Origin of the sequence: Sphingosinicella microcystinivorans, from assembly GCF_003634215.1 — a bacterium.
GTDB classification, from domain to species: Bacteria; Pseudomonadota; Alphaproteobacteria; order Sphingomonadales; family Sphingomonadaceae; genus Sphingosinicella; species Sphingosinicella microcystinivorans.
The window spans coordinates 228,606-282,489 of the sequence record NZ_RBWX01000008.1 but is presented as its reverse complement, the minus strand read 5'-3'; the positions used below and the strand labels follow the sequence as shown (position 1 = coordinate 282,489).

Annotated in this window: 62 protein-coding genes (2 of these 62 only partly in view); 41 read left to right on the top strand and 21 right to left on the bottom strand. The window is 63.7% G+C overall.

The window, feature by feature from the left end; all coding sequences use genetic code 11:
- A protein-coding gene (locus tag DFR51_RS10305; RefSeq protein ID WP_121050730.1) for an AsmA family protein crosses the window boundary here: on the bottom strand, window positions 1–329 show its 5' end (the start). The gene continues 1,726 nt to the left of window position 1, outside the view; 329 of the gene's 2,055 nt are visible here — the first part of the coding sequence; it begins with the start codon at window positions 327–329; its stop codon lies off the left edge, out of view.
- Window positions 330–349: 20 nt separating this feature from the next.
- Here DFR51_RS10305 and DFR51_RS19505 point away from each other — a divergent pair, with 20 nt between their 5' ends.
- Window positions 350–907 (top strand): methylated-DNA--[protein]-cysteine S-methyltransferase, encoded by a 558-nt coding sequence (locus DFR51_RS19505; protein WP_121050727.1) that lies wholly within the window; start codon window positions 350–352, stop codon window positions 905–907.
- A 7-nt stretch (window positions 908–914) separates the two neighbouring features.
- On the opposite strand, the gene DFR51_RS10295 is transcribed toward DFR51_RS19505, so the two are convergent.
- Window positions 915–1,538, bottom strand: a complete 624-nt coding sequence (locus DFR51_RS10295; RefSeq protein WP_121050724.1) for a LysE family translocator — start codon at window positions 1,536–1,538, stop codon at window positions 915–917.
- A gap of 166 nt (window positions 1,539–1,704) precedes the next feature.
- On the opposite strand from DFR51_RS10295, the gene rpmI reads away from it, so the two are divergent.
- From rpmI to DFR51_RS10255, 8 genes are all read left to right on the top strand, one after another.
- The gene (gene rpmI / locus DFR51_RS10290) at window positions 1,705–1,911 is read left to right on the top strand and encodes a 50S ribosomal protein L35 (protein WP_121050721.1); all 207 of its coding nucleotides are present in this window, start codon (window positions 1,705–1,707) and stop codon (window positions 1,909–1,911) included.
- An 11-nt stretch (window positions 1,912–1,922) separates the two neighbouring features.
- Window positions 1,923–2,288, top strand: a complete 366-nt coding sequence (gene rplT, locus DFR51_RS10285) for a 50S ribosomal protein L20 (protein WP_121050718.1) — start codon at window positions 1,923–1,925, stop codon at window positions 2,286–2,288.
- A gap of 86 nt (window positions 2,289–2,374) precedes the next feature.
- The gene (gene pheS / locus DFR51_RS10280) at window positions 2,375–3,457 is read left to right on the top strand and encodes a phenylalanine--tRNA ligase subunit alpha (RefSeq protein WP_121050715.1); all 1,083 of its coding nucleotides are present in this window, start codon (window positions 2,375–2,377) and stop codon (window positions 3,455–3,457) included.
- Window positions 3,454–5,826 carry a phenylalanine--tRNA ligase subunit beta gene (gene pheT / locus DFR51_RS10275; protein WP_121050713.1) on the top strand — a complete coding sequence of 791 codons (2,373 nt, stop codon included), beginning with the start codon at window positions 3,454–3,456 and terminating at the stop codon, window positions 5,824–5,826. The genes pheS and pheT overlap by 4 nt, the downstream gene beginning before the upstream one ends.
- Before the next feature lie 93 nt (window positions 5,827–5,919).
- Window positions 5,920–7,002 (top strand): sensor histidine kinase, encoded by a 1,083-nt coding sequence (locus tag DFR51_RS10270; protein WP_121050710.1) that lies wholly within the window; start codon window positions 5,920–5,922, stop codon window positions 7,000–7,002.
- A gap of 159 nt (window positions 7,003–7,161) precedes the next feature.
- Window positions 7,162–9,396, top strand: a complete 2,235-nt coding sequence (locus DFR51_RS10265) for an EAL domain-containing protein (protein ID WP_207790680.1) — start codon at window positions 7,162–7,164, stop codon at window positions 9,394–9,396.
- A gap of 314 nt (window positions 9,397–9,710) precedes the next feature.
- A complete protein-coding gene (locus DFR51_RS10260; RefSeq protein WP_121050704.1) occupies window positions 9,711–11,015 on the top strand; it encodes a cystathionine gamma-synthase family protein in 1,305 nt (434 codons plus the stop codon).
- A gap of 29 nt (window positions 11,016–11,044) precedes the next feature.
- Window positions 11,045–11,680, top strand: a complete 636-nt coding sequence (locus tag DFR51_RS10255; RefSeq protein WP_121050701.1) for an HAD family hydrolase — start codon at window positions 11,045–11,047, stop codon at window positions 11,678–11,680.
- A 68-nt stretch (window positions 11,681–11,748) separates the two neighbouring features.
- Here DFR51_RS10255 and acnA read toward each other — a convergent pair whose 3' ends face one another.
- From acnA to DFR51_RS18810, 3 genes are all read right to left on the bottom strand, one after another.
- Window positions 11,749–14,430: an aconitate hydratase AcnA gene (gene acnA, locus DFR51_RS10250; RefSeq protein WP_121050698.1), complete on the bottom strand. Its 2,682-nt coding sequence runs from the start codon at window positions 14,428–14,430 to the stop codon at window positions 11,749–11,751.
- 215 nt (window positions 14,431–14,645) lie between these two features.
- Window positions 14,646–15,545, bottom strand: a complete 900-nt coding sequence (locus DFR51_RS18815; protein WP_126494465.1) for a P-loop ATPase, Sll1717 family — start codon at window positions 15,543–15,545, stop codon at window positions 14,646–14,648.
- 37 nt (window positions 15,546–15,582) lie between these two features.
- A complete protein-coding gene (locus DFR51_RS18810) occupies window positions 15,583–16,992 on the bottom strand; it encodes a P-loop ATPase, Sll1717 family (protein ID WP_126494463.1) in 1,410 nt (469 codons plus the stop codon).
- A gap of 234 nt (window positions 16,993–17,226) precedes the next feature.
- On the opposite strand from DFR51_RS18810, the gene DFR51_RS10245 reads away from it, so the two are divergent.
- The 11 genes from DFR51_RS10245 (at window position 17,227) to DFR51_RS10200 (ending at window position 23,790) form a co-directional block, all read left to right on the top strand.
- Window positions 17,227–17,433, top strand: a complete 207-nt coding sequence (locus tag DFR51_RS10245; RefSeq protein ID WP_121050695.1) for a cold-shock protein — start codon at window positions 17,227–17,229, stop codon at window positions 17,431–17,433.
- 304 nt (window positions 17,434–17,737) lie between these two features.
- Window positions 17,738–17,965, top strand: coding sequence for a hypothetical protein (locus tag DFR51_RS10240; RefSeq protein WP_121050692.1), 228 nt, complete (start codon window positions 17,738–17,740; stop codon window positions 17,963–17,965).
- Entirely contained in the window at window positions 17,962–18,222 is a 261-nt protein-coding gene (locus DFR51_RS19015) for a hypothetical protein (protein WP_160119044.1), read from the top strand. The genes DFR51_RS10240 and DFR51_RS19015 overlap by 4 nt, the downstream gene beginning before the upstream one ends.
- A complete protein-coding gene (locus DFR51_RS10235; protein ID WP_160119043.1) occupies window positions 18,170–18,637 on the top strand; it encodes a YegP family protein in 468 nt (155 codons plus the stop codon). Before DFR51_RS19015 ends, DFR51_RS10235 begins: the two co-directional genes overlap by 53 nt.
- 77 nt (window positions 18,638–18,714) lie before the next feature.
- A complete protein-coding gene (locus DFR51_RS10230; RefSeq protein ID WP_126494461.1) occupies window positions 18,715–18,954 on the top strand; it encodes a hypothetical protein in 240 nt (79 codons plus the stop codon).
- A gap of 65 nt (window positions 18,955–19,019) precedes the next feature.
- Window positions 19,020–21,089, top strand: coding sequence for a S9 family peptidase (locus DFR51_RS10225; protein WP_121050683.1), 2,070 nt, complete (start codon window positions 19,020–19,022; stop codon window positions 21,087–21,089).
- A 180-nt stretch (window positions 21,090–21,269) separates the two neighbouring features.
- Entirely contained in the window at window positions 21,270–21,800 is a 531-nt protein-coding gene (locus DFR51_RS10220) for a PEP-CTERM sorting domain-containing protein (protein WP_121050680.1), read from the top strand.
- Between the two features lie 69 nt (window positions 21,801–21,869).
- Entirely contained in the window at window positions 21,870–22,349 is a 480-nt protein-coding gene (locus tag DFR51_RS10215; protein ID WP_126494459.1) for a hypothetical protein, read from the top strand.
- A gap of 33 nt (window positions 22,350–22,382) precedes the next feature.
- Window positions 22,383–22,940, top strand: coding sequence for a heme ABC exporter ATP-binding protein CcmA (ccmA, locus tag DFR51_RS10210; protein ID WP_121050674.1), 558 nt, complete (start codon window positions 22,383–22,385; stop codon window positions 22,938–22,940).
- Complete coding sequence (locus DFR51_RS10205; protein ID WP_121050671.1) at window positions 22,937–23,542, top strand: heme exporter protein CcmB; 606 nt, start codon at window positions 22,937–22,939, stop codon at window positions 23,540–23,542. The genes ccmA and DFR51_RS10205 overlap by 4 nt, the downstream gene beginning before the upstream one ends.
- A 65-nt stretch (window positions 23,543–23,607) precedes the next feature.
- Window positions 23,608–23,790, top strand: a complete 183-nt coding sequence (locus tag DFR51_RS10200; protein ID WP_121050668.1) for a YegP family protein — start codon at window positions 23,608–23,610, stop codon at window positions 23,788–23,790.
- Between the two features lie 21 nt (window positions 23,791–23,811).
- On the opposite strand, the gene DFR51_RS10195 is transcribed toward DFR51_RS10200, so the two are convergent.
- Window positions 23,812–24,678 carry an alpha/beta hydrolase gene (locus DFR51_RS10195; protein WP_121050665.1) on the bottom strand — a complete coding sequence of 289 codons (867 nt, stop codon included), beginning with the start codon at window positions 24,676–24,678 and terminating at the stop codon, window positions 23,812–23,814.
- A 124-nt stretch (window positions 24,679–24,802) separates the two neighbouring features.
- On the opposite strand from DFR51_RS10195, the gene DFR51_RS10190 reads away from it, so the two are divergent.
- Both DFR51_RS10190 and DFR51_RS10185 read left to right on the top strand, forming a co-directional pair.
- Window positions 24,803–25,384, top strand: coding sequence for a YqaA family protein (locus DFR51_RS10190; RefSeq protein ID WP_121050662.1), 582 nt, complete (start codon window positions 24,803–24,805; stop codon window positions 25,382–25,384).
- Window positions 25,385–25,552: 168 nt separating this feature from the next.
- Window positions 25,553–26,104 carry a cytochrome b gene (locus DFR51_RS10185; RefSeq protein ID WP_121050659.1) on the top strand — a complete coding sequence of 184 codons (552 nt, stop codon included), beginning with the start codon at window positions 25,553–25,555 and terminating at the stop codon, window positions 26,102–26,104.
- Between the two features lie 19 nt (window positions 26,105–26,123).
- Here DFR51_RS10185 and DFR51_RS10180 read toward each other — a convergent pair whose 3' ends face one another.
- Window positions 26,124–26,819 (bottom strand): VIT1/CCC1 transporter family protein, encoded by a 696-nt coding sequence (locus DFR51_RS10180; protein WP_121050656.1) that lies wholly within the window; start codon window positions 26,817–26,819, stop codon window positions 26,124–26,126.
- Window positions 26,820–26,890: 71 nt separating this feature from the next.
- Here DFR51_RS10180 and DFR51_RS10175 point away from each other — a divergent pair, with 71 nt between their 5' ends.
- Window positions 26,891–27,319: a GFA family protein gene (locus tag DFR51_RS10175; RefSeq protein WP_121050653.1), complete on the top strand. Its 429-nt coding sequence runs from the start codon at window positions 26,891–26,893 to the stop codon at window positions 27,317–27,319.
- Window positions 27,320–27,381: 62 nt separating this feature from the next.
- Window positions 27,382–28,257, top strand: a complete 876-nt coding sequence (gene yghU / locus DFR51_RS10170) for a glutathione-dependent disulfide-bond oxidoreductase (RefSeq protein ID WP_121050650.1) — start codon at window positions 27,382–27,384, stop codon at window positions 28,255–28,257.
- 3 nt (window positions 28,258–28,260) lie between these two features.
- Here yghU and DFR51_RS10165 read toward each other — a convergent pair whose 3' ends face one another.
- The 3 genes from DFR51_RS10165 to DFR51_RS10155 all read right to left on the bottom strand — a co-directional run bounded on the left by DFR51_RS10165 (window position 28,261) and on the right by DFR51_RS10155 (window position 29,612).
- Complete coding sequence (locus DFR51_RS10165) at window positions 28,261–28,677, bottom strand: CHRD domain-containing protein (RefSeq protein ID WP_121050647.1); 417 nt, start codon at window positions 28,675–28,677, stop codon at window positions 28,261–28,263.
- Window positions 28,678–28,755: 78 nt separating this feature from the next.
- Window positions 28,756–29,247 (bottom strand): SRPBCC family protein, encoded by a 492-nt coding sequence (locus DFR51_RS10160; protein WP_121050644.1) that lies wholly within the window; start codon window positions 29,245–29,247, stop codon window positions 28,756–28,758.
- Window positions 29,244–29,612 carry an ArsR/SmtB family transcription factor gene (locus tag DFR51_RS10155; protein WP_197723671.1) on the bottom strand — a complete coding sequence of 123 codons (369 nt, stop codon included), beginning with the start codon at window positions 29,610–29,612 and terminating at the stop codon, window positions 29,244–29,246. The genes DFR51_RS10160 and DFR51_RS10155 overlap by 4 nt, the downstream gene beginning before the upstream one ends.
- A 170-nt stretch (window positions 29,613–29,782) precedes the next feature.
- On the opposite strand from DFR51_RS10155, the gene DFR51_RS10150 reads away from it, so the two are divergent.
- Together DFR51_RS10150 and DFR51_RS10145 are read left to right on the top strand one after the other, a co-directional pair.
- Complete coding sequence (locus DFR51_RS10150) at window positions 29,783–30,889, top strand: DUF47 family protein (protein ID WP_243445496.1); 1,107 nt, start codon at window positions 29,783–29,785, stop codon at window positions 30,887–30,889.
- Window positions 30,890–30,901: 12 nt separating this feature from the next.
- Window positions 30,902–31,915: an inorganic phosphate transporter gene (locus DFR51_RS10145; RefSeq protein ID WP_121050640.1), complete on the top strand. Its 1,014-nt coding sequence runs from the start codon at window positions 30,902–30,904 to the stop codon at window positions 31,913–31,915.
- Window positions 31,916–32,112: 197 nt separating this feature from the next.
- Here the strand turns inward: DFR51_RS10145 and DFR51_RS10140 are convergent, their stop codons facing one another.
- Window positions 32,113–33,207: an amidohydrolase family protein gene (locus DFR51_RS10140; protein ID WP_160119042.1), complete on the bottom strand. Its 1,095-nt coding sequence runs from the start codon at window positions 33,205–33,207 to the stop codon at window positions 32,113–32,115.
- A 131-nt stretch (window positions 33,208–33,338) separates the two neighbouring features.
- Between DFR51_RS10140 and DFR51_RS10135 the strand changes: the two genes are divergently transcribed.
- Window positions 33,339–33,923 carry a TetR/AcrR family transcriptional regulator gene (locus DFR51_RS10135; RefSeq protein ID WP_160119041.1) on the top strand — a complete coding sequence of 195 codons (585 nt, stop codon included), beginning with the start codon at window positions 33,339–33,341 and terminating at the stop codon, window positions 33,921–33,923.
- An 11-nt stretch (window positions 33,924–33,934) separates the two neighbouring features.
- Here the strand turns inward: DFR51_RS10135 and DFR51_RS10130 are convergent, their stop codons facing one another.
- The 4 genes from DFR51_RS10130 to DFR51_RS10120 all read right to left on the bottom strand — a co-directional run bounded on the left by DFR51_RS10130 (window position 33,935) and on the right by DFR51_RS10120 (window position 35,500).
- Entirely contained in the window at window positions 33,935–34,552 is a 618-nt protein-coding gene (locus DFR51_RS10130) for a glutathione S-transferase family protein (RefSeq protein WP_420853248.1), read from the bottom strand.
- Window positions 34,553–34,611: 59 nt separating this feature from the next.
- A complete protein-coding gene (locus DFR51_RS10125; RefSeq protein ID WP_121050633.1) occupies window positions 34,612–34,776 on the bottom strand; it encodes a Flp family type IVb pilin in 165 nt (54 codons plus the stop codon).
- A gap of 59 nt (window positions 34,777–34,835) precedes the next feature.
- Window positions 34,836–35,000: a hypothetical protein gene (locus DFR51_RS19010; protein ID WP_160119040.1), complete on the bottom strand. Its 165-nt coding sequence runs from the start codon at window positions 34,998–35,000 to the stop codon at window positions 34,836–34,838.
- A gap of 62 nt (window positions 35,001–35,062) precedes the next feature.
- Window positions 35,063–35,500 (bottom strand): addiction module antidote protein, encoded by a 438-nt coding sequence (locus tag DFR51_RS10120; RefSeq protein ID WP_121050631.1) that lies wholly within the window; start codon window positions 35,498–35,500, stop codon window positions 35,063–35,065.
- Window positions 35,501–35,653: 153 nt separating this feature from the next.
- Between DFR51_RS10120 and DFR51_RS10115 the strand changes: the two genes are divergently transcribed.
- Both DFR51_RS10115 and DFR51_RS10110 read left to right on the top strand, forming a co-directional pair.
- Window positions 35,654–37,786 carry a TonB-dependent hemoglobin/transferrin/lactoferrin family receptor gene (locus DFR51_RS10115; RefSeq protein ID WP_121050629.1) on the top strand — a complete coding sequence of 711 codons (2,133 nt, stop codon included), beginning with the start codon at window positions 35,654–35,656 and terminating at the stop codon, window positions 37,784–37,786.
- 17 nt (window positions 37,787–37,803) lie between these two features.
- Window positions 37,804–38,811 (top strand): DUF6607 family protein, encoded by a 1,008-nt coding sequence (locus DFR51_RS10110; RefSeq protein WP_121050627.1) that lies wholly within the window; start codon window positions 37,804–37,806, stop codon window positions 38,809–38,811.
- Here DFR51_RS10110 and DFR51_RS10105 read toward each other — a convergent pair.
- Together DFR51_RS10105 and DFR51_RS10100 are read right to left on the bottom strand one after the other, a co-directional pair.
- A complete protein-coding gene (locus DFR51_RS10105) occupies window positions 38,798–40,069 on the bottom strand; it encodes an MgtC/SapB family protein (protein ID WP_121050625.1) in 1,272 nt (423 codons plus the stop codon). The two genes, DFR51_RS10110 and DFR51_RS10105, sit on opposite strands and share 14 nt — an antisense overlap.
- Window positions 40,066–40,584 (bottom strand): DUF2061 domain-containing protein, encoded by a 519-nt coding sequence (locus DFR51_RS10100; protein ID WP_121050622.1) that lies wholly within the window; start codon window positions 40,582–40,584, stop codon window positions 40,066–40,068. Before DFR51_RS10100 ends, DFR51_RS10105 begins: the two co-directional genes overlap by 4 nt.
- A 158-nt stretch (window positions 40,585–40,742) precedes the next feature.
- On the opposite strand from DFR51_RS10100, the gene DFR51_RS10095 reads away from it, so the two are divergent.
- The gene (locus DFR51_RS10095; RefSeq protein WP_121050620.1) at window positions 40,743–41,801 is read left to right on the top strand and encodes a hypothetical protein; all 1,059 of its coding nucleotides are present in this window, start codon (window positions 40,743–40,745) and stop codon (window positions 41,799–41,801) included.
- Between the two features lie 66 nt (window positions 41,802–41,867).
- On the top strand, window positions 41,868–42,140 hold the full coding sequence (locus DFR51_RS10090; RefSeq protein ID WP_121050617.1) for a DUF4242 domain-containing protein: 273 nt from the start codon (window positions 41,868–41,870) through the stop codon (window positions 42,138–42,140).
- Window positions 42,141–42,173: 33 nt separating this feature from the next.
- On the opposite strand, the gene DFR51_RS10085 is transcribed toward DFR51_RS10090, so the two are convergent.
- The 3 genes from DFR51_RS10085 to DFR51_RS10075 form a co-directional block, all read right to left on the bottom strand.
- The gene (locus DFR51_RS10085; protein WP_121050614.1) at window positions 42,174–43,616 is read right to left on the bottom strand and encodes a DEAD/DEAH box helicase; all 1,443 of its coding nucleotides are present in this window, start codon (window positions 43,614–43,616) and stop codon (window positions 42,174–42,176) included.
- A gap of 292 nt (window positions 43,617–43,908) precedes the next feature.
- Window positions 43,909–44,511, bottom strand: a complete 603-nt coding sequence (locus tag DFR51_RS10080; RefSeq protein WP_121050611.1) for a PEP-CTERM sorting domain-containing protein — start codon at window positions 44,509–44,511, stop codon at window positions 43,909–43,911.
- 159 nt (window positions 44,512–44,670) lie between these two features.
- Entirely contained in the window at window positions 44,671–46,809 is a 2,139-nt protein-coding gene (locus DFR51_RS10075) for a M3 family metallopeptidase (RefSeq protein WP_121050608.1), read from the bottom strand.
- A 169-nt stretch (window positions 46,810–46,978) separates the two neighbouring features.
- Between DFR51_RS10075 and DFR51_RS10070 the strand changes: the two genes are divergently transcribed.
- The 8 genes from DFR51_RS10070 (at window position 46,979) to DFR51_RS10035 (ending at window position 52,744) form a co-directional block, all read left to right on the top strand.
- Window positions 46,979–47,701 carry a heme ABC transporter permease gene (locus tag DFR51_RS10070; RefSeq protein ID WP_121050605.1) on the top strand — a complete coding sequence of 241 codons (723 nt, stop codon included), beginning with the start codon at window positions 46,979–46,981 and terminating at the stop codon, window positions 47,699–47,701.
- Window positions 47,698–47,832, top strand: a complete 135-nt coding sequence (gene ccmD / locus DFR51_RS10065; protein ID WP_121050601.1) for a heme exporter protein CcmD — start codon at window positions 47,698–47,700, stop codon at window positions 47,830–47,832. Before DFR51_RS10070 ends, ccmD begins: the two co-directional genes overlap by 4 nt.
- Window positions 47,829–48,287 carry a cytochrome c maturation protein CcmE gene (ccmE, locus tag DFR51_RS10060; RefSeq protein ID WP_121050598.1) on the top strand — a complete coding sequence of 153 codons (459 nt, stop codon included), beginning with the start codon at window positions 47,829–47,831 and terminating at the stop codon, window positions 48,285–48,287. Before ccmD ends, ccmE begins: the two co-directional genes overlap by 4 nt.
- A gap of 35 nt (window positions 48,288–48,322) precedes the next feature.
- Window positions 48,323–49,174, top strand: coding sequence for a diacylglycerol/lipid kinase family protein (locus tag DFR51_RS10055; protein ID WP_160119039.1), 852 nt, complete (start codon window positions 48,323–48,325; stop codon window positions 49,172–49,174).
- Between the two features lie 105 nt (window positions 49,175–49,279).
- Window positions 49,280–51,172 (top strand): heme lyase CcmF/NrfE family subunit, encoded by a 1,893-nt coding sequence (locus DFR51_RS10050; protein WP_121050592.1) that lies wholly within the window; start codon window positions 49,280–49,282, stop codon window positions 51,170–51,172.
- On the top strand, window positions 51,169–51,708 hold the full coding sequence (locus DFR51_RS10045) for a DsbE family thiol:disulfide interchange protein (RefSeq protein WP_121050589.1): 540 nt from the start codon (window positions 51,169–51,171) through the stop codon (window positions 51,706–51,708). Before DFR51_RS10050 ends, DFR51_RS10045 begins: the two co-directional genes overlap by 4 nt.
- Window positions 51,705–52,076: a cytochrome c-type biogenesis protein gene (locus DFR51_RS10040; protein ID WP_121050586.1), complete on the top strand. Its 372-nt coding sequence runs from the start codon at window positions 51,705–51,707 to the stop codon at window positions 52,074–52,076. The genes DFR51_RS10045 and DFR51_RS10040 overlap by 4 nt, the downstream gene beginning before the upstream one ends.
- Window positions 52,073–52,744, top strand: a complete 672-nt coding sequence (locus tag DFR51_RS10035) for a tetratricopeptide repeat protein (protein WP_121050583.1) — start codon at window positions 52,073–52,075, stop codon at window positions 52,742–52,744. Before DFR51_RS10040 ends, DFR51_RS10035 begins: the two co-directional genes overlap by 4 nt.
- 6 nt (window positions 52,745–52,750) lie before the next feature.
- On the opposite strand, the gene DFR51_RS10030 is transcribed toward DFR51_RS10035, so the two are convergent.
- On the bottom strand, window positions 52,751–52,909 hold the full coding sequence (locus DFR51_RS10030; protein WP_121050580.1) for a YdcH family protein: 159 nt from the start codon (window positions 52,907–52,909) through the stop codon (window positions 52,751–52,753).
- Between the two features lie 245 nt (window positions 52,910–53,154).
- Here DFR51_RS10030 and DFR51_RS10025 point away from each other — a divergent pair, with 245 nt between their 5' ends.
- Both DFR51_RS10025 and DFR51_RS10020 read left to right on the top strand, forming a co-directional pair.
- Window positions 53,155–53,352 carry a YdcH family protein gene (locus DFR51_RS10025; RefSeq protein ID WP_121050577.1) on the top strand — a complete coding sequence of 66 codons (198 nt, stop codon included), beginning with the start codon at window positions 53,155–53,157 and terminating at the stop codon, window positions 53,350–53,352.
- A 61-nt stretch (window positions 53,353–53,413) separates the two neighbouring features.
- Window positions 53,414–53,884, top strand: the 5' portion of a protein-coding gene (locus DFR51_RS10020) for a tetratricopeptide repeat protein (protein ID WP_121050573.1). The gene runs 87 nt beyond the window's last position; 471 of the gene's 558 nt are visible here — the first part of the coding sequence; it begins with the start codon at window positions 53,414–53,416; its stop codon lies off the right edge, out of view.

Sequence of the window (53,884 nt, the reverse complement as noted above, 5' to 3'; positions counted from 1 at the left end):
GAATCGATGAACCGCTCGCCCTCGGCCCACGCGGGGTTGGCGACGACGAGCTTTTCGGCGCGAAATTTGATGTGCGGATTCGAATACAACTGGAAATCGCCGCCGACGCTCACCTCGCGGCCTACGATATTGGTCGCGATCCGCTCGAAGGGCCGCTCAAGAAAGCGTCCCTTGGTGATAAACAGGATCAGCCACAGCAAGAAAAGCACGCCTACCACCCAAAGCAAGGCCTTGAGCGCAAGCTTCGCCGGGTTCGGCAACCGATCCCAGGTGTCGCGGCCGGATTGGCCCCATTCCCGACCCCATTCGCGGATGGACGGCGTCTGCATGTGGGGATTAACGTGCAGAGATGCTTCAGCGTTCCCCCAAACACACGCTCGCCGCCGCGCGAATCGGTACGCCCACCGGCGACATGCTCTGTGTCTGGGGTGTGGACGGCCGCGTGCGGGCGCTCGAATGGGCCGACAAGGACGACCGATTCCATACGCTTCTCGCGCGGTACCAAGGGCCGGATACTGCGCTCGAAATGCAGGAAGCGGCGCCCGCTAATGTTTCCCGTGCGCTCGTAGCTTATTTTGAAGGCGATTTCGCCGCGACGGCGGCGATCGAGGTCGATCCCGGCGGCACTGCGTTCCAGAAAGAGGCGTGGGCGGCGCTACGGCGCATCCCGCCCGGCGAGACGCGGTCCTATGCGGAGCAGGCGGCCATCATCGGCCGCCCCGCCGCTGTCCGCGCCGTGGGCGCGGCGAACGGTGCGAATCCCGTGGCCATCATCGTGCCCTGCCACCGCGTGATCGGCGCGGACGGTTCGCTCACCGGCTTTGGCGGCGGTATCGAACGCAAGCGCTGGCTGCTCGCACACGAGCGTGCGCCCGTCGCTGCGGTCCAGCCGGGGCTTTTCGGCTAGTTCAGCCTCAGCCCTGCCGGGAAAGTGCGAGTTTCAGGCCGAACGCAATGAAGACGCCGCCGGTCAGCCGGTCCATCGTCTTCACGACGCGTGGCCGCGCAAGGAATCGTCCGAGCGGGATGGTCGCGGCGATCAGCACGGCGAACCACAACATGCCGAGCACGACATGCACCCCCGCAAGAACGAAGGAAAACCCGGCCGGATCGACCCCGGTGGGGATGAACTGCGGCAGGAACGTGATGTAGAACACGCCGACCTTCGGGTTGAGCAGGTTGGTCACGAGGCCCCCAGTGAAGGCCTCGCGCGCGCTGCCTCCCGTCGTCGCATTGCCCACGGCAAGCGCGGCACGCGGCCTCAGGAGCAGGCCGACGCCCAAATAAAGAAGATAGGCCGCGCCCGCCCATTTCACGATCGTGAAGGCCGTTTCCGAGGCCGCGAGCAGCGCCCCGAGCCCCAGCGAGACGGCACCGCCCCAGATCAGGCAGCCAAGCCCGATGCCGATCGCCGCGAAAACCGCGCTGCGCGGGCCGGTGGCAGCGTTCCGCAGCACCATCGCCGTATCGACGCCGGGTGTCAGCGTCAGCACGGTCGCGGCGGCGGTGAAGGCGATCAGGGATTGTGTGATGGTCATGATGCAGTGTCTAGAACGACTGGTGAAGCCAGTACAGCGCCATGCATGTGTGTTGTTGCACTTGCTCTCCACGCCCCGCCCCGCTATAGCGCGCCCTTCGAAAAACGTGACCGCCCGGCCAGTGTGGGCTGCCGAGGCGGTCTTATAGCGTTTCAAGGAGACGGAAATGCCCAAGCTCAAGACGAAGAGCGGCGTCAAGAAGCGGTTGAAAATCACCGCGACTGGCAAGCTCAAGCACGGCGTCGCTGGCAAGCGCCACCGGCTTATCAGCCACAATTCCAAGTACATCCGCCAAAACCGCGGCACCGACGTGCTGGCCGACTGCGAGACCAAGAAGGTCTTGAAGCAGTGGGCGCCTTACGGCCTGAAGTAGGAGGATAGTCCATGGCACGTGTCAAACGCGGCGTAACCACGCACGCCAAGCACAAGAAGCTTCTGAAGGCAGCCAAGGGCTATTATGGCCGCCGGAAGAACACGATCCGCATCGCGCGTCAGGCTGTCGAAAAGGCCGGTCAGTACGCTTATCGCGACCGGAAGGTTAAGAAGCGGAATTTCCGCGCACTCTGGATTCAGCGTATCAACGCCGCTGTCCGCGAAGAAGGCCTCACGTATGGCCGGTTCATGCACGGCCTGAAGCTGGCCGGTGTCGAGCTGGACCGCAAGGTGCTCGCCGATCTCGCCGTCCACGAGGGCGAAGCGTTTAAGGTCATCGTCAAGCAGGCAGAAGCTGCGCTCGCGAAGGCCGCGTAACAAACGCGAACCAAAGCAATGGTAAGGCGCGGCGCTGCTCACGGCAGCGGCCGCGCCTTTTTCTTTCATGGAACCGGGGTTCAACGATGTCCGACCTTTCCGCTGAGCAGAGCGAGTGGCTCGCCAAAATCGCCGCCGCGTCTGATGCCGCCGCTGTAGAGGCGCTGCGCGTCGCTGCGCTCGGCAAGTCCGGCGCGATCACGCAGAAGCTGAAGGCGCTCGGCCAGATGGACCCCGAGGCGCGCAAAGTCGCGGGTGCGGCGCTCAACGTGCTACGTGAAGCGGTGTCGGCTGCGCTGTCAGCGCGCAAGGATTCCCTTGAAGCGGCCGAACTCGACGCGAAGCTCGCGGCTGAAGCCGTGGATGTTACGCTTCCGGTTGAGCCCGCCCGGCTCGGCACCGTCCACCCGGTGTCGCAGGTGATGGACGAGCTTGCCGAAATCTTCGCCGACCTCGGCTTCGCCGTAGCGACTGGCCCGGAGATCGAGGACGACTGGCACAATTTCACCGCGCTCAACATCCCGGAATCGCACCCGGCGCGGGCTATGCACGACACCTTCTATTTCCCGGAGCAACTCGCGAAGGAAGGCCGCCGCTTTCTGCTGCGCACGCACACCTCGCCCGTGCAAATCCGTACGATGATGAGCCAGGAGCCGCCCATCCGGATCATCGCACCGGGCCGTGTCTATCGTTCGGATTCGGATGCGACACACACGCCGATGTTCCACCAGGTCGAAGGCCTCGTCATCGATCGGGGCATCCACATGGGGCACCTCAAGTGGACGTTGGAAACATTCATCAAGGCCTTCTTCGAGGTCGATGACGTGACGCTGCGTTTCCGCCCCAGCTACTTCCCCTTCACCGAACCCTCGGCCGAGGTCGATGTCGGCTGTTCGTGGGAGGGCGGCACGCTCAAGATCGGTGGCGAGTCCTCGTGGCTTGAAATTCTCGGCTCGGGCATGGTGCATCCGCGCGTCATCTCCGCCTGCGGGCTCGACCCCGAAGAGTGGCAGGGCTTCGCCTTCGGTGTCGGCATCGATCGCCTGGCGATGCTCAAATACGGCATGACCGACCTTCGCGCCTTCTTTGACGGCGATGTGCGCTGGCTGAAGCACTACGGCTTCTCGCCACTCGCCGTACCCACGCTTTCGGGAGGAGTCGGCGCATGAAGTTCACGCTTTCGTGGCTGAAGGACCACCTCGACACCGCCGCTTCGCTTGAAGAGATCGTGCTTGGCCTCACCCGTGTCGGGCTTGAGGTCGAGGGCGTCGATAACCCCGCCGATCGTCTCGCGCCGTTCCGCGTCGCGAAGATTCTGGAGGCTGCGCCGCATCCGCAGGCGGACAAGCTCCAGGTCTTGAAGGTGGATACCGGCACCGGCGAGCCCCTGCAGGTTGTCTGCGGCGCCCCCAATGCGCGCGCAGGCCTTTACGGCGTGTTCGCCGCCCCCGGCACCTATGTCCCCGGCATCGACGTGACCTTGAAAGTCGCGGCGATCCGCGGCGTCGAATCGCACGGTATGATGTGTTCGGAGCGCGAGCTTGAGCTGTCCGACGCGCACACCGGCATCATCGATCTTGCCGGCGAACCCGCCGTTGGCACGCCGTTCGCGGAAGTGCTCGGTCTCGACGATCCCGTCATCGAGGTTGCGGTGACACCGAACCGCCAGGATTGCATGGGCGTGCGCGGCATCGCGCGTGATCTCGCTGCGCTCGGCCTCGGCACCTTGAAGCCCGGCACGGTCGAAAGCGTCGACGGCGGCTACGATTGCCCGGTCGAGATCCGCACAGACGATCCCGAAGGCTGCCCGGCCTTCTTCGGTCGCGTCGTGCGCGGGGTAAAGAACGGTCCGTCGCCGGCGTGGCTCCAACGCCGCCTCACCGCGATCGGCCTGCGCCCGATCTCCGCGCTCGTCGACATCACGAACTTCATCACCTTCGATCGCGGTCGCCCCTTGCACGTCTACGACCTTGCGAAGCTCTCCGGCGCCGTCGTCGCCCGCCGCGCGGCGGAGGGCGAGAGCGTCGTGGCGCTCAACGGCAAGACCTACGCGCTTACACCGGAGATGACCGTCATCGCCGACGCGCGCGAGGTCCACGACATCGCCGGTATCATGGGCGGCGAGCATTCGGGCGTCGAGACCGAGACGACCGATATTCTCATCGAGTGCGCATACTTCGACCCGCAGCGTATCGGTCGTACGGGTCGTGCCCTCGGCCTCACCTCCGACGCCCGGACCCGCTTCGAACGCGGTGTCGACCCTGCCTTCCTGGAAGGCGGCCTCCAGCTCGCCACCCGCCTGGTCCTCGACCTGTGCGGCGGCGATCCCAGCCGCGAACTCCGCGCCGGCCAGCCCCCCGTGATCGCCCCGCAGGTCAACTACACGCCCGACCTCACCAAGCGTCTCACCGGCGTCACCGTCGATCCGGCGGAGCAGGCCGAAATACTCGCCGCACTCGGCTTCATGGTCGAGACGGGCGACACGTGGTGCATCACCGCCCCGTCGTGGCGCCGCGATGTCGATGGTGCTGCCGACATCGTCGAGGAGGTCGTCCGCATCTCCGGCTTCGACGCGATCCCCTCCACCCCGCTCGCCCGCGCCGAGGGAGTCGCGAAGCCCACCGCCACGCCCGCCCAACTCACCGAACGCACCCTGCGCCGCGCCGCCGCCGCACGCGGTCTGGATGAGGCCGTCACATGGAGCTTCATCGCGCCGCAGGATGCCGAGAGCTTCGGAGGCGGGGTGTTCGTGCTCGAAAACCCGATCTCCGCCGACCTCGCCGTCATGCGCCCGTCGCTCCTCCCTGGCCTCGTTGCTGCAGCGCGGCGCAACAGCGACCGCGGTGCAGCCTCGATCCGCCTGTTCGAACTCGGACGCCGCTATCTCGGCGAGGGCGAGCGGCTGACGCTAGGCCTCGTTCTTGCCGGAGCGCGTCAGGAAAAGGACTGGCGCGACGGCGCGGCCAAGGGCTTCGATGTGTTCGACGCGAAGGCCGAAGTTCTGGCGTTGCTCGCGGCTGCCGGTGCGCCCGTGGAGCGGGCGCAGGCTTTCACGGGTGCGAGCGCATGGTATCATCCAGGCCGTTCGGCAAAGCTCGGCCTGGGCCCCAAGACGATCCTCGCCGAGTTCGGCGAGCTTCACCCCCGCCTCGCGCGCGCATTCGATCTTCAGGGTCGGGTCGCGGTCGCAGAGATTTTCCTCGACGCGATTCCCGCGCCCCGCGGCAAGCGCGGTCGGGCCGTCTATTCGCCTCCGGCGCTACAGGCGGTGACGCGCGATTTCGCCTTCGTTGCGGACAAGGCGCTGGCGGCGGACACGCTGCTCCGCGCGGTGCAGAAAGCTGAGCCGAAGCGCATAACGGCGGTTCGCCTCTTCGACCTGTTCGAGGGCGCGGGCATCGAGCCGGGCAAGCGCTCGCTTGCTATACGCGCGACGCTACAGCCCGACGAGCGCAGCTTCACCGAAGAGGAACTCTCCGCGATTGCCGGAAAGATCGTCGAGGCGGCGCGTGCCGTCGGTGGAGAGCTGCGCGAATAGAGAATTTCGTTTCGTCGCAAGCACGGATTGTTAACCATCGGGGTCTGTTATAGCGTTTCGGCCTCGGCAGTTCCGCCGCCCGGAGTTCACCGTATGCCGCTTCTGCATTTTCTGGAAGGCGGCGGAAAGATGGGCGACGCTATCCGCGCATTCGATTGGTCGACAACACCTCTCGGGCCTGCGAAGGACTGGTCTCCTACGCTGAAGTCGGCTGTTGCTCTGGTGCTGAGTTCGCGTTTTCCAAAGTGCCTCGTCTGGGGCACCGAACTGATCTGTATCTACAACGACGCCTTCGAGCCCATTCTAGGCAGCAAGCCGGCGGCACTGGGGAGGCCGTTCAACGAGGTCTGGTCGGAAGTCTGGAGCGAGATCGGACCAATTGTGGAGCGCGCCTTCGAAGGCGAGGCCACGTTCATCGAGGATTTCGCTATCACGCTAAACCGCCACGGCTATCCTGAGCAGGCGTGGTTCACATTCTGCTACAGCCCGGTGCGAGATGAGTGGGGCAATGTTGTCGGCATGATAGATACGGTCATCGAGACGACTGCCATGATCGAAGCGCAGCGCCACGCCATGCTTCTCAATCAGGAACTCGCGCATCGCATGAAGAATATGTTCGCGGTCGTTTCTGCCGTGATCGATCAGACGTTTCGCACATCCTCCCCTGAAGATTCACGGAAGCTCATTGCACAACGTTTGCAGGCACTGGGACATGCGCACGACATATTGACCCGGTCCCGCTGGAGCGATGCGCCGCTCAAGGACATCGTGGAGCAAGCGCTCCGACCCCATGGGAACGCTGAGGCTATCCGTCTGAGTGGGCCGTCGATTTATCTCTCCGCCGACCAGTCGCTATCCATGGCGCTTGCTGTGCATGAACTTGCGACAAACGCCACAAAATATGGCGCACTTTCAGTGCCCTCCGGGAAAATTGACATTCGATGGCAAGCAGGCAGAGCTGGTACGGACGATCCATTTGCGTTTGAATGGATAGAGGTAGATGGCCCTCCCGTCGCTTTGCCGAAACGCCGGGGCTTCGGATCACGCCTTCTAAACCGGGCGCTCGCGCCGCAGTTTGGTGGAGCCGTCGGTGTGATGTACCGCCCCGAAGGCCTGCACTTTACGCTTCAAACGACCATGAAGCGGCTAAGGACGGAGACTTCTGCGGCCGCATAGTGGAAGGCGGATTTGTGGGGTTTTTCGTGCCTCGGCGGGCCGCCTGATAATTTTTCTTAAGGTTCGGTCGGTAACCATGTGACCATGCCTTTGTCCCGCGCTCTCGAGCCGCTCACGGTGCTTGCGCAAAAGCGCAAGCCTTTGCTGTGGTTGATGCTCGTGTCAGGGCTCATGGGGATTGCCGCGTTCATGGAGCCGGTGGACCTTGCGCTTCTCACCCTACGCAACAAGATCCGCGCCCAGCCGGTGAGCGGCGAGGTGGTCGTGGTTGGCGTTGACGATGAGGCGATCGCGACCACTGGCCCTTGGCCCTGGAACCGTGCGCGCCTCGCTGCGCTCACCGATCGGCTTTTTGAGTCCGGTGCCGACCGGGTATTCTTCGATCTCTATCTGCCACCACTCGAACCCAAGGGAGACCGCGCGTTTGCAGAGGTCATAGATCGGCATCCGGGTGCTGTGTTCCTGGCCAGCACGAACGATTACGCCGCCGATGGCAAGGCGCGCGTCCTTGAACCGTCCAGCCTCGGGGACACCGCCGAGGTGGTCTCGACGATGAAGTTCCTGCGGTACTGGAACGGTGTGCCGGATCTTGCGTATCGGCAGGTTATCGGAGACCGAGTGCGCAGGTCGATGGAGACGGCGATCGCCGGAATTGACGGTCGGCTCGGCGAGAAATTCCCTATCGACTATTCCTATACGCTGGCATCGATTCCCTATGCGAGTGCGGCCGATGTGATCACCGGGCGATCAGAACTCGACGTCAAGGGGCGTACGGTCGTGGTGGGGCTCAACTCGAAAACGCTTTCGACACGACTTGCTGTGCCCGGGCAGGGGCACGCGACGAGCGTTTTCGTTACTGTTCTTGGGGCGGAAACGCTGAAGGCGGGCCGACCTGCCGTGCTTGGCTGGTGGCCGCTTTGGATGTTGGCTGTCGCTGTATCCACGGCGCTGCTCTACGGCAGCAATCGGCTTAAATGGATGCTCGGTGTTCCCGGCCTCTCCATGCTTGTGGTGCTGCCGCTGGTCCTTGAACATGCCCATGTGTTCGTGGAAGTGGCACCCGCACTGCTTCTGGCTGTCGGCTCGCTCGTCGTATTTGCATGGCAGCAGGTGCTCGAACGCCGGCGAGAGCTTGGTCTCGTGCATCCCGTTTCGGGTCTCCCCACCGTCAACGCGATGCTTCGCCGCGAGGATCTCATCTCGTCAGAGCTCTTGATCGCCGCGCGTGTGCGCCGCTTTGCCGATATCGTCAGTACGCTGCCCCCTGATTTCGAGCACGAACTCACCAAGCTCATCGCGGCGCGCCTGTCGATCGGTACGACCGGCGCGCAGCTCTGGCACGGTGACGACGGCAATTTCGTCTGGCTGACCAACGCTGCGGAACTTGAACTAGTCGTGGACCAGTTCAAGGCTATGCAACTGATCTTCCGCAGCCCCATCAAGGTTGCCGAGCGCAGCTATGATGTGGACGTTGCCTTTGGGATTGATCGCGAAACCGCCCTGCCGATGTCGCACCGCCTGGCCAGCGCCCTTGCGGCCGCTCACGCAGCGAGCGAGGAAGGCGTCTGCTGGATGGTGCACGACCCAGCGACGGCGAAGGCCAAGGAATGGAAGCTGTCGCTGCTCGGTGAACTCGATGATGCGCTCGAAGCGGGTCACATCTGGGTTGCCTATCAGCCGCAGCTCGATCTCAGAACGGCGGTGATCAGCGGCGCAGAAGCGCTGGTGCGCTGGACGCATCCTGTGCGCGGCCCCATCAGTCCGATGGATTTCGTGGAGATCGCCGAGCGCAACGGCCGAATCGGGAAGGTCACCGCCTTCGTTCTCGATCGCGCCGGTGCAGTGACGCGCGATGTTCTTCGTCGCAATCCGGCATTCCGAATGTCGGTCAACCTATCGCCGAGCGAACTCTCGTCCAGCATGATCGTGGATGTCGTGAGGTCCGTACTCGCACGCTATCAAATCCCTCCGGATGCTCTCGTTCTGGAAATCACGGAGACGGCCGCGATCGCCGAGGGGCAAGCAGCGCTTGCGACCCTCAATGAGCTGCGTATGCTCGGCATCGGGATCGCCATTGATGATTATGGCACAGGCATGTCGACGCTGGAGTATCTGCGCAAAATCCCGGCGACAGAACTCAAGATCGATCGCCGTTTCACCAACGCACTTCTAGATGGGCCTGCAGACCGCGCAGTCATGGTGTCGACCATAGAGCTTGCGCATATCCTGGGGCTGGAGGTGGTTGCGGAAGGGATCGAAACGCCCGAGCAGCTGTTCGCGCTCGCGCAGATTCGCTGCGATCGCGGCCAAGGCTACCACATCGCGAGGCCTATGGAGGATTCCGACCTCAAGGAGATGATCGCCTATCCCGCCAAAGTTAAGGCAAATGGTTAACTTTGGCGGTTAATGCTTGTAAACCATATTCGTTAAGCATAAATACCAGCAAGGCAGCTTGCCATAACTGTGATGCTGGGGAACAAATATGCGTACGAATACGACTCGTAAGCCGGCTCAGCCCGCGAAGGGTTTTTGGGATTGGCTGTTTGGCGGCAGCTACCTCTAGGCGCTGCAGTTCAGGAGCGGCGTAGCTGCCGCTCCCAACAAGAAAAGCCCCCTCCGCGGGGGCTTTTTTATTGCCCTTGACCGGCCCGTCTCCGTTTTCGGGCGTATTCGTTGCAGACGAGCAGGCAGAGGGATAGGTTACGGGCATGACGGATGCAGAACCGCCGCCGCCGCCGCGCCGTCGCGCGATGAAGCCGCAGTCGCTGGAGCTTGGCGGGCGTACGCTCCATCCGTCTACGTTAATGATGGGATATGGCTATGATCCGGCCCTGTCCGAAGGCTCACTGAAGCCGCCGATCTTCCTTACCTCCACCTATGTTTTCGAAAGCGCGGCGGATGGTAAGCGGTTCTTCGAGGGCATTATCGGTCGGCGCCCGGGCGGCGCCGAGGGGCTCGTCTATGGCCGTTTCAATGGCCCCGATCAGGAAATTCTGGAAGACCGGCTGGCGCTGTGGGAAGGCGCGGAGGATGCGCTCGTATTCTCCACCGGTATGTCGGCCATCACCACGGCGCTGATAGCCTACGTACGGCCCGGCGATATCATCGTGCATTCCGCACCACTTTATGCGGCGACCGAGAAACTGATCGATGCCGTGATCGGCAAGTTTTCGGTGGGCTGGATGGATTTTCGCGCGTCGGCGAGTTGGGAGGCGATCGAGGCGACGTTACGCGCGGCGAAGGCCAAGGGGCGTGTTTCGGTGATCTACCTCGAAAGCCCGGCAAACCCGACGAACGACCTCGTCGACATCGAGGCGGTCGCTGCCGCGCGCGATGCGGTGTTCGCCGAAGACGAGACGCCGGTCATCATGTGTGACAACACATTTCTCGGCCCCGTCTTTCAGGCGCCGACGCGGCATGGTGCGGACATCTCGCTTTACTCGCTGACCAAATATGTGGGCGGACATTCCGATCTGGTCGGCGGGGCGTGCATCGGGACCAAGGCTGCGCTCGCGCCGATCCTGGCGCTGCGCAATACCATCGGGACGATCACGGATCCGCACACGTCGTGGATGCTGCTGCGCAGCCTGGAGACGGTGCAGCTTCGGATGGAGCGGGCGGAGGCGAATGCGCGGACGCTCTGTGGTTTCCTGCGGGACCATCCGAAGATCGAGCGTGTGGGGTATCTGGGGTTCCTGGAGCCGGGGAGTGCGCAGCGGGACATATACGACCGGCACTGTTCGGGGGCGGGTTCGACGTTTTCGGTGATCGTGAAGGGCGGGGAAGCGGAGGCGTTTCGGTTGCTGGACAACTTGAAGCTGGTGAAGCTTGCCGTCTCGCTCGGCGGGACGGAGAGCCTGGCGAGTCATCCGGCGGCGATGACGCATCTGTCGGTGCCGGATGCGCGGAAGGCGGAGCTGGGGATCAGCGACAATCTGGTTCGGGTGTCGATCGGGGTTGAGCATGTAGACGATCTAGTCGCGGACTTCAGGCAAGCGCTGGAGGCTGTTTGAGTAACCTAATACAGTATTCTGTTTTCGACATGGACAGGACAATCACACAGGGCGGATCCTATTCGCCCTGGCTGATCTACTGGGCGTGGCACGAGGCGCCGTGGCGGCTGGCCTTCCTGCCGCTGTCGCTGCTGGCGGGCGCGGCGTATGTCGGCAAGCTGGTGAGCCGGGGGCGGCTGAAGGAGATCAACCACCGGCTGCTGATGGGCCGGCGCGTGCCGATGGACCGGATCGCGCCGCGCGCGGAGGGCTTTGCGCGCTGGATGGTGCCGGGGCGCACGTTCCGGGGCGCGCAGGCGCGGATCGACGCGGAGACGGCGGAAGGGCGCACCGTGGTGATCGCGACGGCATCCTACACGTTCTATGTCCACGCCATCGCCGCGCGGCTGGGCGTGAAACACGTGATCGGCACGAAATCGCAGCGCGACGCATCGGGCGCGGTGCTGGCCCGGCTGGACGGCGAAAACTGCTACGACAGCGCGAAGCGCGACATGGTGGCCGAGGCGCTGCCGCCGCGCGAAACGCTGCACGTGCGCTTCTTTTCTGACCACCACAGCGACGCGCCGATGTTCGAATGGTCGGACGAAGGCTTCGCGATCAACCCGACGCCGAAGCTGCGCGCGCTCGCCGAAACGCGCGGCTGGCAGATCATCGACTGGGACTAAAGAAAAGGGCGGGCAACCTTTCGGCGCCCGCCCTTCCTTGACCGTTCGGCCCTGACCGAAGCCAGGCCTTAAGCGGCGAGGTTCCGCAGCACGTAGTGCAGAATGCCGCCGTTGCGGAAGTATTCCAGCTCGTTGTTCGTATCGATGCGGCAGCGCGCCACGAACGAACCCGTGCTGCCGTCGGCACGGGTGAAGTTCACCGTGACCTCCTGACGCGGCTGCAGGCTGGCGACGCCATCGATGCTGAACAGCTCGTTGCCCGTGAGGCCGAGCGTTTCAGCGCTGTCGCTGCCCTGGAACTGCAGCGGCAGAACGCCCATGCCGACGAGGTTCGAGCGGTGAATACGCTCGTAGCTTTCCGCGATCACGCAGCGCACGCCAAGGAGCGTCGTGCCCTTCGCGGCCCAGTCGCGCGAGGAGCCGGTGCCGTATTCCTTGCCCGCGAGAACGACGAGCGGCGTGCCCTCCGCCTTGTAGCGCATCGCCGCATCATAGATCGCAAGCTGTTCGCCCGAAGGGATGTGCTTCGTGACACCGCCCTCGACACCCGGAAGCATCTTGTTCTTGATGCGGATGTTCGCGAACGTGCCGCGCATCATCACTTCGTGGTTGCCGCGGCGCGAGCCGTAGGAGTTGAAGTCGGCGCGGCTCACCTGATGCTCGGTGAGATAGGTGCCGGCCGGGGAATCGGCCTTGATCGAACCCGCCGGCGAGATGTGATCGGTGGTGATCGAGTCGCCGAACACGGCGAGCGCGCGGGCGTTCACAATGTCTACAAGCGGCTTCGGCGTCATCGAGAGGCCTTCGAAGTACGGCGGGTTCTGCACGTAGGTGGAGACCGACGAGAAGCTGTAGGTGCGGCCGCCGGTCACGTCGATCGCTTGCCACTGCGCATCGCCCTTGAAGACGTGGGCGTAGCGGGCCTTGAACATGTCCGCATCGAGCGAGGACTCGACGGTGGAGCGAACCTCGTGGTTGGTCGGCCAGATATCCTTCAGGAACACCGGCTGCCCATCCGAACCCGTGCCGACCGGCTCCACGGCGAGGTTCTTGCGAACCGTGCCCGCGAGCGCATAGGCGACGACGAGCGGCGGCGAGGCGAGGTAGTTGGCGCGCACGTCCTGCGAGACGCGGCCTTCGAAGTTGCGGTTGCCCGAAAGGACGGACGCGGCGACGATGTCGCCGTCGTTCACGGCCTTCGAGATCGGCGCCGGGAGCGGCCCGGAGTTGCCGATGCAGGTGGTGCAGCCGTAGCCGACGAGATCGAAGCCGATCGCATCGAGATCGGACTGCAGGCCCGCCTTTTCGAGATAATCGGTGACGACCTGCGAGCCGGGCGCGAGCGAGGTCTTCACCCACGGCTGACGCGTCAGGCCCTTGGCGCGGGCCTTCTTCGCGACGAGACCGGCGGCGACGAGCACATCCGGGTTCGAAGTGTTGGTGCAGCTCGTGATCGCGGCGATCACCACGTCGCCGTGGCCGATATCGTGGTTCGCGCCTTCAACCTTCACGCGCTTCTTCGCGTCCGCGACCTTGAAGCTGTTCGCCAGCTCGGCTTCGAAACCGGCGGCGAGGTCTTCGAGGAGCACGCGGTCCTGCGGGCGGCGCGGACCGGCGAGGCTGGGGCGCACTTCCGAAAGATCGAGGCCGAGCGTGTCGGTGAACACAGGGTCCGGCGTGGAGGCATCGCGCCACATGCCCTGCGCCTTCGCATAGGCTTCCACCATTTCGCAGCGCCAGTCTTCACGGCCGGTGAAGCGCATGTAGCGGATCGTTTCCGCGTCGATCGGGAAGAAGCCGCAGGTGGCGCCGTATTCGGGCGCCATGTTGGCGATCGTGGCGCGGTCGGCGAGGCTCAGCGCATCGAGACCGGGGCCGTAGAACTCCACGAAACGGCCGACGACGCCCTTCGCGCGCAGCATCTGCGTGACGGTGAGCACGAGATCGGTGGCGGTGATGCCTTCCGGCAGCTTGCCGGTGAGCTTGAAGCCGACGACTTCGGGGATGAGCATGGAGACGGGCTGGCCGAGCATCGCGGCCTCAGCCTCGATACCGCCGACGCCCCAGCCGAGGACGCCGAGGCCGTTCACCATCGTGGTGTGCGAGTCGGTGCCCACCAGCGTATCGGGGTAAGCGACGGTGGCGCCGCTCGCGTCTTCCGAGGTCCACACCGCCTGCGCCAGATATTCCAGGTTCACCTGGTGGCAGATGCCCGTTCCCGGCGGCACGACGCGGAAGTTGCGGAACGCCTGCGCGCCCCACTTCAGGAACTTGTAGCGTTCCATGTTGCGCTCGTATTCCAGCGCGACGTTCTGCCCGAAGGCCTTGGGCGTGCCGAACTCGTCCACCATCACCGAGTGATCGATGACGAGATCGACGGGGACGAGCGGATTGATCTTTTCGGCGTCCGCGCCGAGCTTCGCCATCGCATCGCGCATCGCGGCGAGATCGACGACGGCCGGAACGCCGGTGAAATCCTGCATCAGCACGCGCGCGGGGCGATACTGGATCTCGCGCTCGCCAAGGTTGGCGTTCAGGAAGGAGCGGAAGGCTTCAACGTCGCCTTCGGTGACGGTGTCGCCGTCTTCGAAGCGCAGCATGTTTTCCAGCAGCACCTTCATGGAGAAGGGCAGCGCCGAGAAATCGCCGAAGCGCTCTGCGGCGGCGGGGATCGAATAATATGCGAATTCGCGGCCGCTGACATTCAGCGTGCGGCGGGTGTTCAGGCTGTCGCGTCCGGTGGCGGTCATCTTCACGATCCCCTTGTCTTGCCATTCAGGCCCGGCCGTACGCGCCTATTGCAGCGCAGCAACCGCCGGAGTCGGGGCTGCTTTAACGAAGGGGAGCCGGGTTGGGAAGGGGACGAAAGTCGCAGAGAGGCTTGTCAAAATGTTGACTGAAGTGAAAATCAGATAAATAAAACTTACGAGAAAATCCTTATCTATTAAATATATCCTCATCGAATCTAGATAAGTCTCACGTTGGGCGCGGTATTGTCGCTATCAATCTTTAACGCAGGCCAGAACGCTCGATTAATCTCAAAAATTTCGTCATCAAGATTTCGTTTTCCGCGCAATTGATCGATTACGTGGCTATTATACTCAACTTCATAAATAAACGTGGCCAATCCATTATCGTCAACAACTCCTAGAACTCCGTACCAAATCATTATTTCTATAATATCTGAATGCTCCTTCTCTATAAACCCCCTAGAGAGCAAAGATAATGATATGGATATCCTTGAAGTTCTGTGTTTCATTCCACGCATGCAAAATACAGCATCATAATATTCTGGCTTAACATCTCTGATTTCCAAATTTGTATTTACCAACGCGTCCAACGAGAATGCCTGGTACCCGGATTTGAAATCGTCTGGCTCAATTTGACTATGACTTCGTGATGATGCCGAACCAAGGCAGCGATTTATAAAATCTATCAAATACCTTGGTCTCATAAGGCATCGATCTATAATCCAATCTAAACTCCCTCGGTCATCGACATGGGATGCAGCAATTTTCCCCCAATTTGCATTTTCAACGTTTGACGAAGAAAGTCGGTTTTTAATTATTTGCTTTAGCAAATTTCTATCGGTCCAATCGATAGCAATTTTGCCTTCTTTGCCTCTATCAGGAGTATTATCAAGAAGAAGTTCATAAATATCATTTCTCAAAAATACTAAGCAAAATGAATCTATATTAGCTTTTGATAAATTTCTTTCTATCTTCCTTCCTACTTCAATTAATGTTCTGATCATCAATAAGTCGTTTCCACTGACACCATTGGATTCCCATCCTTTGTCCAAATTATCGATCAGAACTACAAGTTTATCTTTTGTTGAAAGATATTCAGTAACATCCTTGCGCAATTCATTTATATCATGACTATAGATAATTTCCGTAATTTCAGCTCTGGAAAGATAATTGTTGGATAAATTCTTTTTTTTCTTTAGAATTATACCTATTATTTATCTCTTCCAAAAGTAAAACGGTTCTTTCAGAAAAATCCCCTTCAATAATATATTCATCACGGCCATATTTTTCTCTAAGCGTTGGAAGCAATCGACTTATTGCAGGATCTCTTCCTAAATATTTTTCGTCATAAGTGATGCAACTGTGACAAACCTCAAGTAATAAAAGATACTCCCAAAACGCGGCTACCGTATGTTCTTTTGTTCCTTCACTAAGAAAGTTAATAAGGTTATCCTTGAACTTTCTTAATTGATATCCATCCGGTTTTAGAGAAAGTATAAGGCTTTTGCGGTTCTTTCCAAGTTGGGTTGCCATTTCCGTAAAAATCGCGGTTTTTCCTGAACCCTTTCTTCCTATGACAATCCGCCCTTCACCCTCAATTGCGGCACGAAAAGCTGGGGTTTCTACAAAGTATTCGGATAGCCTGCGGAATTCGTTCTCGGCCGCAGTGCCGCCCAAGCTAATTCGCTGAATTGACGGTCCTTTTAAGGCTGTGGGTTGAGGGGCGGCTCTTTGAAGGCGTGCTAATGACGTCAAGGCAAAGGATTGAACCAGCTTCTGGACATTTTCAGGTTCTCGACCTGATTTCGCATAATCTCTAACGTCTAGAGGAAGAGATTTACTACTCATGTTTAAGAGTAGGAGTTCTCTGTCCATTCCTCTTGCCAAGCCGCTTACGAAAGCCGCTCTTAGATTGTGATTCTCAGAATCCTGTATTTCTCGTGAAACAACCGCACATAATATACCGGTAGATTCTGCTACTTGTTGAACAATGTCTCTAAGAGCCATTCGTTGGTCTTCGGTGGGATCAAAACTACGGAATTGAGTGAATGTATCGGTGAGTGCGCCGATCGCTCTGGCCATTCCCTCAAAATTTGCCCGTGTTTTCAGCAGGAAAAGTGGTTGTGCAAAATTCGCCTCATAAGAGGCTGGCAGGATCGGGCGTGGCGGCACATCAGTAGAAAGGATATCCACCAAGTCGGCCGAATTTTCGTATCGACCTTGCCCGATTGTATCGAACAGTCCCAACTCATTAAGATACGCTCCGGAACCATCCAAAGATGTATTTATTAAGCATACCGTCGGCTTTCCTCGACCGATAGAGTATCCGGCCTCAAAGAAAACGTTGAAATTGGGTACGGAAATATCAAAATAAGCTAGCTCACTTCCGTCAATGGCGCCTAAAATATTCGAATCGATGAATTCGCCAAATCTGAATACCTGCGGCCATGTTTGTACGGAATATCGTGCTAAACGACTTGAAAAATTTTTTCTTGCCGCTTCTATGGTTTGTCCCAGAAGCGGTGGTTCGGATGGGTATCCAAAAAAGCGATTTCTGTTCATAGAAGCATTGATACAACGACCGGCACGATGTGCAAATCGCAACCTTGGGAGGTGCCCCAAGGGCCATCTGTTCCCGACATTGTAAATTAACCCAACATGCGCTATATAGGTCTCGCTGACGTTGCGCGCGACGGATTGCGGCGCTCCGGCACCCCTTTTCAGAACACCGGCCTCTCGGCACCCGCCGCCATGTGGTGCGCGGGTACGATCATTATTTGAATACTGAGACATAATATGCCTATCGGCACCGTAAAATTCTTCAACGCCCAGAAGGGCTATGGCTTCATCGCGCCCGAAGACTCCGGCGAAGACGCGTTCGTCCACATCACCGCCGTCCAGATGGCGGGCATGGAGACGCTCGATAAGGACCAGCGCGTCAGCTATGAGCTGGAGCGCGATCAGCGCGGCCGCACGAGTGCGGTCAGCCTGAAAGCTGCCTGACCGGCGCTTTCACGGGCTCGGGAGGCCTGGCGATAGTCGCCGGGCCGCCCCACGACTGCGAAGCGAACACGCTTCACAAAATATGACGCCGCGATTGGTGCGGCCAAGACAAATGACAGATATGCAAACCTATATGAATAACGGACGCCGGAACCCGGCGCGCCGCACAGCTTCCTCTTTGCCGAAAACGGCGCCCCCCACGGGCGCGCGGCGCGAACCCTCCGGGCTGACGCGCCAGCAACTTCGGCAGATCGTTTATGACCTGATCGGCTGATCGCCGATCTTCCAGAGAAAGGCCCCCCGCGTGAAAGACCAGACAGAATTCTATCAGGAACGGATCGCGGCGGCCCAGCGGGCCATCACCGAAGCCGTGCTCATGAACGTACGTAAACAGGCCATTCTGGCCCGCGATCGCTGGATCGAGCTCGCTCGGCAGCACACGCATAACCTGCTGGAGGGAGAGAAGGTGCGCACCGCCAAGCTCGCCCGCGACGCGGAACGCGAGCTGGCGGCGGCTGCCTTCGGAAGTTGACCGCAACCGAACGCCGGACGCTGGCCTTCGCCAACGCCTTCACCATAGGCGGGGTCGACGGCCTGCTTCCCGCGGGCGAATATCAGGTGGAGGTCGACACGGATTCCATCTCCGACGACGGCAGTTCACCCAAAACGGTTTCCGCCTTCCTCTACGTACGCCGCGGGGGGAAGGCCTATGCCTTCGAAGTCGATGCGGAAGAGCTTGACCGCGTTCACGCGGCCGCCCGAAAGAAATCCGAAAATACACAGCTTTGACGACGCAGATCTGATTTGGCGTTCGCCGCCAACCGGAAAATATGCTATCCGTCTCCATCACTCGATTTTCGGCCGCAAGCATCTCGTGACTGAGAGACACCATGCTCCCGCTTGCACATTCGGGAGAAATCGTGTGCTTTCAATTGTAAAATGCGAAACGCATTCGCTGTCTTCATTCGCGGGGCTGGACCCGGCGCCGGTCTGCTATTTCGAGATGTATTGCGGGGACGAGAAAAGGCTGACGCCCGCCATACACCGCGGCGAGGATTGGTCCTGGCGCTTCTGCGCGCCGAACGGCGCGATCATGGCCAAAGCCTCCGGATATCGGAGCGAGGCGGAATGCCGCGCGGCCATCGACATGCTGCGCTCCAGCGCTGCCGGGGCCAAAATTCGCGAGGCCTTGCAATACGCCTGATCGGCGCACGACACCGCCAGCCTGAAGGGAAGCCCATGGACTTGAACCGACTCCTCCGCCAGGAACAGATCGCTATCATGCGGCGCGACGCCGCCATCGAGCCACGCCTGCTCGCGCAGTATGAGGCGGAAATTCACCGGCTGGGGCGCAGGCTCGACTCCCATGCCTACCCGCACCGCCACTTCCCGGACCGCCGCCAGCGTCCCAGCGCGGCGAAACTCTCGCTGATGCGCTGGGATGATGATGGCGGGGCGATCGTCGCGAAGCCTCGGAAGGCATTTGCCAATCAGGTGCGCTCGGATAAGATCGGGACATAAAGCGCCCGAAGGGAGAATAGCGCCGCTGGCGCACGCCCCTTCGTTCAGCAGGAGGGCTCCCGGTCATGCGCGTCTCGACTTTCGTTTCCCGTTTTTTGCTTGCCGGCGCGGCGCTGGCCGCAGCCTCTGCCGCTTCCGCCGCTGACGATACCGCCTTCCTCGCCTTCCCGATGGCAACCGAAATCAGCGCGGCGCGCGCGGGGGCTTTTGCGTGGACGGTACAGCAGGGCGACAAGACTCAGCTGCTCGCCGCGCGCGGCCCCGGCTTCAAGCGCACGGCGCTGTTCACGCAAAGCGATGTGGACGGCACGCCGATCACGGGCGTGCAGATCTCGCCCGACGGCGCATGGGTTGCCTTCACGACCGGCTTCGCGTCGGGCGGGTATAATCCGGCGAGCCTGCTGACGCCGCCGAAGGCGACGCTGTGGCTCGTTTCCAGCGCGGGCGGGGCGGCGCCGGTAAAGATCGGCGAGGGCGCCTCGCCGGAATTCACGCCGGACGGATCGCGGCTCGTTTACCGGAGCGGGGCGGACCTGTGGGCCGTGGCCGTGGGCTCTGCTGATGCGAAACCGGAGATGCTGGTGCGCGGCGGCGCGGCGTTCGCGCAGCGCGCGTGGGCGGCGGACGGGAAGAGCTTCTTCTTCGTGCAGGATCGCGGCGGCTGGTCCTTCCTCGGCCACCATACGCTCGGCAGAGACCGCGTGGAGTGGCTGGTGACGGGGGCGGATAGGCTCAGCCACCCGGTGCTTTCGCCGGACGGCAAGACGGTCGCCTATCTGCGCTGGCCGGGGCGCGAGCACACGGTGACTTACGACAATCTCGAAAACCAGCCGGTCGCCGTGGAGACGGTGGCGGTGAGCGGCGGGAAAGCAACGACGCTGTGGCAATCGGGGCCGCGCGGCGGTTCGTTCATCTCCGACGACGACGAGGGGCTGCTGCGCTGGTCCGACAGCAAGACCGTGGTGTTCCGCGCGGAAGAAGACGGCTGGGCGCGGCTCTACGCGGCGAGCGGCGGCAAGGTGCGCGCGCTGACAGGCGAAAAGTGCGAGGTCGCGGAGAGCGAGCTTGCCGCGCCCGATACGCTGTTCGTCATCCACAACTGCCGCGATCTCGATACGCGCCAGGCCTCGCTCATCACCGTTTCCAGCGGGCGCGAACGCGCGGTGGAGACGAAGGACGTCGTGCTGGCGCTGGCGAGCGCGGCGGGCGACGGGCGGCATGTCGCGCTGACGGGCGCAGGCGCGGACGCATCCGCCATGCTGCGCATCGTGGACAGCGCGACGGGCAAGGTAACGTACGCCGAAACGCCCGCGGATTACGGCTACCGCCACAGCTTCGCCGCGCCGCCGCCGCAGCAGGTGCGGCTTACGGCGTCGGACGGGGAAAGCGTGCCCGGGCAGCTGTTCCTGCCGAAAGGCAAGGGACCGCACCCGGCGCTCGTCTACGTGCACGGCGGGCCGACGCGCCAGATGTTCGCAGGCTTTCACTTCAGCGGATATTACGCGAACGACTATGCGATGAACCGGCGGCTCGCGGAGATGGGCTATGTGGTGCTCGCGCTCAACTATCGCTCGGGCGTGGGCTATGGGCGGGCGTTCCGCGAGGCGCCGGGGCGCGCGTGGCGCGCAGCTTCCGAATATGCCGACGTGCTGGGCGCGGGGCGCTGGCTCGCCGCGCGCGCGGATGTCGATCCCAAGCGCATCGGCATCTGGGGCGGCTCCTACGGCGGGCTGCTGACGGGCCAGGCGCTGGCGCGGAATTCGGATGTGTTCGCCGCCGGTGTCGCGATCCACGGCGTGTTCGACTGGAGCTGGCCCTCGCCGGTGCCGGGACACCTCAACCCCAGCGTCTTCTTCGGCGTGGCCGAGGCGGACCGGGCGACGGCGCTCGCGGCCTCGCCGCTCGGCGCGGTCGCGGGCTGGCGCTCGCCCGTGCTGCTGTTCAGCGGCGACAACGACATGAACGTCGACGTGCGCGAGACGGTGGACCTTGCCCAGAAGCTGCGGCGGCAAGGCGTCGACGTGCGCACCGTGCTCCTGCCGGGCGAATCCCACGGACTGATCCGCTTCTCGGCGTGGCAGGAGCTTTGGCACGATCAATCGGCGTTCTTTTCGGAAACGCTCGGCCAACGCTGAGTATTGTTACGAAGTCGTACTGTTAACTATAAGTGTTTTGAATTTATTCAGAAACATGAACGGCAAAACGTCGGCGTGATTTACAGGAGGAAGGTGCGTTAATCATCGGGATGGCGGAACTCCGCAACTGGCACGGTTCTTGAGTCTCAACCTTCGAGATCTGAGACGGGAGTACCATTGATGAAACGCGCTTTCTTCCTTTCCGCCGCCGCCATGCTGATCGCAGGCAGCGCGAACGCTGCGCCGCTGAGCTTCAATTTCGAGCAGGACTATGGCGCGGGCGCCAGCGTGAGCGGCAGTTTTTCGGGCGAAGACCTGAACCTCGACGGTATCCTGACCGCGAACGAACTCACCGATTTCTCGGCCTTCTGGAGCGGCGGCAGCGATGCCTGGAACCCGGAAAGCTTCGAACTCGGCGGCATCGACAGCTTCGTCTACGACTTCGGTGAATATCTGACCGAGGTCGTGGTGTTCGGCGCGGGCGGCGCGGACTGGGTGCTGAACGCGTATTACACCGGCGTCGAGGATCGCTTCTCCGGCGTTGCGGAAACCTGGAACGCGGTGCGCGTGTGGGCCGCGGCGATTCCCGAAGTCGCAGCGGTGCTGCCGACCATCGAAACCCCGACCGCGGACGTGCCGGAACCCGCCGCGCTCGCACTGTTTGGCCTCGGCCTCGCCGGGCTCTCGCTCGGTCGCAGGCGCCGCAAATAATCGATGCGGAATCGCAACGACACCTCCCGTGTGATACACTCCCGGAAAAGGGAAAACGGAGGGGTCGTAATGCGTAAGCGTTGTGTAGCGGCTGCGGTCTTTCTGGCGGCAGCCGGGTTCACCGGATCGGCGGCAGCGCGCTGCGTACTCCCGATCCTGGTGCAGCGGGATGCGGACGAAGCCGCGAAATACCTGCTGGCGAGCGAGGCGCTGGTGATTGACGGCATCGTTCGTGAACTGCCGCGCGGCGACGGCACGCTGTTCCAGCGCGTCGAGGTGATCCAGTACCTGAAAGGCAAAGGCGCGGAGTCGATCGACATCTGGCCCGGCCCCGGCAAGCCGACACGCCACGAAATCCTGAACACCGACGACTGGGGCCGCATCGACGCTCCGGCCGGTTCCCGCGTGGTGACGGCGCTCCGCCAGACACCTTATGGCTGGACCGTGGGTGAATGCGCCTATCAGGCGCTCGCCGTGCCGGGCGTGGAGAACGCGCTGCGCGAGACCGCGACCGTGCGCGCCAAGTCTGAGAAGTCCAAGAAGAAGTAGCGCGGGCGCAAGTGAGCGGCTAGGTCGGGGCGCATGGGGGACACGCTCATCCGCGCCGAAAACCTTGCCTGCGTGCGCGGTGGCCGGCTGCTGTTCGAAGGCCTGTCCCTGACCGTCGCGGCGGGGGAAGCGCTGCGTGTGACCGGGCCGAACGGCAGCGGCAAATCGAGTCTGTTGCGCTGTCTTGCCGGTCTGCTGCCGGCGGCGGCGGGGCGCATCGAACATCCGGCGAAAATAGCGTGGCTGGGGCATGAAAACGCATTGAAGCCGGGACGCACGCTTGCGCAGGAACTCGGCTGGTGGGCGCGGATGGATGGCACGCAGGCGCTGTTTGCGCTGGGGCTGGAAGCGCTCGGCGACGTGCCGGTCAGAATGCTCTCGGCAGGCCAGAAACGACGTGCAGCGCTGGCGCGTGTGATCGCCTCCGGCGCTGCGCTGTGGCTGCTCGACGAACCGGGCGCGGGGCTTGATGCGGCGAACGCCACGGCGCTTTCGGCAGCGATCGGCGCGCATATTTCGGCGGGCGGCGGCGCGATCGTCGTGACGCACGGCGAAACCGACGTGCCGGGTGCGCGGGAGCTCTCGCTGTGAGCTTCTGGCGTCTTGTCCTGCGCGGCGTGGACATCGGCGCGGGCGGGCTCATCCCGCTCGTGTTCTTCGTGATGGTGGCGAGCATGACCGCGTTTGCGATCGGGCCGGATGTGGCGCTGCTCGCGCGCGTGGGCGCCGGCAGCCTGTGGGTGGCGGCGCTGCTCGCGGCGTTGCTGCCGGTGGGGACGCTCGTCGCCGAAGACGTCGCTGACGGCACGATGGATCAACTCCGCGTGCGCGGCATCGCGCCTGAAACGATCATGGCAGCACGGCTCGCCGCGCACTGGCTGGGCTTCGTGCCAGCGCTTCTCGTCGCGGCGGTAATCGGCGGGGCGATGCTGAACGCCGATGTGCCTTCGCTCGTCATGGGCCTTGCGCTTGGCACGCCCGCGCTGGCCGGGCTGGGCCTCGTTGCCGCCGCGCTCGTCGCGGGCGCACGCGGGGGCCCTGCGCTTGCGGGGCTCATCGTGCTGCCGCTCGCGCTTCCCGTGCTGATTTTCGGCAGCGCCGGAGAGCTGCGCCTCCTCGCCGCATCGAGCCTTGTCGTCACCGCGTTCGCGCCGTTCGCGGCCGCCGCCGCGCTCCGCCAGGGCGACGGCTGAATCGGGCTTGCGCACGAGGCGCTTGCGGCTAGGCTGGCATCGTTCAACGGTCAGGGAGAACGAGCATGGCTCACGTTTTCGAAATCACGAAGGACAAGGCGGGCGAATACCGGGTCGCCTTCAAATATAATTCTGAAAAAATCTTCTGGACCGAAGGCTATTCAAGCAAGGCGAGCGCGCAGAACGCCATCGATTCCATCAAGAAGAACGGCCCCGGCGCCGAGGTGGTCGATAGCACCGCTGGCTAGGGCCTGTTGGCGTTGACCGGCCTATTTCAGGTTCCTGTCCAGAAAGGCCAGGAGAATGGGAAACGTCTCCGGTAGTGTACGGCCAAGGGTGTCATGATCAACGCCTTCGAGAATCCGTAGCTCGGCGTTTGCCCTGACAGCGCCATACATCGCCCGCGTTTCTTCGGGCGGCGTATTCGTATCTTTGCCGCCGCCCATCAGGAGGACCGGCGCCTTGACCTGCGCCAGAGCGCGGATGGGAGAGATCGAGGACGGCCAGACGCCGAATCTCGGCACGGACTGATAGCTGAGCAATGGCTCTATCGCTGAAGCCGGCCACTGGCCGAGCCGTATGGCGAGCCGATTGAAGATCGCGCGCCGGATATCCGGATAGACGCCCTGCAATACGAAAGCGTCGACGGGGAGCGGACCTTCGTCACCGAGCACGCTCGCCGCGCCGCCCAGCGAGAAACCGATAACGCCGACACGCGCCCACGGGTGCCTCTGGCGCAGCCATGCGAGAGCGGCCTCTGCATCCTCCGCTTCGAATAGGCCGAAGCTCTTGCCGGCCGGTGTGGAGTCGCCGTGTCCGCGAAAATCGATGGCGAGCACGGCATAGCCGTGGGTGTTCAGCCACGCAGCTGTTCCGTTCATGGCGCCGCGATTATTGCCGTTTCCGTGCAGCATAAGGATTGCGGGCGCACCTTTATCGGCGGCGGGCCAATAGGTCCCCGCGAGCCGCACACCGTCCGTGCTATCGATGTGTACGAGCTGCGCTGGCTTTTCCGGAACAGTGACATGCCGGTTGGTGGTCCGCGTCAGCAAGCTTCCAACGCCCCACACGCCGGCGCTTCCGATCAGAATGATCGCGAGCAGGGCGCAGACAAGCGGTTTCAGACCAATCTGCATTCGGCGGGCTTTCAGCGGTCATGAGTCGTTTCTGCAGTAGCTGCCGTGTCGAAGACTGGCCAGCGCGCGATGACGCGTGCGCGAAAGCGTTTTACCCATAGCGGCGACACGGCTAAATGCGCCGATGCTGAAACGCCTTTATCACTGGACGCTGGCGAAAGCGGCGCATCCGCTTGCCGAACGCTGGCTGGCCTTCATTGCTTTTGTCGAGAGCTCGCTCTTCCCGATCCCGCCTGACGTGGTGCTGGCGCCGATGTGCCTTGCCCGGCCGGATAGGGCGCTGCGCTACGCGGGCGTTTGTACCGTCGGCTCCACGCTGGGCGCCGGACTTGGCTGGATCATCGGAGCGGTGTTGTTCGAAAGCGTCGGGCGGTGGGTTCTGCACGTCTACGGGGTCGAAACCGAGTTTTACGAGATCGCTCAGCGCTTCAATGAACAGGGCTGGCTGATCGTGATGCTCGCCGGGTTTACCCCGATCCCGTTCAAGGTGGTGACGATCGCGAGCGGCGCGACCGGGCTTTCGCCTGTGGTCCTGCTGGCTGCAAGCATCGTCAGCCGGGGCGCGCGCTTTTATCTCGTGGCGGTGCTGCTTCGCATGTTCGGCGAGCCGATGAAGCGCTTGCTCGACCGCCACTTCGGCCTGATCACCTTTGCGTTTGCGGCGCTGCTGATCGGCGGTTTCATCGTCGTCAAATGGCTGGTCTGATGTTCAGGCGGTGATCGCGCAAGGCGGCAAGCCGTTTCGGTAAGCGTGATCGGAGCGGCGCTTGCGACGATGGGTCGACCCAATCCCGAAAGGCGCCATGATCGTCAGTGAAGTGTCAGCCTGAGCCTGATAACGGGCGGGAGGTGGGCAAATCGAACGGGTGAGATCATGACCAACGGATCGGTTACAACCGCACGCTATGGCAAGGCGACCATCGCGCTGCACTGGGTGATGCTGCTGTTGCTGGCGGCAGTGTTTGCGACGATCGAGATGCGCGTGCTCTTTGAACGCGGCAGCGAGACGCGCGAATTCGTGAAGTCGCTGCATTTCATGCTGGGGCTTTCGGTGCTGGCGTTTGTCGCGCTGCGCATCGCGGCGCGCATGTCGGGCGGCACGCCGCCGATCATGCCGCGTCCGCCGGTGTGGCAGACCGCCGCCGCGCACGCCATGCACGCAGCGCTCTATATTTTCATGATCGGGATGCCGATCGCGGGGTGGTTGATCCTGAGTGCTGAGGGCGAACCGATTCCTTTCTTCGGGCTCGAACTGCCCGCGCTTGTGGCACCGAACGAAGCGCTTGCCGAACAGGTCGAGGAAATCCACGAAACGGCCGGAGAGGTGGGCTATTACCTGATCGGCCTGCACGCCGCCGCGGCGCTTCTTCACCACTATGTGATGCGCGACAACACGCTTGTGAGGATGCTGCCCGGCCGGCGCTGAACGATCGGGCGCCGCCTGTTCAGACAACGGTTCCGAACAGGCGGCCGATCCCGGCGGTGACGACAAGTGCAAGGATGCCCCAGAAGGTGACGCGCGCCATTGCCTTCCAGACGTTCGCGCCGCCCGCCCGCGCGCCAACGGCGCCAAGCACGGCGAGGCACACGAGCGACGTGGCCGAGACGGCAGGAATGATGAGCGCCTGCGGCGCGGCGACCACAGCAAGCAGCGGCAGCGCTGCGCCGACCGAGAAGGTGGCGGCGGAGGTGAGCGCCGCCTGCACGGGGCGCGCCGCCGTGACCTCAGAAATGCCGAGCTCGTCGCGTGCGTGTGCGCCAAGCGCATCCTTTGCCATCAGCTGATCGGCGACCTGATGCGCGAGCCCGGTTTCGAGGCCGCGGTCCATATAGATGCGGGCGAGCTCCTCGCGTTCCAAGCCGGGCTGGGTGGCGAGCTCTCCCCGTTCGCGCGCGAGATCGGCGGCTTCCGTATCCGCCTGCGAACTGACCGAGACATATTCGCCCGCCGCCATCGACATCGCGCCGGCAACGAGCGCCGCCACCCCCGCGATCAGCACGTCGGATCCACTCGCCGCTGCCGCCGCCACGCCGACGATGAGGCTTGCGGTTGAAACGATGCCGTCGTTCGCGCCGAGCACGGCAGCGCGCAGCCAGCCGATACGCGCGACGAGGTGATTTTCCCTGTGCCCACGTGGCATCAGCGTCCTCCCAATGTTCCAGTGTTGCTGGTAGCATCTTGCGGAGCCTGAAGGCGAGAGAGGCACGCGAAATGGACATGGATGTGTCGGAACTGAATGGTGCCTGCCATTGCGGCCGCGTGCGCTTCCACGTGAAGCTGACGGACGGCCTGCGGACGGCGCGGCGCTGCAGCTGCTCCTATTGCCGGATGCGGGGCGCCGTGGCGGTCTCGGCCGATGTCGGCAGCCTTTATATCCTGTCCGGCGAGGATGTGCTTGCCACGTACCAGTTCAACACGGGCACGGCCGAGCATCATTTCTGCAGCGTGTGCGGAATCTATACGTTTCATCGGCGCCGTTCGAACACTGGACAGTACGGCGTCAATGCGGCCTGTCTTGAAGGCCTGAGCCCGTTCGACTTCGCCGAGGTGGCCGTGCTCGACGGGGAGAACCATCCTGCCGACACCGGCAGCAGCGTGCGGCTGGCGGGTATGCTTCGTTTCGAACGCGCGGGAGACTGACAGGAAGGGTGGCGGATCGTGCCGAGCGTTCCTATCTGCTGACTTCAAGCAGGAGATCAGCGATGAGCGAACCGTCGGATTACGTGCCCCCCGAAGTTTGGACCTGGGATCAGCAAAGCGGCGGGCGATTTGCTTCGATCAACCGGTCGGTAGCGGGGCCGACGCACGAGAAGACGCTGCCCGTGGGCAAGCATCCGCTGCAGCTTTATTCGCTCGGCACGCCCAACGGGCAGAAGGTGACGATCCTGCTCGAAGAGCTGCTCGCGGCTGGACACGCGGGGGCCGAATACGACGCCTGGCTGATCAACATCATGGAGGGCGACCAATTCGGATCGGGCTTCGTGGATGTGAACCCGAATTCGAAAATTCCAGCGCTCGTCGACCGCAGCGGCACGGCGCCGGTGCGCGTGTTCGAAAGCGGCGCGATCCTCGTTTATCTTGCGGAGAAATTCGGGGCGTTCCTGCCCAAAGAGGGCGCGGCGCGCGCGGAAGCACTGTCGTGGCTGTTCTGGCAGATGGGAAGCGCGCCTTTCCTGGGCGGCGGCTTCGGGCATTTCTATGCCTACGCGCCCGTAAAGATCCAATACGCGATCGACCGCTATGCGATGGAGGTGAAGCGGCAGCTCGATGTGCTCAACCGGCGGCTGGCGGAACACGAATATATCGCCGGCGCGGACTACACGATCGCCGACATGGCGATCTGGCCCTGGTACGGCGGCCTTGTGCGCGGTGAACTATACGGCGAGTCCGCGACGTTTCTTTCCGTGCGTGAATACGAGCACGTGCAGCGCTGGGCGAAGCAGCTTGGCGAGCGGCCGGGGGTACGGCGCGGGCGCATGGTGAACCGCCGCACCGGGCCGCTTGAGGAGCAACTCCACGAGCGGCACGATGCGAGCGACTTCGATACGAAGACGGCCGATAAACTGGCGGCGGAGTAGCCGCTAGCGGCCGAGCTGGCCGCGCAGTGCGCCCTTCGGGTGCGAGGCGTTGTGGACGTTGACGTAATAGTCGGCGGGCTTCGCGAGAAGCGCCGCGACGACATCCGCGTCAGCCTTCGCGCAGCCCTTTGATGCGCCCTCGGCGGGCGCATCGAGCGTCACCACCGGCGGGCCGGCGACGCCTTTCGCGCCTTTGTGAATATGCGCCATCGTTGCAGTGTCGATGCCGCTGACGTCGAGCGTGTAGCAGACCTCCGGCTTTGCGGCGTCGAGCGTCACGCTTGCTGTGCCTTTGCCATCGGCGTCGCCGGGGCCGGGAACCTCTTCGGCGCCCGTGAGATGAATCTGCATCGTGACCGGCGCGGCAGCGGCGGGCGTGATGACAAGTGCGGCACCCAGAAGGGCAAAAGCCGTTCGCATCGTGTTTCTCCTTGATTTTCGACCGCATGAAGGGCGGCGAATTCCTGTTCGCCGAACGCATCCGGGCGCTGCTTGTTCCTAGTGCATTGCGGCTTTGATGTGCGCGACGAGCTGATCGACGACGGTTCCCCAGCCGTCGTGGAAGCCCATTTCCTCGTGCTGCTTTCGTGTCTCTTCATTGCCGTGAATGGCGATCGCCGTGTAGCGCGTGCCGGTCGCGGTCGGCGCCAGAAGCAGCGCCGCGGTGAAGAACGGCTTGGGCGCAGGGCGGAAGCCGGGCAGCAGCGTATCGGTGAAGACAAGGCGCTGGTTCGGCACGACTTCGAGGTAGCAGCCGTGGTTCGGGAACTCATCCCCCTCGGGCGAGCGCATCACGGTGTTGAACCTGCCGCCGGGGCGCAGATCGATCTCGCACGAACTTACCGACCACGGCTTCGGGCAGAACCATTCCTTGATGCTCTCCGGGCTGGTCCACGCCTCCCATACGAGTTCGACGGGAACATCGATATCGCGTTCGAGCACGAGATCGAGCGCAGGGTCGGGCGTGAACGGGAACAGGTTGGATGTCATTCCGATCTCTCCTTCTTCATCTTCAGTAGATAGGCATCGAGCCGGTCCAGCCTGCGCTCCCACATGGTGCGCTGCCTTCCCAGCCAGTCTTCGGCGACCTGAAGCCGTTCGGGGGCGAGTTCATAGGTTCTGACCCGCCCTTCCTTTTTGGAGCGCACCAGCCCCGCGCCTTCGAGCACCCGGAGGTGCGCGACGAACGAGGGGAGCGCCATCCGATGATCCGCCGCGAGGTCGCTGACCGAGGCAGGCTTCGCGCTCAGCCGTTCGAGCACGCTGCGGCGTGTCGGGTCCGACAGGGCGCGAAAGATGCCGTCGATCACTGCGGGCGACGGTGGCGGCGAGGCGCTGTGCATTCCGGGAATCATCTGCGGCTCCTTTCGTTCGGCATGCATAGGCAGTGAAAATACTTAGGTCAATTCCTAAGTGTTTTACCCTGCGCTTGCACGGCTTAAAAAATCTGTCATCAGACCATCACAAAACTGTCGCAAAGCGCGCTGTCGCAGACGGGGGACGTTTCATTCGCCAAATTGCCGCCTTGCCCTATCGATCGGAGGGGGCCGCGATCGATGCGCCGGTGCGCATCCTCCTCGTCACTTCGAGGAGCAGCCGGCGCTGGGTGATCCCCAAGGGCAACGTCACCAAGGGCATGGCGCCGCACGCCGCCGCCGCCGACGAGGCGGAGGAAGAGGCGGGTGTACGCGGCGCGGTGTGCCCGACGCCGCTCGGCTCCTATCGTTACCGCAAGCGGCGCAGCAACGGCGCATCGCTGATGGTGGACGTCGACGTCTTCCCGCTCGCGGTGACGCGCGAGCTTGAGAACTGGAAGGAGCAGGACGAGCGCGAGCGGCGCTGGTTCACGCTCGCCGAAGCCGCGGAGGCGGTGGAGGAAAGCGACCTTCGCGATCTCATCCGCTCTTTCGGCGCGTCCGAATTCTATGCCGCCACACGCCGCACGGGAATGCTGACGGCCGTCGCCCATAAATCGAGGATCCCCCACATGTTCGCCTGGTTCCAGCGCTTGCTTCCCAAGACAGGCAACTTCTTCGAACTGTTCGAGGCGCACGCGATGACGGTGGTCGCCGCGGCGGACGCGCTCGCGCGGCTTCTGGAAAACGGCTCCTCCGCCGAGGATCATATCCGCGAGGTGATGGAACGCGAGCAGGACGCGGACGACATCATCCGCGAGGTGCTGCACACCGTGCGCCGCACCTTCCTGACGCCCTTCGACCGCGGCGCGATCACGAGCCTCATCGGCGCGATGGACGACGCCATCGACGAAATGCAGGCGACCGTCGCGGCGATCTCGCTCTACGAGGTGAGCGAGTTCGAGCAGGAAATGCGCGACATGACCGCGATCATCGTGGACGGTGCGCGGCTCGCCGCCGAAGCGATGCCGCTGCTGCGCGATGTGGGACGAAACGGCCAGCGCCTCCACGAACTCACCGAGCGGCTTGTACGCATGGAAGGCCATGCCGACGAGATTCACGCGATCGGCGTGAAGAAGGCGTTCAAGCAATATGGCGAGAGCGACACACTGCGCTTCATCGTCTCGCGCGAAGTTTACAAGCATCTCGAGCGGATCGTCGATGCGCTCGAGGATGTCGCGAACGAGATCGATGGCATCGTCATCGATCACGCCTGACGACACGATACAATGCACGAACTCGCGTTTCCGCTGCTGGTCGGCCTTATCATCATCGCGCTGGCGTTCGATTTCCTGAACGGGCTCCATGATGCGGCGAATTCGATCGCCACCGTGGTTGCGACACGCCTCCTCGGGCCGGTGCAGGCGGTCGCCTTCGCGGCGGTCTTCAACTTCGCCGCCTATTTCCTCAGCCTCGTCTTCCCCGAACTGCACAAGGTTGCCGAAACGATCGGCAAGGGCATCATCGACAAGGATCTGGTGACGCCTGCCGTCGTGTTCGGCGCTCTTATCGGCGCGATGTTCTGGAACGTGGTGACGTGGCTGAAGGGCATTCCGTCCTCATCGAGCCATGCGCTCGTGGGCGGCATCGTCGGTGCCGGCGTCGCGCACGCGGGGATGACCGGCATCGAATGGAGCGGGCTCAACAAGACGCTGATCGCCATCGTACTCTCGCCGCTGCTCGGCATGTTCCTTTCGATGCTGATCATGCTGCTCACGAGCTGGCTGATGAAGGGCGCGACCGCGCGCGGCGCGGAGCGCGGATTCCGCTACCTGCACCTCGCCTCGTCTGCCGCCTATTCGATCAGCCACGGCCTTAACGACGCGCAGAAGACGATGGGGATCATCACCGTGCTTCTCTATTCGACCGGCCGTCTGCAGGGTGAATTCCACGTACCGCACTGGGTGGCGATCAGCTGCTACATTGCGATCGCGCTCGGCACGCTTTCGGGCGGCTGGAAGATCATCGAGACGATGGGATCGCGGATCACCAAGCTTTCGCAGCACCAGGGTTTCAGTGCCTCGGCAGGCGGATCAGTGATGGTGTTCACCGCCTCGCTGCTCGGCATCCCGGTCTCGACGACGCACACGATCACAGGCTGCGTCGTCGGCGCCGGCACAGCCCGCCGCGCCTCCGCCGTGCGCTGGGGCGTCGCGCAGAACGTGGTAATGGCGTGGCTCATCACCATTCCCGCATCCGCGGCGGTGGGCGCGATCTTCTACATGATCACTCGGCTGTTCTAGGGAGCGGGGCGCCGGAGCCGGCGGGCGTGCCCGGGATGGTTGCGATGCCGTATCAATAAGAATTTGATCTCGCACTCCCGCTGTGCAACGCAGCCACCGCGCGAGTTTTTCCAGATCTCGCGTTGTTTACATCCTAGTTCGCCTGGCCCGACCTCTTCCCAGCGGTCGGGCCATTTTTCGCCTGGGTATCCGGCGAGCTAAGGCCTGAGCAACACCGCTTCCCGCTGCGCCGCCCACGTCGTGCGCAGATACGGCGCCACGTTCTCGCACAGTGCCGCCCATTCCTCATCGGTCACCGGAAGCGCTTTCCGCTCGGCGGCGAAATATTCGGCCGGGGGCGTGAGGGCGGGCCAGTCGCTGGCGAGGACGAAGCGGTCCATGCCGATCTTGCGCATCTGGGCGACGTAAGCGGCGCGCCATTCGTCGGGCGTGCGGGTTTCGAGGCCTTCTTTGGGAACGCCCGGGAGCTTCGAAAGATCGACCTGTGCGACGGCGGAGATATCAAGCACGAGGTTGGCGGTACCGGGGGCCTTGCGCTCCATGGCGTCGCCATAGAGGCGAAGGGCTTCCAGAGTTGCCGCATCGATGCCGCCGAAGCTGCCGCCATGCGCGATCTGCACGGGAAGATCACCCGCCTCGGAGAGCACCGTATCGATGAACGTGGTGAGGTTCGCGTTGGTGAACGGCGCCGCGCCGCGCAGGTGAACGACAAGCGGCATCCGCGCCTTTCTGGCGGACCCGAAGAACGCCGCCAGCATTTTGACCTGGTCAGGGTTGCCGAGATCAAAGCCGCTGTTGCCGAGGTGGAGCTTTACACCCGAAGCACCGGGCTGACGCGACCAGTATTCGAGTTCGCCGAGCGCGTTGTCGAGAAACGGATTGATGCCGACAAACGCGACGAGGCGGCCGTTCGAGGCGAGGGCCTGATCGACGTTGAAGCGATTCTCGGCGCGCATCCGCCGAGCGATCTCCTCCGGTGCGAGCGGGATGGCGGAAAAGCCGAACATGTAGCCGGCGGAGAGCAGCACGCCCCGCTGGATGCCCGCGCGATCGAGTTCATGCACGGCATCGCTGCCCGCGCGTACCTTGAGGATGTCGCCGGAGAGACCTTCAAAGGCAGCGGGCATCACCTTCTGTATTTCCTGCAGCCAATCGGTGACGAGCGCGCTCTGGATATGCATGTGGTGATCGGCGCGCGGGGCTGGCTCCGCATACGCCCCACCGCCGCTGAAAAGGACAGCGCCCGCCAGCGCGGAAAAACGCACGGCGCGCGCCCATTTTGACCAGATCATCGACTCCACCCCCCAATTAAATGAACCTCCATTCATCTTTTGTCATTTCAGGATGGCCGTCAAGAAAAAATGAATTTCTGTTCATCTTGTTGCAGGTGCCGTACAATCTTTCACGAACAGGGAGGAAACGAATGCCGAAGCGCGATTCCACCCATATGGCGGCACAGCGGGAGCGCATCCTGCGGGCGGCGCTGAGCTGCATTGCAGCCCATGGCGTTGAAGGCACGTCGATCGAACATATCCGCAAGGCCGCAGGGCTGAGCGCGGGAACGATTTATCGTTACTTCGCAAACAAGGAGGACCTCGTGGTCGCTGTGCTCGAGCATTTTTCGACGCACGAGGCTGCAGTGCCGGTTCCGAAAGACTGGACGGATTACCGGGCAGGGCTGATGAAGGAAAAGCGACCGAGCGGGCTCAGCTCCGCCGCGCTGGACAGGGCCATGCTGCAGCTGATGGCGGCGGCGCTTTCAGCGGATTATCTGCGCGCGGCGATCCGCCCCGTCATCGAACGCAATCTCGCCGAGCAGCGGCAGGTTTTGGAGGCGCTGGTGAAGAGCGGCGGCGCCGAAATTGCCGGGACGCCGGAAGAGACGGTGCGCGCCGTCTCCGCGGTGGGCATCGGCATGTCGTGGCTTGCGGCTCTTTCGGGCCAATCAACCGAAGCAGCGACTGAAGAGGCGGTCGCGATTATCGACCGCCTCGTGAAGCCGCGATAGGGGAGTCGAGGCTAATCCTGCTTCGGCGTGTCCGCATCGTCGAGTTCGGTGGCGCGCAGGTGCGCGGGGCGCGATTCCAGGCGCTTCCAATAGGCCTCGAACGCCGGGCGCTTGTCCATACTGCCGAACTGCAGGCCCCAGAAGATGTGCGAGCCGATGTAGACGTCTGCAGCGCTGAAGCTGTCGCCCGCGATATAGGGGCTGTCGCCGACCGCCTTTTCAAGAACGTCCATCACATGGGCGTAGCAGCCGTAACCTACCATCATCTGTTTGTCGGCGGGCACCTCGACGCCGAGCGTGCGGTCTGCGATCGCGGCTTCCAGCGGGCCCGCCGCGAAGAACAGCCAGCGATAGTAGCTGCCGCGATCCTTGAGCGCGGGCGCGAGATTCGCCTGGGGGAAGGCATCGGCAAGGTAAGCGCAGATCGCGGCGCATTCGGTGACGACCGTGCTTCCGTGGCGGATCGCGGGGACCTTGCCCATCGGGTTGATGGCGAGATATTCCGGCGCCTTCATCGTGGTCCCGTATTCCAGGATTTCGGTGCGGTATTCCGCGCCCACCTCCTCCAGCATCCAGCGCACGATACGGCCGCGCGACATCGGGTTCGTGTAAAGCACCAGGTCAGTCATCATCCATCCCTTTCGAATCGGAGGAATGGGAACATATCAGGAACATATGTGCCTGTCGATCAGCGCGTCATGGCGTTGGTGATGCTGGAGAAGACATCGACCAAGGAGAGGCCGAGCATCTGGAAGGCAATGATCGCGGCAAGCGAAATGAGCGCGGCGATGAGCGCGTATTCGATGGCGGTGGCGCCTCTGCGGCTGGCAAGAACGCGGCGGAAAATACGCATCGATCCGATTCCCTGCAGTGCTGCGGCATACGGTATCGGACGGGCAGGTTGCCGAAGCGTTACCGTCCCTTCATCGCGCTCGTCGCGGTTTCCAGGATGTCGACGACAAAATAGCCGAGCACGGCCGCGACGACGACGATGATCACGATGGTGACGACGAGACGGCGGGTCTTGTTCTGCTTCGGCGGTGCCGGGCGCCCATCGGGCTGCCTATAGTCCTGCATACCGGCTCCTCCCCCCAAAGACGCTTCGCGCGATCCTAGAGCCGAAGAGGCGGCGCTGACAACTATGGCTGCTGCGTCGCGTTCGATGCTGCTGCGTGTGGCGGCAGCGCATGGGCGAAGGCGCTGAGCGCCGCGTAGGTCGCGTCGCGCGCCTCGGCATCCAGCATTTCACGGCAGGCGGTGTCGAAGCGCGGTCGGTCGTTTGCCGCGGCCGCCGCCGTCATTGCCGAAAGCGCCATCTCGTCCGGTCCCAATCCCCGGCAGCAGGGCGGGCTGATCAGGAAACAATCCGGCCAGTGATCGCCGACGATCTGTACGGCGCTCAGCAGCCGCGTGGCAGCGAGCGGACTGCCCAGACGCTCAGCCAGCGCCTCGCGTGGATCGTGCCCGGCGCGCTGGCAGATGACCACCAGCCGTGTGCCCATCACCATGTGCATCGGCGTGCGCGCAAGATCGCGCAGGTCGGGCTTTCTCAGCAGGTCCTCAAGCGGGTTCGTCATTCGGGCTCCATAAATTGCACATGCGTCGCATTGACATCTATCGGAAGACGATTCTAATGAGAATCAGTTGCAGTAGCAACAGTGACATTTGGTTTGGGGGTAGCAGTGATTTCAATTTCGCGGGCCGCGCTGGCGGTCGCTCTTTGTTATGGAATGACGGTGGGTGCTGCAGAGGCGGCGGCGGATGCCGCGGCGCTCGACGACGGCACGATCACGGTGACGGCGACGCGCAGCCCGATCTCGATCGATGATGCGCCGGCGGTGGTGACGGTGATCGACGAGCAGCGCATCGCCGATGAGCTTGTTACCGACATCAAGGACCTCGTGCGCTTCGAGCCCGGCGTTTCGGTGCGCCGTGCGCCCGCGCGCTTCGGCGCAGCGCTCGGCACCACGGGCCGCGCGGGCAACGAGGGTTTCACGATTCGCGGCATCGGCGGCAACCGCGTGCTCATCCAGGTGGACGGCGTGCGCGTACCCGATGGGTTCAGTTTCGGCGCACAGGGCGTTGGCCGAGGCGACTATGTGGATGTCGGCCTTGTGAAATCGGTGGAAATTCTGCGCGGCCCCGCTTCGGCGCTGTATGGCAGCGACGGGCTTTCGGGCGCGGTGAGCTTCGTGACGAGCAATCCTTCCGACATATTGAAGGACGGCCAGAGCTTTGGTGGGCTGGTGCGCGGCGCCTACAGCTCGGCAGACGAGGAATATAGCGGGACGGCGATCCTCGCCGCGCGCGGCGGCACAGTCTCCGGAATGATCGCCTACACGCGGCGCGACTACAAGGAACTCGACAACAAGGGCACCGACGACCGCACGGGATCTCTGCGCACGACGCCGAACCCGCAGGACGGCGAATCCGACGCAGTGCTCGGCCGGCTGGTGTGGGAACCGGGTGGCGGGCACACGGTTCGCCTGACGGGCGAATATGTCGATACGTCGCTCTATTCGAACGTGCTTTCGGGGCGCAGCGCCACGGTCGATCGTCTGGAAGCGTGGGATACGGGCAAGCGTGCGCGCGCCGCTGCCGACTGGACGTGGGAAGGCGAGGGCGCGATCGATTACGCGCGCGTCGGCGCCTACTGGCAGGACGCGAAGGATCGGCAATATACCGAGGAGGATCGCACCCCGGCAGCGGACCGCAGCCGCCTCAACACCTTCGACAACCGCGTGATCGGCGCTTCGGCGGAATTCCGCGCGGGCTTCTCGACAGGCGCGGTTGATCACCGCGTCAGCTTCGGCGGCGACATCAGCGAGACCCGGCAGAAGGGCGTGCGCGACGGCACGGTCCCGCCGTTCGGCGAAACCTACCCTACACGAGCCTTCCCGGTGACCGACTACACGCTCGCAGGTCTGTATGTCGGCGACGAGATCAGCTTCGCGGGCGGCATGGTGACGCTGTTCCCCGCGCTGCGTTTCGATCACTACAAGCTCTCGCCCAAGGAAGGCCCCCTGCTGCCGGGGTTCGCAGGCGCGGGGCAGAGCGATTCCCGCGTCTCGCCGAAGTTCGGCGCGGTGGTGAAGCTGAGCGAGGCGGTACGGCTGTTCGGCAATTACGGGCGCGGTTTCAAGGCGCCTGAGCCGAGCCAGGTGAACCAGTTCTTCTCCAACCTCGCCTCGGGCTACACCTCGATCCCCAACCCGAACCTGGGGCCGGAAAAGAGCGAGAGCATCGAAGGCGGTTTCCGCGTGACCAGCGACGCCGTGCGCTTCGAGGCAACCGTGTTTCACGCGAAGTTCGACGACTTCATCCTGCAGAAGATGGTGAGCGGCAGCTTCACGCCCGCCGACCCCGCGATCTACCAGTTCGTCAACGTCAACGCCGCGAAGGTGGACGGCGCGGAGGCGCGGCTGGAGCTGAAGCAGGGCGGATTCACCGGCACGCTTTCCGTCAGCTACGCCGACGGCACGCTCACGGATGAGACCGGCGCGAAATCTGCGCTCGATACGATCCACCCGCTGAAGGTCGTCGCCGGGATCGGCTACCGCGAGCCGGAAGGCCGGTTCGGCGGACAACTGATCGCGACGTTCGGCGCGCAGAAATCGATCAAGGATGCCGTCGGCGCGTGCAGCAGCGCCTGCTGGCGGCCCGGCGATTTCCTGATCTTCGACGCGACCGCCTTCGTGCGGATCGGCGAAGCGGTTACGCTGCGCGCGGGCATCTTTAACATCACCGACAGGAAATACGCGTGGTGGAGCGACGTGCGCGGTGTCGCCGACAGCTCCGCGATCAAGGACGCCTACACGCAGCCGGGACGCAACGCGAGCGTCTCCGCGACGATCCGCTTCTAAGCCCAAGGATGAGCACTATGAAACCGATCTACCAGACACTTGGCGCGAGCCTGTTCGCGCTTGCCATCGCCGTTTCGCCCGCGCTTGCCGACAGGCCCGTGGCGGAGCGTACCACCGCAGCCGAAAAGGCCTCTTTCGATGCCGACCGCGCCGACATCCTTGCCATGGCGGGCAATTACCGCGTGCGCTTCAACATGCAGGAATCGACGCCGTGGACGGCGGACTACACGCCGATCGAACCCAAGCGCTCGGGCGGGCACGAAGTGGTGCGCGTGATCGAAGATACGGGGCGCCGCATCGTGCTGCAGCATCTGCTCGTCGTGGAGGACGATAACGACAAGCCCTATGTCATCAAGCACTGGCGGCAGGACTGGGATTACGAGCCCGCGAAGGTGCTGGTGTATGCCGGCGACGGCAATTGGGTTTGGGAAGACGTGCCCGAGCGGATGCGCGCGGGGCGCTGGTCGCAGACCGTGTGGCAGGTGGACGACAGCCCGCGCTATGCCGGTTGGGGACAGTGGGAAACGCAGGCGGGCATCCGCCGCTGGCGTTCGAACTGGACATGGCGGCCGCTTGCGCGTCGCGACGCCGTGCGGAACCCGGTTTACGACCGTTACTTCTCGATCAACCGCCACCAGCCGACGCCGACGGGCTGGATTCACTGGCAGGACAACACAAAGATGGCCGAAGAGAACGGCAAGCTGCGTCCGATCGTGCAGGAATATGTGCTGAACACCTACACGAAGTTCGACGGCTACAACGTGAAGGCCGCCGACGATTACTGGACGAAGACGAAGGCCTATTGGGCGGCGGTGCGCGGCATCTGGGACGAGGTCGCGGCAAAGCGCGGAGGCATTCACATCGCGGAGAAGGCCGACACCGGCACTATCATTTCCGGACGCCTGCTGGAGATCGGCGACGATGTGAACAGCGGCAAGCTGAAGGACGCGGCGGCGATCGGCGAGGCGCGCAAGCTCATCACCGAGGCGACGGCGGAGCCGCCACGGGTCGCTATCCGGCAATAACCAACGCTGCGAGGCCAATACCGCCTGCCGCGAAGCTGAACATCAGCGTCGCGGCAGCGGCCCAGCCCTTGCGCCAGCCGGCAAGGCCGATGCAGATCGCGGCCTTGAACGCCGTGTTGAGCAGGATCGGCACGCCGAGCACCGCACCCGCGGTGACGGGATCGAGGCTGCCCGCCGGCAGTGCGCCGAGCGTGACCGTGGCGGCATCGACATCGAAGGTGCCGGTGAGCGCGATGATGACGCCGAGCCCCGCTTCCCCATATTGCGCCTCCGCCCAGCGTGCGAACAGCGAGGCGCCCGCGATGAGCGCGGCAAAGCCGAGCGCGGGGAGAATGTCGAACGGGTTTGCGGAGGTCATCGGCGCGGCGCGCGAGGGCGCGTGCTGGTTGTGCCGCATTACGAACGCCGCGGCGGCGAGCGCGGCAAGCCCGCCTGGCACCACGATCCACGCAAGCGTCGGCACGACGAAGCCCGCGACGGCGGCGGCAAGGACAGCCGTGCGCGCCATCATCACCGCACCCGCGAGCGCGATACCTGCGATGGCGGGCGCGGGCGCGTCCTCGCCTTCGGCCAGGCGCCGCGCGAGCGCGGCAGTTGCGGCGGTCGATGAGACGAGCGCACCGGCCGCTGCCGTCGCGAGCGTGCCGCGCACCTCTCCGAATCGTTTCGCCGCGACATAGCCGACAAAGGAGAGCCCCGACACGAGCACGACGACGAACCAGATGTCGCGCGGGTTCCAGGCATCATAGGGACCATAAGCGGCATTGGGCAGCAGCGGCCACACGACGATCGAGATCAGCGCTAAACGTGCCACCGCCTTCACCTCGGCGGCAGTGAGGCCGCGAATCCAGGCGTGGAGTTCCTCGCGCATCGCGAGCAGCACGACCATGACCCCCGCGGAGACGGAGGCGACGAGCACCTGACCCGTCGTCGCGAGCAGCCCGAGCCCGAGCGTGATGAGCCCGGCGATGGTCGTCGTCGCGCTGACGCTCGCGTCGGGGTCCCGCGCCATGTCGCGGACATAGCCTGCGACGAGCGCGAGTGCAGCGGCGGCGATGAGCAGCACGGCCGGCAGCAGCGCATCGCCTGTCATCAGCCCCGCGAGCCCGCCAAGCAGGCCAAGGAGGCCGAAGGTGCGGAATCCGGCGACGCGCCCGCCCGCGGGCTCGCCGCGCGCGCTCCAGCCGCGTTCAACACCGATAAGCAGGCCGAGCGCGAGCGCGATCCCGAGATCAGCGAGCGGTGTGAGGTCGGTCACACGTGTCCGCCCTTGGCGCGGCCGTAGGGGATGCGGTCCCACACGCGCTCATGAAACACATAGAGAATCAGCTTCGTCGCCACCTCGCCGCCGCCGATGGTGAGCGCGGTGAGCGGGTGCCCGGTAAAGAGCAGCGCGAGCAGCGCGGTATCGAGGCTCGCGAGGATGCGCCAGCTTGCCGCCTTCGAGCCGCTGCGCCGCAACCCTTCGATCCGGCGCCCGCGCCGATCGGTCCACACCGCCCAGCGCAGCCGCGACCAGACGCGCTCGTGCAGGAAGAACAGCAGCGTTTTCGTGACGACCTCTGCCAGCGCTATGTAGCCCGCCGTGTGCAGGTTTTCGGACGGCGTCGCGGTTTCCCTCACGCCGAAATGCGGCGCGAGGAACGTGAGCACCAGATAGGACAGGATCAACGTATCGAGCGTGCCGACGAAGCGCCACGAGATCGCCTTCGCGAGACTGCGCGCACGGCTTTCGTGCGCGTAGGCGGCGTTTGCGCTGTTTTCCCTCACCATCGCATTCTCGTAACCGCCTGCCTCTCAACGGCCAACTAGCATAGCGCCATGATGCGGAAAGCATGAAAATCCTGACACGCGGTTTTCGCAAGGGGTGGATGCACCGTTACGGCCTTGTTATGTTTGGGAAACGACATGGCATTCGAGGGAGTGGGGGCATGGCGGATACACGCATCGGTATCGTCAAGCGGATCATCTGGCCGGCGAAGGCATCGCTGTTTGCGCTGATCGGCGGCGCAGTCGGCCTGTTCGGCGACCTCGTGAACTTCTTCGCGGAATTTCTGTCCGCCGATGTGCTCGTCCTTATTTTCGCGGTGGTGACGGCGGTTGCGGGGCTGCTTTGCTTCCAGCGCGCTTTCATGGTGAACGCGGCAGACGACAAAGCGGTTGATGAGGTGGTGCAGTGCACGCAGTGCGACGCCTTCCGCTTCGGGCTGTTCGCGACCGCGGCGTTCATCCTCCTCATGCTGGTGGGGCAGGGGCAGTCCGCGACCGAGGCGGTCGGGCGGCAGCTTGGACTCATCAAGGAAGACACCGCCGTGATCCGCGATCAGGTGGGCGACCTTCATGCGATGGCGCAGCCGCAGATGATCATCGACGATCCCGAATCGGCGGCGGACCATTTCAACAATGCCTGGATCTACCAGACGATGCAGCGCAACTCGGCAAAGGCCTTCGCCGAGATGCAGGCGCTCTATGCGAATTACGCTCCGAAAAAACTGGACGCGGCGCAGCTTTATTTCGACAGCGGCAATGCGGTGAAGGGGCGTGCGCAGCTGGTGGAGGAGATGCAGGCTCTTGCGCGGAAGACCGGCGATGCCACGCTGCTGGTGATCGCGGCACGTGCGGCGCCGAGCGCGGAGGCCGGCGATGAGATGGCGGCCGAGGCGCAGAAGCTGGACCCCGCACTGCCGTTTGCATGGTGGGACATCATGCGGCCGAAGCCGGTGAAGGTGGGCGACATGACGCAGCGCGGCGCGGCGGCACAGCGAGACCGGTTCATTGCCGAACGCGAAACCGTGGAGAAATTCCGCGCACTTTACGGTGCATACCCGGCCCAGCACTGGTTCTTCCTGCCGCAGTTCGCGGGCGACCTGGAAACGATCGCGCGCCAGCAATCAGAAGGCATGGCGAACAATATCGCGACGTATGACGACATTGCGAGCGGAAGGCTCGCAGACCGCGTGCGCGAGGAATATCGCCAGAAGAACCGGTAGTTCTCCCCGCGTGGACTCGGGTCTGAAAAGCGCGTAAATTTTAGGATTGCGGGAGGGAGAGGGACCATGCCGCAGTTCGTTATCGAAAGAGATATGCCCGGCGTCGGCAAGCTCGGTCCGGCCGAGCTGAAGGCCGCGTCGCAAGGATCGTGCAACGTGCTCCGCACGCTTGGACCCGAGATCCAGTGGGTTCACAGCTATGTGACCGACGACAAGATCTATTGCGTCTATCGCGCGCCGAGCGCGGATATTATCCGGCAGCACGCGGAAACGGCGGGCTTCCCGGCAAACAGTGTCGCCGAGGTGCGCGCGACGATCGATCCGACGACGGCGGAATAGGCATCCGGACACCGCCCGGATGCCGGTTTCGCGTTATCGGCCCTGGCGGCGCTGACCACCGCCGGGATTGCCCCGGCTACCGCTGTTGCCGCCGCCGTGCGTGGGCTTGGCCGAATATTTCGGCTTGGGCGCACCGAAATGACGGCGCTGGCCTTCGCGATCGCCTTCCCGGCGCTCGCCGCCGCCGGAACGCTCGCCGCGATGGCCACCGGGTCCGCCACGATGGCCGCCGTCGCGGCGGCCGTCACGACGCTCACCGTGCGAGAAGCCGCGCTGGTCGCCGCTTTTGCCGTCGGTGCGTGCGACCGGCTTCGCGAGCGCGGCGGCGCGGGTGAGGAAGTTTTCCGGAAGCGGCATGGGTTCCAGCTTCTGGCGGATCAGCCGCTCGATATCGCGCAGGTACGTGCGTTCGTCACCGTCGGACACCAGTGCGATGGCGATGCCCTCGCGGCCGGCGCGCGCGGTGCGGCCGATGCGGTGGACGTATTGCTCCGGCACGTTCGGCAGCTCGAAGTTGAACACGTGGCTGACGCCCGGCACGTCGATGCCGCGCGCCGCGATGTCGGTGGCGACGAGAATCTTGACTTCACCCGAGCGGAACAGACCGAGCGCGCGCTCGCGCTGCGGCTGCGACTTGTTGCCGTGGATCGCTTCGGCGGCGATGCCCGCACCCTTCAGGTGGCGGACGACGCGGTCGGCGCCGTGCTTGGTGCGCGAGAAGACGAGGCCGCGGTCCATCTCCGCACCCAGATCCTGAAGCATGATCGTGAGCAGCGCCTGCTTTTCGGACGCGTTCACGTGGATGACATGCTGTGCGACGCGCTCGGCGGTGGTCGCCTGCGGCTTCACTTCCACCTTCTGCGGATCGGTGAGAAACTGGCCGGCAAGCTCCGCGATGGCCGGCGGCATGGTTGCCGAGAAGAACAGCGACTGGCGCTTCTTCGGCAGGATGCGGACGATGCGGCGCAGCGCGTGGATGAAGCCGAGGTCGAGCATCTGGTCGGCCTCGTCGAGCACGAACAGCTCGACCTGCGAAAGATCGAGCGCGCTCTGGTCGACAAGATCGATCAGGCGGCCGGGGGTGGCGACGAGGATGTCCACGCCCCGCTGCAGCGCGCGAATCTGCCGTCCGATCGGCACGCCGCCGAACGCCGTGGAGATGGTGAGGCGCAGATACTTGCCGTAGGTGCGAAAGGATTCGGCGATCTGGCTGGCAAGCTCACGCGTCGGCGCCAGCACCAGCATACGCGACGTGCGGCCCTTCAGCGGCTTGTAGGTCTGCGACAGGTAATCGAGCGAGGGCAGCGCGAAGGCGGCGGTCTTGCCCGTGCCCGTCTGCGCGATGCCGAGCAGATCATGGCCCTTCATCAGGATCGGGATCGCCTGCCGCTGGATCGGCGTGGGGACAGTGTAGTTCGCGTCGGTAAGCGCCTTTTCGATGCGCTCGCCAAGGCCGAACTGGAGAAAATCGGTCATTATGATCTTTCAATAAACAGACCCATGCCGCGCTGCCGGAATTGGCGCGCGGACGCGGGTGCGGTGTCGTGACGACCCGCGTGACGAGGGGAAGCCGGTGGGCCGAACCGTCTGAAGACGCGCGCTCAATTCCCAAAGGAAGCGATCACGCCGGGCGCGTCAGGGCCTTATCGGCCGACGTTCGGTCACGGCGGCATGTGGGGGAAAAATGTGGCGGCGTCAAGGCACTGCGCCAAAACGAAGACGGGCGCCCGTTTCCGGACGCCCGTTTTGCGTGACGAAATCCGTCTGATTAGCCGCGGCGGCGACGCGCCATGCCGAGGCCCATCAGGCCGAGGCCGAAGAGGCCGAGCATCGCGGGCTCGGGAACGTCGACCGGCGGCGGCGTTTCGGGGTTGTAACGCTTCACGATCGAATAGTGCGAAACGTCATGCGACTTGCTTTTGCCGGGCAGGTCGAACGGCGGATCGGTGAACGGGGTGGACCAGCCGCCCGACGAGAACTCTTCGTTGAAGGTGAACGCGGTCAGGTGCGTACCGTTGCCGTTCTTGAACACGATCATGTAATCATAGGCGGCGAAATCGACGCCGTTGATCGTCCACGTGCCCGAACCGCCCGCGCCTTCGGCGAGGTTGATCTGCGTCTGGCCATTGTCCGCCCAGTCGCTGAAACCATAGAAGGCCGAAGCGTTGATGTTGGTCAGATTGGCGACCGTGCTGGTGCCGGTGGCGTTGTCGTACTGGCAGGCCGAAACGGCGCTGTTGCTGCCGTTGAACACCTTGGACGTGCCATCCGCGATGTGCGCGGCCGGACACGTGATCAGCGCAGCGTTCGCCGGAGCGCTGAACGCCGCGACAGCGCCAAGGGCGGCAGCGGAAAGAAGGACCTTTTTCATAACTCGTCTCCTCGCCGGGGGCACTTGACCGATGCCATCCCGGTACACAGGCGAAATAAAGCAATTCCCGTGCCAGACGCGGAGTCGCGCTGAAATCTGCCGTTTGCGAGTGACTTTCAATAACTCTTGTCAGATTCTCCGACAGTTTCGGCGCCGTACTCAATCGGTCGGAAAGCCGCGGTTCTTCAGGAGTGCCTCGACCTGGGGGTCGCGGCCACGGAACATGCGGTAAGCCTCCGCGCGGTCAATCGCGTCGCCTGTTGCAAGGATGATGTCCTTGAATTTTTTGGCTGTCGCGGCGTCCCACGGGCTACCGGCTTCCTCGAACGCCGCCCAAGCGTCGGCGGCCATCACGTCCGACCAGAGGTAAGAGTAATAGCCGGCGGAATAGCCGTCCGAAGAAAAGATGTGACCGAACTGCGGCAGCCGGTGCCGCATGACGATCTCCTTCGGCATCCCGATCTCCCCAAGAATGGTCTTTTCGGCGGTGGCCGGGTCGATTTCACCCGACGGGTCCATGTGAATCTTCATGTCGGCAATGGCGGAACCGAGGAACTCGACCGTCTCGAAGCCCTGATTGAAGGTTTCGGCGGCTTTCAGCTTGTCGATGAGCGCCTGCGGCATCTTCGCGCCGGTCTTGTAGTGGCGCGCGTAGGTATCGAGGATTTCTGGGGTGAGCACCCAATTCTCATGCACCTGGCTCGGGAACTCCACGAAGTCGCGCGGCGTGCCGGTGAGCGAGGGATAGGTCGTGTCGTTGCTGAGCGCATGCAGCGCGTGGCCGAACTCGTGGAACAGCGTGCGCGCGTCGTCGAGGCTGATGAGAACGGGTTCGCCCGGTGCGCCCTTCGTGAAATTGTTGTTGTTCGAAACGATCGCGTCCCGCTGGCGTCCGCCGAGCTTGTCCTGCCCGCGATAGGTGCTCTGCCAGGCGCCTGAACGCTTGTACTGGCGGGCGAAGTCGTCGCGGTACAGATAGCCGACATGCGTGCCGTCCGCCGTGTTCGTGACGTGATACACGCGGACGTCCGGGTGGAACGTGGGCAGCGTGCCGGTGATTTCCTTGAAACTGTAGCCGTAGAGCTTGCCCGCCATGTGGTAGGAGGCGGCGATCATGTTCTCGAGCTCGAAGTAGTTCTTGAACTCGTTCTGATCGAGGTCGTAGCGCGCCTTGCGCACCTTCTCCATGTAGTAGCGGTAGTCCCACGGTTCGATGGTGATGTTCGCGCCCTCGCTGTCCGCGAGTTTCTGCATGTCGGCGACTTCTTCGGCAACGCGCGCGCGGGCCGCGGGCCAGACACGCATCAGGAGGTCCAGGCCCTTTTGCGGGTCTTTCGCCATCGTGTCCGACATGCGCCAGTGCGCGTGGCTGGGGTAGCCGAGCAGCCGCGCGCGGTCGGCGCGCAGCTTCACGATCTTCCGGATGTCCTCGTGCGTGTTATTGGCGTTCGCATTGTCGCCGCGCATGATGAAGGCGCGCCAGACCTTCTCGCGAAGCGCGCGATTGCTGGAGAAGGTCAGGAACGGATCGACCGCCGAACGCGTGTTGACGACCGCATAGCCCGGTAGCTTGCGCTCCGCAGCCGCCGCCTTGTAGCCGGCGATCAGCGCAGGCGGCAGGCCGCCGAGATCGCCTTCGCCAAGTGTGACCCACGTATCTTCGTCCGCCTGAACCTTGTTGCCGAAATCGTTGAAGAGCGCTGCGAGCTGCTGATTGAGTTTGCCGAGTTCAGCCTGCTTTTCGGGCGGCTGACTGGCGCCGCTGCGCACGAAATTCTCGTAGCTCTTTTCGACGAGGCGCTTCTGTTCGGCGTTGAGGCCGCTCGTTTCGCGCGCATCGTAAACGGCCTTTACGCGCTCGAAGAGCTTGCGGTTGAAGTTCACCTTGTCTTCCACCTCGGAAAACCGGGGCAGAAGCTCCGCCGAGATGGCCTGATGCGCCGGATCGTTCTTGCTCCAGCTCATCACGAAGAACAGTGTGCCGAGCCGGTTCAGGGCTTCACCGCTTTTTTCGAGGGCTTCGAGCGTGTTCGCGAAGGTGGGTTTGGCCGGGTTATTCGCGATGGCATCCACCTCGGCGAGCATTTCTGCCGAAGCCTTGTCGAACGCCGGTTTGAACAAGGGCGTCTGCACCTTGTCCCACGGCGGAACCCCGCCGTTCGGCCCCGTCCATTCAGCAAGTAGCGCATCGACGGCCGCGTCGGAAGCAGCGGCAGGCGTGGAGGTTTCGGCGGAAGCGGGGATGGCGAAGGTCACGGCAAGTGCGGCGGCGCCGGCGAGAAGGCAGGAACGAAGCATGGAAATCTCCAATCGGGGATTGCCGCGGCACCCATGCGCGTCATTCGGATTTGACCTGTGACAATGCGCTCGCTTGGCCGGACGGCAGACATGCCCTCATAATTGCCGTCTGCATCCGCCGAGCGCAAGCGCTGGCGGCGGCGACAAACAGTGCGTATGAGACAGGTTGATGCATCGGTTCGCCAATCCCGCCCGGTTTCTGCAGCTCGCCCGCCCGTTGACGGCGGCGACACTCCTGCTTGGTCTTGCGCTGACTGCGGCGGGACTCTGGTGGGGCGCGTTTCACGCGCCGCCCGACTATCTGCAGGGCGAAAGCGTGCGCATCATGTACCTGCACGTGCCGACCGCATGGATCTCCATGGGCAGTTACCTCGGGCTCGGCATCACCGGGATCGTCATTCTTGTCTGGAAGCATCCGCTCGCCGAGGTGGCGCTGGAGGCGCTGGCGCCGGTGGGCGCGGTGTTTGCCGGCGTATGCCTGCTCACCGGATCGATCTGGGGCCGCCCGACGTGGGGCACATGGTGGGTGTGGGACGGCCGGCTGACCTCCATGCTTGTGCTGTTCTTCCTCTTCCTGGGCGTCGTGGCGCTTGCGGGTGCGTTCGACGAGCGCAGCCGGGGGGCGCGTGCGGCGGCGGTGCTCGCGATCGTCGGGCTTATCAACCTGCCGATCATCAAGTTCTCGGTGGAATGGTGGAACACGCTGCACCAATCGGCCTCGATCACGCTCCGGGGCTCCAGTATTCACCCCGATATGCTTCATCCCTTGCTGACAAGCGCCGTCGGACTCGGCCTGCTGATGGCGGCGGCAGTGCTGATGCGGATGCGTGCGATCATCGCCGAACAGCGCATCGCCGCAAGGCGGGCGCGGCTGGCGGGAGACGCAGCATGAACGCACTTCCCTTCGTGATCGCGGCCTATGCCGCCGCCGCAATCGGTATCGGCGGCGTGCTCGCGTGGAGCTGGCTGTCCATGCGACGTGCCGAAAAGGCGGCGGACGCGCTGCGGGGAGAGCGACGATGAAACCCAAGCACCAGAGGCTCGCGCTTGCTGGCGCGGCAGTGGCGGCGCTGGGCATCGCGGCGGCGCTTGCGCTTCCCGCGCTGCAGGATCAGGCGGCGTATTTCTACGCGCCCGCAGACGTGGTGGCGAAAGGTGTGGCGCCAGGGCAGGCCATCCGGCTCGGTGGGCTGGTCGAAAAGGGCTCGCTGACGCGCAGCGCCGACGGGCTTACGATCCATTTCCGCGTCACCGATCGCCTTGAAACGGTGCCGGTGGACTACACAGGTATTGTGCCCGACCTGTTCCGCGAAGGGCAGGGCATGATCGCCGACGGCCGCTTCGATGCGAACGGGACGTTCAAGGCCGAAACGCTGCTTGCCAAGCACGACGAGAAATACATGCCGCCCGAAGTGGCGAAAGCTGTTGAAAGGGCCGAGGCAGCCGCGAAGGCGCGGCCTGAAAAGCCGGCGCCTTAGAGGTTTCTTCACCTTGCCGCTGCATCGTTTGCGCGGTGACGGTCCAGATCATTTCGAACCCGGTTTCGGGCGGTTTTTCGCCGCAGCGCTTCCTTGCGCTCGAAACGGCGTTCCGAAAGCGCAGCCATGCTCTCGCCTACGGGCACAGCGCGCCGGGGACCGCGATCGCGCTTGCCGACGATCTCAGCCTCGTCTGCGTCGTTGGCGGCGACGGAACGCTGCGGCATGTGGTTTCGGCACTGCGGCAGGCCAAGGCCGACGTGCCGGTGTGCGCCTATCCCGCAGGGACTGTGAATCTCCTGGCGCGCGAGGCGGAGTATCCGATCGATCCCGACGCCTTCGTCGAGCGCGTATCGTGCGCGGATCGCAGGCGCAGGGGCTTTGCGGGGGTTGTGGGCGAGCAGCTGTTCCTCGTTTGCGCAAGCGCGGGGCCGGACAGTTACGCGGTGGCGGGCGTGTCCTCGCGGCTGAAGCGCTGGATCGGGCGCGCGGCCTATGGCGCAGCGTTCCTCGGCGTGCTCTGGCGCTGGCCGCGTCCAAGGATCACGCTGGATGTCGACGGGCAGCGCATCGCCTGCGAGGCGTTCTATGTCGCGAAGGGACGGTTCTTTGCTGGGCCGTGGAGCTTCGCGCGGGGCGCCTCGATCAACGACGAGACGCTGCACCTCGTGGCGTTGACCCGCGCACGGCGGCGCGACTATTTGCGGTTCATGTGGGCGCTGCTGCGCGGCAGGCCGGTGGACACCGTGCCGGGCGTGGTGGCGCAGCCGTTCCGCACGCTGAGCGCATCGAGCGACGCCGAGGTTCCGGTGCAGGCGGACGGGGACACCGTTACCGTGCTCCCAACGACCTTCGGCATTCACGACGGCGTGATTTTCTACGCATAAGGGCCTTGTGCCGCTGCAGGCGTGACGAAAGCGCGCAAGCGGGCTGCATTGCGCGCGCGCCGGTGCTAAGGCGCTGACAATGAAAATTCCGGGGTGGCGCCAACAGTGATTCCCGAGATCGGCCATGCAGCCTTGTGGCTGGCCGCAGGCCTTGCGCTTGCGCAGGCGCTTGCGGGTTTCCGCGCCGATGGCGGGCGTATCGCCGTACCCGCCGCACTGCTGCAGGGTTTGCTCTGTGCCGTCGCTTTCGCGGCGCTGACCTGGGCGTTCGTGAAATCCGATTTCTCGGTCGCGCTCGTCGCCGGCAACAGCCACACCGCGAAGCCCGAGCTTTACAAGTGGACGGGCGTTTGGGCGAACCACGAAGGCTCGATGCTGCTGTGGGTTGCGGTCCTCGCCGTGTTCGGCGCGATTGCCGCGATCCGCGCGAAGGGCCTAGGCGAACGCTTCCGCACGGTGATGCTCTCCGCACAAGGCTTCATCGCACTCGGCTTCTACGCCTATCTGCTGATCGCCTCGAACCCGTTCGCGCGGATCGTGCCCGCGCCGATCGAGGGTTCGGGTATGAATCCGCTGCTGCAGGACCCTGGCCTCGCGTTCCACCCACCGCTGCTTTACATCGGCTATGTCGGGCTTTCGGTGACCTTCTCGTTCGCCGTGGCCGCGCTGCTGCTGAACCGGGTGACCCCGGAATGGGCGCGCGCGGTGAAGCCCTGGGTGCTAGGCGCGTGGAGCTTCCTGACGGCGGGCATCACGCTCGGCAGCTTCTGGGCCTATTACGAACTCGGCTGGGGCGGCTGGTGGTTCTGGGACCCGGTGGAGAACGCCTCGCTGATGCCGTGGCTCGCGGCGACGGCGCTGTTCCATTCGGTGGGCGTGCTCGCGGCGCGCGGCGCGCTCAAGAACTGGACGCTGCTGCTCGCGGTCGTCGCCTTCTCGCTCAGCATGGTCGGCACGTTCATCGTGCGCTCGGGGCTCCTCACATCGGTGCACGCCTTCGCGGTAGACCCGGAGCGGGGCGTGTTCCTGCTGATCCTGCTGGCGATCTACGTGGGCGGTGCGCTGACGCTCTATGCCTTGCGTGCGGGCACGGTGACGGCGGGTGCGCCGTTCCGGCCGGTGAGCCGCGAAGGCAGTCTCGTCGTCAACAACCTCATCCTCTCGGCAGTGCTCGGCGTCGTGTTCCTCGGCACGCTCTATCCGCTGCTGCTTGAAGCTGCGACGGGCGAGCAGGTTTCGGTCGGCCCGCCCTATTTCCAGACGGCGCTGCTGCCGCTGCTGCTGCCCCTTGTCGCGTTGATGGCGGCTGGTCCGCTGATGCGCTGGCAGGCGATGGACTGGGCCGGGCTCGGACGGCGGCTTGTGCCCGCGCTGGTTCTTGGCGTTGCGGCGATCGGGATTGCGCTGGCGCTCGGGATGCGCAGCCCGCTCGCGCTGGCGGGCGTCGCGCTTTCGGCCTGGCTCACGGCGGCGAGCGTGATGATCTTCCGTGGACGCAAGCTGAAGCGCATCCGGCGGATTCCGGCGAGCGTTTGGGGCACGGCGCTCGCGCACCTCGGCATTGCCGTCACGACGCTCGGCATTGCGGTGAGCGGCGCGGGGACCATCGAGACGCTGGCGAACCTCGCGCCGGGCGGGCGGCTGAGCGCCGGGCCGTATACGGCGCAGGTGGATGACATCACGCCAGCGGCGGGGCCGAACTACACGGCGATCCGTGCCGTCATCAGCGTGAGCGGGCCGGGCGCGACCACGGTGCTGATGCCGGAACGGCGCACGTTCGTGAACCCCGGCAACGAGACGACGGAAACCGATATCTGGCCGCGTCTCACTGGAAACCTCTATGCCGTGCTCGGTCCCGGTGACGGCAGCGGACGCTGGCAGGTGCGGCTGGTGTGGCAGCCGATGATTGCGCTCATCTGGATCGGCGGCATGATGGCCGCGTTCGGCGGGCTCATTTCGATGAAGCAGGGCCGCAGGCGGCGGGAGGACACGGAATGACCGCGAGACGCATTGCGCTGATCGTGCCGCTTGTCATGTTCCTCGGCTTCGTCGCGCTTGCCGTTTACCGCATGGGCGCGCCGCAGCAGCGCGTGATCGTCTCGAAGATGGTCGGCAAGGCTGTGCCGGCGATGGACCTCGTCGGCATGGACGAACTGCACCCCGGCCTTAACGACGGTGACCTTCGGCAAGGGACGGTGACGCTGGTGAACCTGTTCGCGAGCTGGTGCGCGCCGTGCCGTGTGGAGGCGCCGCAGTTGAAGGCGCTCGCCGACAAGGGCGTGGTGATCCACGGCATCGCAGTGCGCGACACGCCGGAAAACATCACGGCGTTCCTGAAGGACCACGGCGATCCGTTCCGCCGCATCGGCATGGACCCGAACAGCAAGGCGGTGCTGAACCTCGGCGCTTCGGGCCTGCCTGAGACATTCCTGGTGGACGGCAAGGGTATCATCCGCAAGCAGTACATCGGCCAGATCCGGCCCGAGCAGGTGACCGAGATCCTGAAGGATATCGAGGAGGCGAAGGGCTCATGAGGGCGTTGCTGCCGCTTGCGTTTCTGGCGCTTACAGCTGCTGCCGAAGGGCCGACGCTGCCGCCCGCGCAGGAAGAGGCGGCGCGCGCGCTGATGCACGAACTGCGCTGTCTCGTCTGCCAGCACCAGTCGATCGCCGACAGCGATGCCGACATGGCGGCGGACATGCGCGCGGTCGTCCGCGAACGCATCGCGGCGGGCGAGAAGCCCGAGCAGGTGAAATCCTACCTTGTCAGCCGCTACGGGGATTACGTGACGTTCGATCCGCCGAAGACCGGCGCGAACCTGGTGCTGTGGGCGGCACCGCTGCTGTTCCTTGCGATCGGCGGCGTCGCCGTCTGGCGGCTCTACCGGAGGAAGGGCGCATGAGCGGCTGGATCGCCATCGCGGTGCTGACGCTGCTGACCGGCGTGGTGCTCTGGCGCATGAAAATGCCGCTGCTGCCGGTGGGCTTCGCACTTGCCGTGGGCTTGGTGGGCTACCTGCTGACGAGCAACCCGGCGCTGCCGAGCAAGCCAGCGCCGCCGCGTGCGATCGATGCGAATGCCGCACCGCAACTCGAAGCCGCGCACAAGCGGCTGTTGCAGAACACGGGCGATGTCGGCGCGTGGCTGCTGTTCGCTGATATCCTCAGCCACCAAGGCAAGACCGAGCAAGCCATCGAGGGCCTTAGCCTTGCGGCGAAGGCGATGCCCGATGTGCCGGACCTGTGGGTGGGGCTCGGCAACGCGCTGACACGCCATGCCGACGGTTTCATCACGCCGGCAGCGCGGCTTGCATTCGGACGAGCATCCGCGATCGCTCCCGATCATCCGGGCCCGCCCTACTTCCTCGGCCTTGCATGGCTGCAGGCCGGCGAGCCGGACGAGGCGCTCAAGGTATGGCAAGACCTGTATGCGCGCAGCCCGAAGGATGCGCCTTATCGGCCCGAACTTGAGCGGCTCATGCGCGGCGCGCGCGCCATGATTGCGGCGGGCATCGACGGTGGCCGCTTTCCGGGCGCGGACGACAATGCGCCCGCGCTCGAACAGCGTTGAACCGCGTCAGCGGATGCCGGAGATGACCTCCTTGAGCCTCAGCTTTTCTTTCTTCCACTGTGCGATGAGGGTTTCGTCGGGCAACGGTCGGTGGACTTCCTGATCAATCTGGCTTTCAAGATTTGCGTGTTTTTCCGAAAGCGCAGCCAGGTGTGCGTCGACCATAGTCCGTTCTCCTCTGCTCTGAAGTGCATCAGGATGAGTGAGTGGACCACATTTCGAAGCGCTTGTCAGCGGGGAAGCGGTGAAGCGTACATTTACCACAATCTGTGGTGAGCGAGGGCGGCCCATATGCAGAATCTGGGCGATATGCCGTCCGCACATCAAAACGACTCGCAGCCGCCGCGCGCACGCTTATGGTAGCGGCATGACCAGACGACTCGCGAACCGGCGACCGGAGTGCAGCCAACGTGGATGAAAGCGACGTGAGGGACCGCCTCGAGTCGCTGCTCGAGGAACACCGCGATCTTGATGCTGCCATCGATGCCATCCGCGCCCTGCCGGGCAGCGATCAGCTCCAGCTCGCCCGCATGAAGAAGCGCAAGCTGCGGCTGAAGGACGAAATCGAGAGTCTGCGCGATCAATTGCTGCCGGATATCATCGCCTAGGATCGAAGGCTTTTCGGGTGTAGACTGCGCCGCATCGTTTCCCTGACGGGGAGGTGGTGCCATGATGAAAAGACTTCGGTTCGCGGCCGTTCTGACCGTGCTGACCGCCGCTGGGGCCGCTGATGCGGCTGTGACCATCCTCGGCGACGGCTATGCCCGCAAATGCTATGAGGCGGCCGAATTCAACAGGGCCGGACGCGCGGCGTTTGCAGACTGCGACTCCGCGCTGAAATTCGACAAGCTCTCCAGTTCCGAGCGGGCAGCGACGCATGTGAACCGCGGTATCCTGTTCATGCAGGGCCGCGACTATGCGAATGCGATTGCTGACTACGACACGGCGCTCGGCATCGATGACGATCTGGCCGAAGCCTATGTGAACAAGGGGATCGCGGTGCTGCATCGTGGCGGCAGCGAGACGCTTGCGGTCGATCTCCTGTCGCAGGGTATCGCGCTGACGCCCAGCCGGCCCGAGATCGCACTGTATGCGCGCGGTGTCGCACATGAAAAGCTTGGCCGGGTACGCGAAGCCTAC

Bases quoted from the DNA above. Each gene is read 5' to 3' on its own strand.
- DFR51_RS19505 (WP_121050727.1), top strand. From the start codon at position 350: ATGCTTCAGCGTTCCCCCAAACACACGCTCGCCGCCGCGCGAATCGGT.
- DFR51_RS10295 (WP_121050724.1), bottom strand. From the start codon at position 1,538: ATGACCATCACACAATCCCTGATCGCCTTCACCGCCGCCGCGACCGTG.
- rpmI (WP_121050721.1), top strand. From the start codon at position 1,705: ATGCCCAAGCTCAAGACGAAGAGCGGCGTCAAGAAGCGGTTGAAAATC.
- rplT (WP_121050718.1), top strand. From the start codon at position 1,923: ATGGCACGTGTCAAACGCGGCGTAACCACGCACGCCAAGCACAAGAAG.
- pheS (WP_121050715.1), top strand. From the start codon at position 2,375: ATGTCCGACCTTTCCGCTGAGCAGAGCGAGTGGCTCGCCAAAATCGCC.
- pheT (WP_121050713.1), top strand. From the start codon at position 3,454: ATGAAGTTCACGCTTTCGTGGCTGAAGGACCACCTCGACACCGCCGCT.
- DFR51_RS10270 (WP_121050710.1), top strand. From the start codon at position 5,920: ATGCCGCTTCTGCATTTTCTGGAAGGCGGCGGAAAGATGGGCGACGCT.
- DFR51_RS10260 (WP_121050704.1), top strand. From the start codon at position 9,711: ATGACGGATGCAGAACCGCCGCCGCCGCCGCGCCGTCGCGCGATGAAG.
- DFR51_RS10255 (WP_121050701.1), top strand. From the start codon at position 11,045: ATGGACAGGACAATCACACAGGGCGGATCCTATTCGCCCTGGCTGATC.
- acnA (WP_121050698.1), bottom strand. From the start codon at position 14,430: ATGACCGCCACCGGACGCGACAGCCTGAACACCCGCCGCACGCTGAAT.
- DFR51_RS18810 (WP_126494463.1), bottom strand. From the start codon at position 16,992: ATGAACAGAAATCGCTTTTTTGGATACCCATCCGAACCACCGCTTCTG.
- DFR51_RS10245 (WP_121050695.1), top strand. From the start codon at position 17,227: ATGCCTATCGGCACCGTAAAATTCTTCAACGCCCAGAAGGGCTATGGC.
- DFR51_RS10230 (WP_126494461.1), top strand. From the start codon at position 18,715: ATGCGGCGCGACGCCGCCATCGAGCCACGCCTGCTCGCGCAGTATGAG.
- DFR51_RS10225 (WP_121050683.1), top strand. From the start codon at position 19,020: ATGCGCGTCTCGACTTTCGTTTCCCGTTTTTTGCTTGCCGGCGCGGCG.
- DFR51_RS10220 (WP_121050680.1), top strand. From the start codon at position 21,270: ATGAAACGCGCTTTCTTCCTTTCCGCCGCCGCCATGCTGATCGCAGGC.
- DFR51_RS10215 (WP_126494459.1), top strand. From the start codon at position 21,870: ATGCGTAAGCGTTGTGTAGCGGCTGCGGTCTTTCTGGCGGCAGCCGGG.
- ccmA (WP_121050674.1), top strand. From the start codon at position 22,383: ATGGGGGACACGCTCATCCGCGCCGAAAACCTTGCCTGCGTGCGCGGT.
- DFR51_RS10200 (WP_121050668.1), top strand. From the start codon at position 23,608: ATGGCTCACGTTTTCGAAATCACGAAGGACAAGGCGGGCGAATACCGG.
- DFR51_RS10195 (WP_121050665.1), bottom strand. From the start codon at position 24,678: ATGCAGATTGGTCTGAAACCGCTTGTCTGCGCCCTGCTCGCGATCATT.
- DFR51_RS10190 (WP_121050662.1), top strand. From the start codon at position 24,803: ATGCTGAAACGCCTTTATCACTGGACGCTGGCGAAAGCGGCGCATCCG.
- DFR51_RS10185 (WP_121050659.1), top strand. From the start codon at position 25,553: ATGACCAACGGATCGGTTACAACCGCACGCTATGGCAAGGCGACCATC.
- DFR51_RS10180 (WP_121050656.1), bottom strand. From the start codon at position 26,819: ATGCCACGTGGGCACAGGGAAAATCACCTCGTCGCGCGTATCGGCTGG.
- DFR51_RS10175 (WP_121050653.1), top strand. From the start codon at position 26,891: ATGGACATGGATGTGTCGGAACTGAATGGTGCCTGCCATTGCGGCCGC.
- yghU (WP_121050650.1), top strand. From the start codon at position 27,382: ATGAGCGAACCGTCGGATTACGTGCCCCCCGAAGTTTGGACCTGGGAT.
- DFR51_RS10165 (WP_121050647.1), bottom strand. From the start codon at position 28,677: ATGCGAACGGCTTTTGCCCTTCTGGGTGCCGCACTTGTCATCACGCCC.
- DFR51_RS10160 (WP_121050644.1), bottom strand. From the start codon at position 29,247: ATGACATCCAACCTGTTCCCGTTCACGCCCGACCCTGCGCTCGATCTC.
- DFR51_RS10155 (WP_197723671.1), bottom strand. From the start codon at position 29,612: ATGATTCCCGGAATGCACAGCGCCTCGCCGCCACCGTCGCCCGCAGTG.
- DFR51_RS10145 (WP_121050640.1), top strand. From the start codon at position 30,902: ATGCACGAACTCGCGTTTCCGCTGCTGGTCGGCCTTATCATCATCGCG.
- DFR51_RS10140 (WP_160119042.1), bottom strand. From the start codon at position 33,207: ATGATCTGGTCAAAATGGGCGCGCGCCGTGCGTTTTTCCGCGCTGGCG.
- DFR51_RS10135 (WP_160119041.1), top strand. From the start codon at position 33,339: ATGCCGAAGCGCGATTCCACCCATATGGCGGCACAGCGGGAGCGCATC.
- DFR51_RS10130 (WP_420853248.1), bottom strand. From the start codon at position 34,552: ATGACTGACCTGGTGCTTTACACGAACCCGATGTCGCGCGGCCGTATC.
- DFR51_RS10125 (WP_121050633.1), bottom strand. From the start codon at position 34,776: ATGCGTATTTTCCGCCGCGTTCTTGCCAGCCGCAGAGGCGCCACCGCC.
- DFR51_RS19010 (WP_160119040.1), bottom strand. From the start codon at position 35,000: ATGCAGGACTATAGGCAGCCCGATGGGCGCCCGGCACCGCCGAAGCAG.
- DFR51_RS10120 (WP_121050631.1), bottom strand. From the start codon at position 35,500: ATGACGAACCCGCTTGAGGACCTGCTGAGAAAGCCCGACCTGCGCGAT.
- DFR51_RS10115 (WP_121050629.1), top strand. From the start codon at position 35,654: ATGACGGTGGGTGCTGCAGAGGCGGCGGCGGATGCCGCGGCGCTCGAC.
- DFR51_RS10110 (WP_121050627.1), top strand. From the start codon at position 37,804: ATGAAACCGATCTACCAGACACTTGGCGCGAGCCTGTTCGCGCTTGCC.
- DFR51_RS10100 (WP_121050622.1), bottom strand. From the start codon at position 40,584: ATGGTGAGGGAAAACAGCGCAAACGCCGCCTACGCGCACGAAAGCCGT.
- DFR51_RS10095 (WP_121050620.1), top strand. From the start codon at position 40,743: ATGGCGGATACACGCATCGGTATCGTCAAGCGGATCATCTGGCCGGCG.
- DFR51_RS10090 (WP_121050617.1), top strand. From the start codon at position 41,868: ATGCCGCAGTTCGTTATCGAAAGAGATATGCCCGGCGTCGGCAAGCTC.
- DFR51_RS10085 (WP_121050614.1), bottom strand. From the start codon at position 43,616: ATGACCGATTTTCTCCAGTTCGGCCTTGGCGAGCGCATCGAAAAGGCG.
- DFR51_RS10080 (WP_121050611.1), bottom strand. From the start codon at position 44,511: ATGAAAAAGGTCCTTCTTTCCGCTGCCGCCCTTGGCGCTGTCGCGGCG.
- DFR51_RS10075 (WP_121050608.1), bottom strand. From the start codon at position 46,809: ATGCTTCGTTCCTGCCTTCTCGCCGGCGCCGCCGCACTTGCCGTGACC.
- DFR51_RS10070 (WP_121050605.1), top strand. From the start codon at position 46,979: ATGCATCGGTTCGCCAATCCCGCCCGGTTTCTGCAGCTCGCCCGCCCG.
- ccmD (WP_121050601.1), top strand. From the start codon at position 47,698: ATGAACGCACTTCCCTTCGTGATCGCGGCCTATGCCGCCGCCGCAATC.
- ccmE (WP_121050598.1), top strand. From the start codon at position 47,829: ATGAAACCCAAGCACCAGAGGCTCGCGCTTGCTGGCGCGGCAGTGGCG.
- DFR51_RS10045 (WP_121050589.1), top strand. From the start codon at position 51,169: ATGACCGCGAGACGCATTGCGCTGATCGTGCCGCTTGTCATGTTCCTC.
- DFR51_RS10040 (WP_121050586.1), top strand. From the start codon at position 51,705: ATGAGGGCGTTGCTGCCGCTTGCGTTTCTGGCGCTTACAGCTGCTGCC.
- DFR51_RS10035 (WP_121050583.1), top strand. From the start codon at position 52,073: ATGAGCGGCTGGATCGCCATCGCGGTGCTGACGCTGCTGACCGGCGTG.
- DFR51_RS10030 (WP_121050580.1), bottom strand. From the start codon at position 52,909: ATGGTCGACGCACACCTGGCTGCGCTTTCGGAAAAACACGCAAATCTT.